Origin of the sequence: Nostoc sp. GT001 (assembly GCF_030382115.1) — a bacterium.
Lineage (GTDB): Bacteria > Cyanobacteriota > Cyanobacteriia > Cyanobacteriales > Nostocaceae > Nostoc.
The window spans coordinates 57,672-115,342 of record NZ_JAUDRJ010000003.1 but is presented as its reverse complement, the minus strand read 5'-3'; the positions used below and the strand labels follow the sequence as shown (position 1 = coordinate 115,342).

Here is a 57,671-nt window from a genome sequence, read left to right as displayed (position 1 = left end):
CGACGCTTTTTTGAAAGAGGTTAAATGCCAAAACGTGTTCTCGCTTGGGCATTAAAAGACCTGTGCTAGTATAGTTCGGCAAAGTACTTCTTGCTTCCAGCAGTCGTTCAAGCATTTCAGCTTCCGAAAGAATGATGGGACTATTCAGACACGCTGAAATATAACCCGCAGCAGCAATTCTGATTTGTTGGAATAACTCAGGCTTTAATGTGTGTTCAAATAGTAGTCGGTACTCTCGCTTTGTAGCAATTTTATCAGCAAGCTCATCAAAGAGGCGATCGCCAAGCTGAGAAAATGCGATCGCACGCTCATATTGTAAGCGATCGCGCACTGGTAATTCTGCTAACAGTTCTTCTAACATCATTTCTTCCAACGTTATTCTAAATCGGCTAAATAACTCATACCTTCAAAGCCATTCCGTTTTCAAAACGAATCTGACTATTACAAATTAACAATATTCTTCTCTTTATACTTCGTAAAATATACTGTTTTATTTTTCTTAATTATCTAAATTAGAATAATTAATTTTAACTTTATTAGTAAAGCCCAGATGAAGTTAGATCTGAAAAAAATAAATTTCTATATATGAAGTTGCCATTAACTAAGTAATGATTCAAGTTCATGAAGTTAAATCTAATTTAACTGCTTATATTTAAAGAAAATAACAAGCTAATAATCTTCAGGATGATTTTTCCTTGGGAAATAATAGTTTTTAAATAAAAACATAAAACCAGTAAAATCAACATTCTCAGAGAAACATATTAATTGTTAAAACATATACATCAAGTATTTTAGTTTTGCCAGACTAAATTGATTAAGACAAGTCTAACTTGAGTATAAATAAATAATTAAAAATGTCAAATGTGAATCACAACAGCTCAACTAAAAACTTATATAATCGCACAGCATCAGAGTGGATTAGAGGAGAACCTACTTCACTATCAGACTTTACAGCCCGCCCTTTTGTACTAGACCTTTGTCAGCCTGTTGCTGGGTTGCGAGTACTTGATATAGGTTGTGGAGAAGGTTATTGCAGTCGAGAACTAAGCCGACGTGGCGCTGCATGGGTACATGGAATAGACCTTTCCCAAGGCATGATTGCAGCAGCAAACTTGCAAGAAGTAGAAGATGGATTGGGTATTAGCTATGAAGTAGGATGTGCTACCAATCTCAAGCAGTTTGATGATGGCGAAATTGACTTAGTTGTTGCAGTATTTTTATTTAACTATTTGACAATTGCTCAGACCCAAGAATGCATGGCAGAAGTTGCACGCATTCTTCGTCCAGGCGGTCGATTTGTATTCAGTGTTCCCCATCCATCTTTTCCATATATGCGGGAGGCAGCATATCCGTTTTATTTTCAAGTTGAAGGTACAGGCTATTTCAGCAAGCGAGATCGGCAGTTTCCTGGTCGTATTTGGAAACGAGATGGTTCTTGGCTAAATGTGCAATTGATTCATAAAACTCTTGAGGATTACTTTAATGCTCTTAAATTTGCTGGCTTCAATACGATGCCAATTTTACAAGAATTGCGTGTAACTCCAGAACATATCGCAATAGATGAATCATTTTTTAGCCCCTTACTTGACCAACCCCTTCATCTAGCCCTACAAATATTACGATGACACAGACATCTTCTTTAGTTAGAAATTCCTTCCGTGAAATAACGATTAATCATCCTCTATGGAATCATGAGTTTCTAATGCGCTGTCAGACTGGAAATTTATTTTTACCAGACGTACAGGTACTAGCTGTCCAGATGTACAAATTCTCCAAAGAATTTAATCGTATTTTGGCTAGCATCTTGTCTTGCTGCCAAGATGAAACTAGTCAGTTAGTCATCTTGGAAAACCTATTTGACGAAATGGGACAGGGAGACATAACTCAGTCCCACCCAGAATTGTTTCGTAAATTTACCCGTGCACTTGGTATCCACGACGAAACTCTGGCATCACTACCCACTGCACCTGAAACTCGTGCCCTTATTGAAACCTACTTGCAGATGCCACATAAATACGGCTATTTAGCTGCACTTGGTGCCGTCTGTTATGCTTCCGAAGGGATTGTTAGTTCGCTATACACACAACTATACAAAGGAATTGTTGGCGCTGCTCCTTTACCCAAAGAAGCCTTAATATTTTTTGAAGTCCATATTGATGTGGATGATAGTCATGCAGCGAAGCTAGCAGCAGTGATTGAACCTCGAATAACTATGAATGAAGAGGATATCAAAGTAAAACTGGCTATTGCAGAAGCTATGGATGCCCGTATCCAATTTTTTAACGGTATTCAGCGTCAAATCTCCAAATATAGCTTGTATCCTGATTCATGGCTGCCTTTTGATGAATCGCTGTAGTTAGTCTGTCAAGATTAAGGTGAGCAAATTTGCAGTAAACACTAAAAGTGCTTACTGCAAACCCTTACAGCCATCTGGGTAGAAGTAATAAGTGAAAATACGGTTGTAATAATAAGCATTTGTAGCATTAGAATACAAACAGTTTTCCCTATTTTTTCAGTTTTCAAAGCTATAATCAACCATTTTCAGGCTTGATCACAGAAAATTTTGTCATTTAAATTAAGCCTTTTAAGAAATTTAGTTGTCGAGTCTTGGGCAAATTCACAAAGCAAAATTAGGTGCAGAGGAGGCTTCCATGTACGGATTAGTGAACAAGGCGATTCAAGACATGGTGTGCAGTCGCTTTGGCGAAGAGACTTGGAAAACAATCAAGCACAAAGCAGAGGTGGATGTAGATGTTTTCCTCAGTATGGAAGGCTATCCCGATGACATCACCCATAAACTGGTAAAAGCTGCTAGTGTCGTTCTGGGTTTATCTTCCTCAGAGATTATGCAAGCCTTTGGGGAATTTTGGGTTCAGTACACTGCTCAAGAAGGCTATGGCGAATTGATGGATATGAGTGGAGATGAACTCCCTGAGTTTTTAGAAAACCTTGATAATCTTCATGCTCGTGTAGGAGTTAGTTTTCCTAAACTCCAACCCCCATCATTTGAGTGTACTGATATAGAAGAAAATTCTCTGAGCTTACATTATCGCTCTGATAGAGAAGGGTTAACGCCAATGATTCTTGGACTAGTCAAGGGATTGGGAACCAGGTTTGATACGGAAGTTCATATTACCCAAACCCAAAGTCGAGATGAGGGTGCTGAACATGATGAATTTTTAGTGATTTATAAACCAAATTGAGTGCAGTAGCATGGCTCCTCCTCACCTTACACTTTCGCCAGAGTTGCTGGCGAAAGCTTTTCCTTTCCACTTTGCCTTTAACTGTAATCGGGAAATTGTACAAGCTGGTGATGTCTACGGGCGCATTTGTCCTGAACCATTAGTTGGTAAATTGATTGAGCAGCATTTCCAAATCAATCGTCCAAAAATTTTGGTCGATTTTGATACGATTAGTAAACAATCTCGTGCCCTGTTTATATTAGAGTTTCTCCACAATGGAATGCATCTCAAGGGTCAGATGATGTATCAACCAGAGGAGGAGGTGATATTTTTTTTAGGTTCTCCCTGGATTACAGATACAACTAGCCTAGCTCCTCTGGGTATAAAACTCAAAGACTTTGCAATTCACGACCCGATTGTTGATTTCTTGTTCCTACTACAATCTCAGAATACTGCTTTAGCTGATGCTAAAAAGTTAACAAATGAACTGAAACAGCAAAGAGCACAACTACGGAGCGCGCTACAAATCAAGGAGAATTTGGCAGAAATTGCTGAGGCTCAGTCTAAAAAATTGGAAAAATCCCTTCGGGAGCTACAACAAACTCAAGCTCAATTAGTCCAAGCTGAGAAAATGTCCAGTTTAGGGCAGTTAGTCGCAGGAGTCGCTCACGAAATTAACAACCCGGTTAATTTTATTTACGGAAATTTGAAATATGCAAAGGATTATACGCAGTGTTTGCTAAAACTTGTGCATATTTACCAGCAGTTTTATACCAATCCTGTGTCAGAAATTAAAGAATACATTAAGGAAATTGAGTTAGATTTTTTACTAGATGATTTGCCCAAAATCCTAAATTCGATGGAAGTAGGAGCCGAACGGATCTCTGAAATTGTCTTATCTCTGCGGAATTTCTCTCGTCTGGATGAGGCGGAGAAGAAAAGAGTTGATATTCACCAGGGACTGGATAGTACTTTGCTGATTTTACAAAGTCGCTTCAAAGATAGTGTCGATCATCCTGGGATCAAAGTAGTGAAAAATTATGGAGATTTACCTTTAGTAGATTGCTACGCTGGCCAACTCAATCAAGTATTCATGAATATTATCAGTAATGCAATCGATGCGCTCGATAACTATGATAGTAGACGCGCGATCGCAGAAATTCATGCTAATCCTAATATAATTACAATTACTACGGAAATCATTGAAACGAACTGTGTAATCCGAATTGCTGATAATGGTTCAGGAATAACAGAAGCAGTTAAGGAACGACTGTTCGATCCATTTTTCACAACTAAGCCAGTCGGTAAGGGTACAGGATTAGGTTTATCAATTAGCTATCAGATTATAGTTGAAAAACATGGTGGAACACTAAGATGTATATCAGAACCTGGACAAGGAACTGAGTTCTGGATTGAAATTCCCCTATCTATAAACAAACAAGCACTTAATTGCATCAAATCATTAAGCTTAATAAAATAAATACTTTCAGTCAATTTTCGAGCGATCGCTCTTAACTATAGCAATCCTAATTTGTTAGTATCAAATAATACTTTATCACTGCGGAGTAGAGATGGCAATTTGTCAGAAATATTGAACTAGTGGTGTATTGAAGTTAACAACTCTAAGATTTATGGTTGTAAAGCCTACTTATGAGTTATAAGTTATGATTTATGAGTTTTATTTTTAACTCCTAATTTCTAACTTTTTACCTGTACCAATCGTGAATCTACGCCGCCTGATTCCAATTTTTGATAGTTCAGTCTCCAACTGGGCATTAGAAGCGCGGTTGTTGCGCTGGTTAACGTTGATTTGGCTGTTCGTCGGCTTGATAATGCTATTTTCAGCATCATATCCTGTCGCTGATGCCCGTCAGAATGATGGTTTGTACTACTTTAAACGTCAACTGCTTTGGGTCTTAGTTTCCTTAATCGGATTCAATATTATTGTTAATTCGCCGTTGCAGAAAATTTTGGGATTATCCCATTGGTTTTTGTTGCTGTTTTTGGGGTTAATTTTTGTCACACTGATCCCAGGATTGGGAAGAAAAGCTTTTGATGCAGCGCGTTGGATTGCGATCGGGCCAATTCCGATTCAACCTTCAGAACTAATTAAACCCTTTTTGGTGTTGCAAAGTGCGCGGCTTTTTGGTCAGTGGGAACGAATTAGTTGGCGGATTCGCTTGGCTTGGTTGGGTGTTTTTGGTCTGGTACTTTTAGGAATTCTTGCCCAGCCTAACTTGAGTACAACGGCACTTTGCGGCATGACTATCTGGCTAATTGCTTTAGCCGCTGGCTTACCTTACAAGTACCTGGGAGGAACAGCAATTGGTGGAGTAATGCTGGCACTACTCAGTATTAGTATTAAAGAGTATCAGCGTAAGCGGGTGATGTCATTCCTCAATCCTTGGGCGGATGCTACAGGAGATGGCTACCAGTTGGTGCAAAGTCTACTAGCTGTGGGTTCTGGTAAAACTTGGGGAGTTGGATATGGGCTTTCTCAACAAAAGCTGTTTTATTTACCAATTCAAGATACCGATTTTATTTTTGCGGTGTTCGCTGAAGAGTTTGGCTTTGTTGGCAGTATGGTGTTATTGGTGCTTTTAGCTACATTCGCTACTCTCGGATTAGTTGTGGCGCTGAAGGCTAAAAATATAGTACATAGATTAGTAGCGATCGGTGTGACGACTTTGATGGTGGGACAATCATTACTCCACATCGGTGTTGCTACAGGTTCTCTACCGACTACTGGCTTACCTTTGCCCATGTTTAGTTATGGTGGTAATTCTATGATTGCCAGTTTAATAGCTGCTGGTTTGCTGATTCGGGTAGCACGTGAGAGTAATGAAGCTGAGGTAGTACCGTTGCGAAAACCTCAGCTTGAAAATGGGCGCAGACGCCGAGCTTTTCATAAAACCAGGAATTGAGCTAGCATTTTATATATCTCTGCTTTTCATATTGCTCAAAAAGTTACCTCTGAGGTAAAGGAGTCTTAAATGGGCTATTGCTAGGTAGCAGAGTAGGTGGAATTGGGTTAATGCCAGGTATAGGAATAGGCTCTACTTTTTTGAGGACTGTGATTGCAAACCCTCTTTGTTGGGGTTGTTGCTTGCCAGATATATCATTGACTAGCAGTCCGATTTGAGCGGGGAAGGCTTGATTGACTGGAAGCTTCATTGAACCAACTGCTGGAACGTCATTGCCGTATGGTAGAAGTTTAACCTGAATATTTTCTCCCTCTACTCTCCAACTCAGGGTAGCAGATTCACCTTCCTTGAGAACCAGATTTGGTTGTTCGCTACCGTTGATTCTAAAAGAGACAATTTTAAATGGTTTTGGTAATATTCCAATTTTTGATTCAGTCTTTTTAAAACTAGTTTTTTGACTTCCATTGTTAGGAAAGGCTTTGATTTCAAATACAAAATTTCCGGCTTTAGTTGCTGATAAAGGAATATTTGTACATCGCAGTTGTTGATTCTGTTGTGTACATAGCTTTTGAAGTTTTGGGTCGGTAATATTACCTTGATTAAATTTATAAGTAATTGGCTCACTATATAATGTACCATCATCTGCGCTGCCAGCGATTTGAATTTGCGCTAACAATAATGGACGGGCAATTGCCCAGCTTAAAAGAATATTTTGACCTTTTGTATACAATGGTTTATCTGGTTGAAAACTAAGTACTTCAGCAATTTGTTTTTCAGCTATTTCTACTTGGGTGGTTTGGCTAGCTACTTTGTTATTAGGAGAAAATATTTGTATACCATTGCGATAAAAGGCTTGTAACTCAAAAGTATAATTCCCTTTTGTTTTCACTCCAGTTTTAACGTTGCTACAAATTAGCTCTTGTTTATCTTGCACCTGACAAGGAGGGATTTCATTGGTGCTTCCTTTACCCAGTGTTTCAGGAATGCCATTGCTAAAGTCATAAGTAATAGGCTGAATAGGTTGGGAACCTTTAGCCGTCAGAACTAATTTTTTTAACTGTTTATATTGATGAATTTCCCAGTTTAAAGCTACCTCATCACCTTCAGTAATTTGAGAGTCATTTGCACTAAAATTTTCTAATCTCAAAGGATCGGGGTTTAAAATTCGCCAAATGATAAATCCTATCCCTCCCAAAATTGCCAAAATTGCCAAAATTAACAGAAGAAATTGCCACCAAGGGCGGGGTTTCCATACCAAAGTTCCTTGAGGCAGTGTGTTCGGTAGGGGTAAATTTTGTTGGTCTTTGATATCGAGTTGAAAGTTGACCACTAGCCCTGCACCAAACCACGGTCTTCGCCACCAAGGTTTGGGTTTGACCGTCAAATTAGCCACAGCACTTCTATTAGGTAATAATCTGACTTCAGTAGGATCGAATTTGTAAGTATATAGTTCTTCTTCGTCTCTACTTTTTAAGTTTAATATCAGTTCGCGGACAATATTACCCTGGTTAGCTAGTGATAATTCGTACTTGCCAAGACTACGGCTAACTTGTCCCAAGATGGTATGAAGTTGTATATCTAAGCGATAATTTGTCGGAATTTGGATATACACCAAATCCAGCAGTACTAAGTCTGGAGAGTTTTCTGAATATAAGCGGATTGTCGGTGAATAGCTTCCTGCAAGGGTATCCCCAGGTGGGTGAAATTTCAACAATATTTGACCTTGAGTACCAGGATTGAGTTCTAGTGCAGTCACGTCAGACACTAATCCTGGCCCCTCAAATCCAGTTGCAGGATAATTAATTGTGAACCAGTCATCGTCTAAATCTGGGCAACTTAAGCGGAATCTATCTACGAGATAAGAGCGATTGTCAACTATTACCTCTACTTGCAGAGACTCACTAGGATTGAAAATTAACGGTTTGTTGGGGTTGGTGTTAGGTCTGATGGAAAATGTCGGGTCGTTCACCCGAATTGCAGTCTGTTCTTTTAGTAGAACCTTAATTTGGTTTGCGAAAGTTATGGGAGTCTCTTGTGGATAATGTAGAGGAGAATCTACGACTAGTGTGTAGTCATAGGTTCCTGGGAGAGCATTGGCGGCGACTTGAAACTCAAACCTTACTTCGTCGCTATTTTGCCCTGGAGCTAATGCTAAACTTTCTCTAGGAGAACTAGACCAACCGGTTAAATTTTGAAATACTTCGTCAAAAACAAAATATAAGTCAATAACCGCACTTTGATTTCCCTGATTGATTACAACAATATAGAGTTCAATCGTATCTCCTGGCATCCCAAATTGAATTCCAGGCGGGTTAATAATAACTTGCAGTGGATTGAATTTAGCTTGCATGTCATTGATTCCCTTATTTTATGCGGTGTAATTTGACCTGAAAATCTTCATCACCACTCACAATCATGGTTCCTTGATTAGTTTTCAAATCGATACTATTGATTTTTTTAGAGCTTTTGTAAATTTGTTTACCTTCTGCTGCTTTTGTTTTGTCGAGCTTGTGTTCGGGAGTTAAATACCAAACTAAGACTCGTCCATCATCGCCACCACTTACTAAGAGACTACCATCGTCACTAAATGCTAGAGTCCGCACAGATGTTTTTGATGCTGACCAACGATCTAGTTGTGAACAATTAAGCTCATTTATTTTTTCTAGCGGATTCGGATTTTTAATAGTTTGACACTGATTTAAATCCCAAATGGTAATAAATCCCGCAGAATCAGAAGTTGCAAGGATTTTTCCTGTTGAGTCAGGAACAAAAGCTAATCCCCAAATATAATCTTCCGGCCCAACTAATGGGTCTAGTTTTTCTAAATTTTGCACTGATAAACTTAGGGATTGTTTATCAGATTGAGTTTGATTCCACTGCCACAATATAAAACGCTTAAAGTTTCCAGCAATTACTAGAGTTTGTGCATCTGGGCTGAGATTTAATGCCCGGACTTGGAAACCTGATAGTTTCAATCTACTTTGTACGTCAATAACTTGCGGTTCTGGTAGAAAATCGCTGTTAGGCGCTGGTCTTGACCATAGTCTCACTTTACCACTGCCATAACCACTGAATAAATTAAGTGAGTTTGAGGTGAAAGCTAAATCAAAAACGCGATCGCCTTTTGCTTTAGGATCTTTAAGGTCTTGAAGTTGGCTAATCTTTGCACCTGAAGGAACATCTCTGAGTTCAATGACACCATTATCTAAACCAACAGCAACACGATTATTTTGTAACGGCATGAAGCGCAAGACTTCTACAGCGTCATCGGTAATGGCCATCAATCCTTTAGGCTGTTGTGATTGGTCGCAAGCCAGGGATTGCCCAGCATACCTTACTGTATCATCAGGGTCTAAGCTATCAGCACCAATTCTCCAAAGTCTTAAGGTGCAATCATCTGAGCCGCTGACCACAGATAAACCAATGCCACTAAAACGCACTGAGTTGACAGAACGAGTATGCATTACACCTCTTGGTTGCAGGATTAATGCTAGGAGTGCGGCTAAAAGTGCGATCGCAGCTAATTGTAGCCATAAAGGTATAATTGGCAGAGTCTTGACTTCTAATGTCTGCGTGGCTGGGTCTGTACTGCCTAAACGTTGATCGGATAATTCTGATTTAGCCTCTAATAATAGAGTTTTGCCGATTCCAACCCAAGGGCGTTTTGTTTTAACATCGAGAAGGACTTTACTTGTCTCTCCTAGATGAAGATTGGCGGTTTCCGGAAGCTTTTTAAAACTACATTTTCGCCAGTCTCTACCCTGCACCTGCACATTAATTTCCTGGTTGAGATTGCTAGCGTTTTTAAATAGTAATTCAAAGGAAGCTGTATCAGATTTCCAGTCAGGCAACCATGCCGATTTATTGGGGATTTTCAGGTGTTTCTCGGTGGTAGTAAAGTCTATAAAACCCACTGGCAAAACTTCAATATTGCCTTCAGCATTAGTTGGATAACCATTATTGCTAACAGCTTCAATAGTAAAAGGATAATTTTGACTGGGCGCTTGCACTACAGAAGGAGGTTGGCATTGGAATGTAGCTTCTGCTAAACCACCTGGATCTAAGGGTAATCGGCGTTCTGCACTGCCAGCTAGCCAAGACGGATCGACGCCTGTAAAACGTAGCATTACCTCGGTTGGTTGTTGCCCCAAGTTTCGCACTCGTACTGGTATATCGACAGAATTGCGGGGATAAACTTGGAACTCTCGTACAGGTAATTCTACACTTAAATGTGTTGGTCTGTTGTCTCGCTCGATTTTCAGGCGTAGCACAAGTCTGGACTGTTGTGCTAATTGCGGTGAAAAAATATTTACCATCAGGTTGACAGTACCAACAAATCCCGGAATGGGTGTATTGAATACGAAAACTTGGAAGATGGTACTACTGCCCGGTGGCTTGGCTGCCGCTACCTCTGGTTCAAGTCTATACCAGCGATATCCTGTGTTGCGGATTTCTCCGGCTGCGGTAATTTCTATTTGAAAATTGACGAAGCGATCGCTGTCATTATTGACAGTTACCTCAAATGATACAGGAGTATCACCTGGACGAAAGGTTAAGTTCTGAGTAGAAAGGCTGGCATTAATAACACTTTTTTCCATGCTATTACTTATAATATTTTTTTATATTCTGCATGACTAGAACTATTAAAAAATTAATGTCTCGTGAAAACGTGACAATAGCTTTTTTCCTTTGATTATTGAAATTTATATACTATTAAATATTGTGTAATAAATTGGACAATTTATAAAAGTCATTTTCAAAGGCGATCGCTAATAGAGATATAGCAGAATTCAAAATTCAGAATTCAGGAGTAAAACACGCTTTATACCTGGGTAACAGACTTAGCTTTTGTACCTCACCAACTTGAAATCTGCTGTATGAGCCAAAAAGAATGTAGAGACATAGCAGTGCTACGTCTCTACAAGGGTTTTGGATAACGCATATTTAATTTTGGATATGACTCAATACGGTTCGGATAAGTATTTTGAACTCAGAATAGGGTTTGGGGAAAAGAGGAATGGGTTTGCGGTTAAAGGTTTTTTTATTCCCCTTTCCCCTTTCCCCTTTACCCTTTCCCCTTTAACCGAACCGTATTGGCAACGCCTGAACTCAAATTAAAATCGTTGCCCAATTCCCAGATGCACTTTGCTTTCTCCCTGGTCGTTAATGCCATAGTCAGCCCGAATTAAACCTAGTGGTGAATTTACTCGCACTCCCGCCCCATAACCAAAACCATAACCTGCTTTATCTCGTACACCTGCCGGATCTCCTAATACAGTATCACCAGAACCTAAATCTGAGGCGAAGTCGGCAAACAATACACCGCCTACGATTGGTAAAACGGGAAAACGATATTCTGCGGAAGCCAACACATAACTGCGTCCACTGCCAACTTCTCCAGAATCGTAACCGCGCACTGAGTTGGAACCACCCAAGTTAAAGCTTTCGTAAGGCGGTAAATTCCCAAGGACGGTACCGGCTTGGACATTCACCGCAAAGACTTGTGGCTGTTTGCTGTTAAATAACTGCACTGGTAAATATTGGCTGTAATTAGCTTTGAGGCGATTGAGGGAAATATTACCTTGACCGACGGGTATAGATTGTTCTGTACTCAGACTTAGAACGGAACCTTGAGTTGGATTGAGGGGATTATCTCGTTGGTCTTTGGTGGCGGTGAAGGATACGGTAGTTAGGTCGTCAATACCAGTTCCACTCGCAGATAGGGGATTGCCCTGAACGTCGGTTGGGGTAACATTACCTTGGCGATCGCGAATACTAGTTCGGGTATAGTTTAATCCTAATGAGGTATTCCAATCATCAATTGGTCGCTGCAAGCTGACACCACCGCCAATTTGACCTTCTCGCACTTTGTCGCCGTTGGTTAACTTAATCTTGTCATCAAAGGTTTCCGAAAGTTCCTGACTACGAAAACCATTTACAGTGTAGCCGAAGCGATCGGGGTTAGTTATCCGATAGGGACTGGTAAATTTGGTATTAAACTGCAAGTCTCGGCTACTTACACCAACATTCACCCCTAAAGTATCATTAACACCGCCGACATTCTGATCTTGATAGCTGATTGTACCTACCAATCCTTGATCAGCATTGTAACTACCACCCAAGTTAACACCACGGGCCCCAGTTTCTTTAAGTTGGTAGACTAAATCAAGTTTTGTTGCATCCCCTTCTAAGGCAACATTCACACTCTCAAATAAACCTGTACGATATAGCTGTTGAATGTCTTGTTTAACGATATTTTCTTGGAAAATTTGACCGGGTTTTAACTTTAGTTGTTGTTGTAAGAAATCTGCTTTGGTGCGTCCTCCGACGGGATTACCTTTGCTATCAACGGTTTTACCCTCATCGTTGACAAAGCGAAATTTGATATCACTTACCAAGCCTTCAGCGACATTCACAGTGAGAATGCCTTGAGAACTAGGTTTAATTGATAACACCCGCGCCAAGTTATAACCATTGTCGGCGTACCACTTGTTAATTTCTGCTACTGCTTGTTGCAGTCCACTGGGACTAATGGTGGTTCCAATCTGAGATTGCAAACGTTGTTGGGCGACTTGATAGGTAAGTACTTTAGCACCAGATAGTTGCAGCGATCGCACAATCACTGGTTGGACTTGGTAAACTACATTCAATCCAGCCTGTGTGCTAAAGCTATTCACACTGACATTGCTAAATAAACCTGTATTTAAAATTGCAGTTACATCTCTTTGTAGCTGGCTTTGACTGGTTTCTCCACCAGCTTGGGTTTTAATTACCTGGCGAATGATTTGCTGTAATTCTTGATTGGCTCCCACCACCTGTACATCTGTAGCTGTGACGACTAAATTGCTTTCAGTCGCGGGGGATGAGGGAGAGGAGGAGATGATGGGGAGTGTTACGGAAGAATTTCCCTTGTCTGCTGATTTTAAGACTACTGGGGAATTTTTGTTCGCACCTGTTTGCACAGCGACGGGATTTTGGGAAAATTGTTGTGCAACTATAGTTTCTGGGGAAGCAATTGTCTCTACCCGTGCGGGAGTGTCTTCAATTATCGGCACCACCAAGTTACCAGCTTTTGCAGTTGGAGTAACGGTTTTAGCAGGTGTAGCCGTTGCTTGCCCAGTAACATTGCCAGCAGCTAAAGTAGCTAAAGTAAAAATAGCAGTAGTAGAAACTCGCATAATATTTAACCTAATTAACTGGGAGTTAGTTGTAGAGACGCTAGCGAATAGGGATAATACTAACTTCCAGCTGCTTCGTCGATTTCCCTATTTATACCTCTTACCCAAACAGACAGTTAATTTTGATATTTTGTTTCTATGAGTAATCTATCTCGGTCATCGCTAGCTTCTAACTCCCAATCTGCAACTTCTCCTTTGCGGTTACTTGTATTAAGTAATGGTCATGGGGAAGATGTGATTGCAGTTCGGATTTTGCAAGAACTCCAACGACAACCAAACCCACCAGAGATATTTGCTTTACCTCTGGTGGGTGAAGGACGTGCTTATGAACAGTTGGATATCCCCTTTATCGGTTCAGTTCTGAATATGCCTTCTGGCGGCTTTATTTATATGGATGGCCGCCAATTAGCGCGGGATGTACGCGGTGGTTTATTGCAACTTACCCTCAGCCAAATTAAAGCTATCCGCCGTTGGGTGAGTTCTCAAAAAAAATTAGGTAATAGAAGGGCGATTTTAGCAGTGGGAGATATTTTGCCGCTGTTGTTTGCAACATTGAGTGGCGCTAATTATGCTTTTGTCGGTACGGCAAAATCTGAATATTATGTGCGAGATGAAGCTGGATTATTACCACGAAAATCTCAAGACGGAGGTTGGGAAAACTTTTCTGGTTCAATTTACCATCCTTGGGAACGTTGGTTAATGAGTCGTCGCCGTTGTAAGGCTGTGTTCCTTAGAGATGCGCTGACGACGGAAACATTAAAACAATGGCCAATTCCAGCTTTCTATTTGGGTAATCCCATGATGGATGGTCTAGAACCGACGTTTTCACGCCAACAATTTTATAGTCAGAATATCCAACAGCAAGAGACAGTTCGACCTTTTGTAGTGACTCTTCTTCCTGGTTCTCGTCCGCCAGAAGCATACACGAACTGGGAAACAATTATGATTGCTGTATCTGCATTAATGACAAGTTTTCAACAGCGAGATTCAATCTTCTATACTTCTAACACAGTAGTGTTTTTAGGTGCGATCGCTCCTGGTTTAGACTCTAATATTTTATCCCAAAGTGTACAATCCCAAGGCTGGCGTACTGAATCAGCATCTCCTATCCAACTTCGCGATCCAAAGGTCTTGACATTTAAACAGAGAAATGCTTATCTGCTATTGACCCAACAAGCCTATAATGATTGCTTACATTTGGGAGATATAGCGATCGCAATGGCAGGTACAGCCACAGAACAGTTTATCGGTTTAGGGAAACCTGCGATCGCGATTCCTGGTAATGGGCTACAATATAACCCTGGCTTTGCTGAATCTCAAAGTCGTCTTCTCGGATCGTCTCTGATTTTAATCGATCAACCTAGCAGAAGTAGCGAAGGTTGTACAATCCCTATTTAAAAACCCTGATAATTTGCAAATTATTGCTGAAAATGGTAAGCGACGTATGGGCAAACCGGGAGCAGCACTACGTATTGCTAATTGCTTGCGGGAAAAATTGGGATAATGGGGCAGTGGGTATGGGGCATTGTGGCAGGTTATTCTCCTTGTCCCCTTGTCCCCTCATCTCCCTTGTCCCTAATCCCTTACGCCACCAAGCCCGAACGTAAGGCCCTCACAGCAGCTTGGGTACGGTCATCAGCACATAGTTTATTTAGAATATTACGAACATGGGTTTTGACAGTACCAACTGTAATGTAGAGTTTCTCGGCAATTTGCCCATTGCTACATCCAGCTACAATCAACTCTAGGATTTCCAGTTCCCGTTGAGTCAGAGGGTATGTTTCCAAAACTTGCTCGTATTCTGATGCCAACGCTTCAATTTTTACAGTCTTCGGCTTGTCAGAACCTTGACTTTCTCCAGGAATACCTTGGCGCATCTTCCGCAATACCACGTTGGCAATTGCCGGATCGATCCAAGAGTTACCGCCGTGAGTTGCTTGAATTGCCTCAGTTAATTTACTGATGCTGGTTTCTTTCATATAATAAGAATCAGCGCCAGCTGCAAAGGCTGCAAGTACAGCGTCCTCTGTATGATCCATTGTCAAGATGAGAATCTTTGTAGTAGATTGCCCATTTTCAGCCTGGGAGCGTTTAAATTTGCGAGTGAGTTCGATGCCATCCATGTCAGGCAAGCCGATATCTACTACCGCTACATCTGGCTTGGCCGTTTCTAAAAGTTTTAACCCTTGGGTAGCATTTGCCGCTTCCCCAATTACTTTCAATGCACTATGAGACTGTAACGCTGCTCGTAGCCCCATGCGCGTTAAGTCATGATCTTCAATTAAAATAATACTAATTTCATTCATCGCTACACTCACTCTTGCGCTGTTTGCATCTTTCAAAGTCTTGCCTTTTGTAACTACTATCTATTATTTTCCCAAACTCAAGATAGATGATATTTTAACCTGTCTGCATCCACCGATAGAAATAACAAATACTCAAAAATTTTATATTTAGATAGAGGACAAATCTAGCTGGAGATATATAGATACTTACATAAAAAGTATGAAATATTAAAACGAATGCCAAATTGCTCCTTCTTAGCTGACAATTCAGCTTTGAGTTGCCATGTTCCATTGGTTAATTAGTATTATTTGGGATCAAACTTTAAAAAAAGCTTACGAAAATGAAAAAATTACAGCGGGTGAAAGTTGCTTTGCGAGAAAGTGAACGATGGATGCGAGCGATTTTTAATCAAACCTTTGGATTCATCCGATTGATAGAGCCAATAGAGATCCTTATGGAAGGGAATCAGCAGCGTTAAAATTTGGCGGAATCACCAACAGCAAAGTAATTCCTAATTTTTGGTGACTAACTTGTTCATCTGACTTTTCACAGGAGATAATAGCAACCCTCTGTGCGAATGTACGAACCTCTCCCCTTTTAGGTTTTGAATTTTTGCCTAACTTTTGTCGAGAACCTTTTTTCGGCATTAAGGTTTGGTAATTTTGCGAACATCTATAAGTCTGATATAACCGGGAAAATACTAATACAGATGTGGCGATCGCGAAAAAAATTAGTTGAAATTTCAGGAGCTAGGATTACTTCAGATTCACAAAGAGTTATAGATATTACTTTTTTATTTACCTGGTCTAACTAACCTGATAGATAAAACTGTTCAAGCTTATGGTACACGATAATGGGATGCAACTCTCACCAATGACTGACGACGATGGCTTGCTTACTCATCTACAATTGTTTTAAGTTGGTAAAGTATTTTATTTTACTTTATATCAGCGGTGTCTGCTTGTTAATTACTAATTTTTTGCAGGGCATTGGTCATTTGCTAGGAGTTTAGTTACCAGAGTCTTGTAAATTAACCAGATTGAAGATACAACAGACTCAATTCAACCCAAGGAAAGTCCCGAAAGAGCGATCAACATACTACTAATGGAGGATAACGAAGTTGATGTGATGAGTGTCAAGCAGCTATTAAAGTGGATCTTATGCAAAATATCTTAATCAATCAAATTACAGGTTTTAGATATCCGAAAATCTTATATTCTTTAGTTGGATAAACTGAAAAAGAGAAATGTTATACATCAACCTATGTTTGGCGGCGAAAATAAAAACCGATGGAAGAGACGCTGAAAATTTTGGTTGTAGACGATGACGAAGTAGACCGGATAGCAATCTGTTCTGCTCTGACTACAGCAGGTGTTCAGATGCAACTGTCTGAAGTAAGCAATGGTAATGATGCGTTCTCTGTTTTAAGCATTACTGCTTACGATTGTGTTTTCCTAAACTATTCCTTACCAGATAGGGATGCACTAACTTTGATTCAACAGCTACGTTCTTCAGAAATTAAAGTTCCTTTAGTAGTCCTAACTGGTCAAGGAGATGAACAAATTACTCTCCAATTATTGAAAGCTGGTGCTACAGACTATCTCTCTAAGTCTAGAATATCTCCAGAAACTTTGTCGCAGGTTTTGCGGAATGTGATTCGGATTTATCGGGCGGAAATGCAGGTGGATTTGGCAAATCAGCAACTTAGAGAAACTTATGAACAACTCATTTGTCAGAACCAAGAATTGGAGAGACAACAACAACAGATTCAAATACAAAACTTCAAGCTATTGGAGGCATCACGTCTAAAATCACTTTTTTTGGCAACTATATCTCACGAACTTAGAACGCCGATGAATGCGATTATTGGTTTTTCGCAAATACTGCTGCGTCCTAAATTCGGTCAGCTAACGCGCCAGCAAGCAGATATGGTTGAGCGCATTTTGAATAATGGGAAGCATTTACTAATGCTACTCAATGAAGTTCTCGACTTTTCCAAACTGGAGGGAGGAGGATTAGATTTAAAGGCAGAAAGATTTGATATATCAAAGGTAATCAATCTTGTTGTCAGTGAAATGCGTTCCCTAGCTGATGCTAAAAATCTTTCATTGTTAGTACAAACCGATTTGCAAAATCCTTTGGTATTTAACGATCCGGTTCGTGTCAAACAGATTTTAATTAACCTGCTTTCCAACGCCATTAAATTCACAGAATCTGGTGAAATTTGGGTTGAGGTCAAGGAACTCCCTGCAAATCGAGTGGTAATTATCGTTCAAGATACAGGTATAGGCATAGCCCCCAGAGATTTTAAGCATATTTTTGAAGCATTTCGGCAAGTCGATCAAACTATCACTCGCAAATATCCAGGTACAGGTCTGGGTTTGGCAATTATAGATTCGCTAGTGCGAATGATGGGCGGTAAAATATTTCTTGAGAGTAAATTGGGGGTGGGTTCAATGTTTAAAATTGAATTGCCACGTCAAATTACATTACCGACTGTAGCACCCCATGCTCCAGCTTCACAGTTAGATAACGATAGCGACGATTTTTTTTGCCCTGCTAAAAATCCTCACCAGTCATCTTCTCAAGCCAGGAAAGCACCAATAGAATATCCTAAATTTAAAAATTACTTCCCAAAAAACTGATAAAAATTTATAAATCATGTCTGTAGTTGAAAATAATAAAATTTATCGCATCTTAGCAGTTGACGACACTCAAGATAATCTCATTTTGGTTCAAGCAATTTTAGAAAGTGAGGGGTATAAAATTGATTTGGCTTCAGATGGAATCAAGGCTTTACGCAAAATTGAGCAATCTCCACCCGATCTGATTCTGTTAGATGTAATGATGCCAGGGATAGATGGCTATGAAGTCACACGTCGGATTCGGAATAACCCTGCAATCTCTTATATTCCAATTCTGTTAATTACTGCCTTTCACCAATCCAGCGTTGTCGAAGGTTTGGATGCTGGTGCTGATGATTTTATTCGTAAACCATTTGATACTGATGAACTACTGGCAAGAGTGCGATCGCTATTACGTCTCAAGCACAGTCTGGACGAACAACAAAAAATGGCCCGCCAACGGGAAGATTTTGTTTCCCGTCTGACTCATGACTTGCGAACTCCCCTAGTAGCCGCCGATCGGATGTTGAATTTGTTTGAAATGGAAACATTCTGTAAAATTTCGCCGGAAATGAAACAGGCGATCGCAGTTATGATTCGCAGTAACCAAAATTTGATGGAAATGGTCAACACGCTCTTAGAAGTCTATCGCTTCGAGGCAGGTAAAAAAACGTTGAATTGGGAGGAATGCGATTTATCTGAGATATCTCAAGAAGTAGTCAGCGAACTAAGTCCTCTAACTAATGAAAAAGGCTTGACTCTGGAAATAGATACCCGTGAATTAGATCCACTGAGTCAAAACGCTGCTATTATCATGGGCGATCGCTTAGAGTTACGGCGAGTGTTAAACAACCTGATTGCAAATGCCATCAAATTTACAGATACGGGAGGCATAACAATCCGTATTTATGAAACCTCATCTAATCTAGGAGATCCAGATTCGGTCATAATTGAGGTACAAGATACAGGATATGGGATTGCGCCAGAAGATCAAGGAACAATTTTCGAGCGATTTCGCCAAGGCAGAAATAAACGCTCAGGTAGTGGCTTAGGACTACATCTATCCCATCGCATTATAGAAGGGCACGCAGGAACTATCAAGGTCGCTTCTGAACTAGGTAAAGGTAGTTTGTTTACTGTTCAACTACCTAAAAACACTTAAGCTATTCTCCTTCACCACAGATTATTATGCGGATATCTCCCAATAAATTACATTAATTTTTGATGTGTTTTTATGTCCCTAACAAAACTTAAATTAGCTTAAATTATATGGATTAATTACAGCAGCATTTGAAGGTTAATCCAATCTAGAATACTGCCAGATAACTTGCCTCTTCCAATATTTGTATACTCCCAATGGCAGATGTATTGATCGACTAAAATAACTAAATCTACTTTTGTATCATTCTATAGATAGTAGAAATAACTATTTGACAAAGTTATTATTCAACCTATTAATGCCTGAAAAACGTGTATGCACCCTGGAATCATAACCCAGGGTCTTTTTTATAAAAACTTAGATAATCATCATTTTTTCATCATTGACTACTGTCCATGTCCACCCTCAACTCTTAATAGGGTGGACATGGACAGGGCTTAAAAAGGATTATAGAGTAAACTAAAATACAGACCGTTTTCTTGTAATGTTCTCTCATTATTTGAGTTAATAGATACCAAAGGAATACCCCAATCAAGACGAACGGTGAAGCGATCGCCCTGTGCCAAACGCAACCCCAGACCAACAGCAGCTAAAGTATTGCGATCGGGATTATCTTTACCAGAAGTATTCCAGCCAACACCAAAATCTACAAAGGGGATAACCTGTAAGATGCTATTTATCTGCGGTAAGCGCAGAATTGGTACTTGAACTTCCGCAGACACAAAAGTGCCATTATCTGTCAGCAGGTAATCTTGACGGTAGCCGCGAATGCTATCCTGTCCACCGATACCAAATTGCTCTATCGGCAGAAGTTTTGTAGATGCTAGTTGCGTATTTAAACGTAATAACAATAAAGTTTCAGGAGCTAAAAGGCGCGCCCACTGCGCTTGCCCTTGCCAAGCAAAAAAACGGCTATCGGGAGCATCTTGATTAACTGTGGCATTCAACACATCTATGCCCAAACTGAATTGAGAGCGTAGGGCGATGACTTCACGACTGTTACGACTCGTCCATTCTTGAAAAAATCGCAACGCCGATACCCTAGTGCGTCCCTCATCATCAGCACCAGGCGAAAGTTCAGAGGCGGGAACCCCTTCTCTCTGTAACAAGGACGAGATATCACTTTCGCGTCGGGAAGCTGTTAACCCCAGAGCGAATTCTTGTGTAGGAGTTTGGATTATTGGCTGGCGGAATGTCAGTTCGTAGTAGCGAGAAGCTGATTCGATATCTAGGAAGTCGAAAGGAGGCTCAATGACATTGCTCGACGTAGTGCCATAGTTCAAGGTAAGCGTTCCGTTGCGGGGATTAAGAGGCAACGTGTAACTAGCGTCAAAGGAATTGCTACCATCAGTATTGGTGTAGCCTACACTCAGACTATCCCCCAATCCAAGTAAGTTGGCTTCATTCAATCTTAACCCGCGGCGAAAACTGCCAACACTAGGCGATCGCCCATTATCAAGAACTATTTGCCCACTAAAGGTTTTTGCCTCACTGATTTTAACTTCCAAAAGACTCGTACCCGTCCGCGATCCTGCTGAGAGTTCAGCAGTCACGTTTTGAATCAAAGGATTAAGTTGCAGCAGTTGCAGGGCTTCTAATAAACGCTGGCGATTCAGAGGCGGTGATGTCGCGATTGCTAGTCGGCTACGGACATAATTCGGGTTCAACCGCCGAGTCCCAGTTACCTGAATATCTTCTAATTTACCTTCGACCACCTGAATTTTGAGAACACCAGATTGGATTGTTTGAGGTGGAATATAGGCACCAGAAGTAATGTAACCATTTTTGACATATAACTCAGTGATTTTAGAACGTGCTTGATACACTTGGGTCAGTGAGATCGGTCGTTTGGTAAATTCAGCAGTGACTTTGGCTAATTCTTGGGCACTGAAAACTGTGCTACCAACAACTTCAAAGCGTTCAACAACAATAGTTTGAGGAAAGTTACCAGGGAGTGGTGCATCAGGTGTGGGAGTTGGGGCAGAGGGTGGAAGTAGTTCTGCTGGTGGAGGGAGTGGCTGTGGCACTTCAGGTGAGGGAAGTGGTGAGGGTGTGGGTGGTTGGATATCCTGTGGTGGTGGAATTTGTTGTGATAGGGTGAAATCACTCGTTGGTAATTGTGTAGTATCAACAGCCTGAGCTTTCAGTGGACTTAAAGATGTACTGCTAAGTAATAGAAGCATACTCAGCGGTAAGCAGGACACTATAAGATTCTGAGGGTATTTATCAATCATCGCACTGGACTATTTTTTGTCAGTAACTATGGGATTATACGGGGACTGCTTCAGATGTGAATCTTACTTCATCTTTTGTCGCTAAAGTTGATATCTTGAGCAAATCTCACTTTAAAAGCTAAATCATCTGGTGATTGCAGATTTAAAAGTATTAATGAGATATCTGGTGAAATTAAATTAATTATGCGTTGCCCGAAATCCTTAGTAGGCAAAATTTATGTAGTCAAAGGCTTCCCGTACCACTACGTGGAAGCAAGCTACGCCTAGTATCTCCGTGCTTTTTTTACAGTTAAATCTGATACCAAATTTCTGATGAGAGTGTGCTGCAATCAGTAGACCTCTTGCAAAAGTAATTTTTGCACTCTTGTGGGAAAAGGGAAAAGGTTAAAGGGAAAAGGTTTTTTATTGTTCCTTTCCCCTTTCCCCCTTACCCTTTTCCCTACTTTTGCAAGAAGTCTAGTGTAGGTCTTTCTCTTGTGCGTCTCTGAAAGACAAGCCTACACCGCTCATTGCAACCTCCTACCTGCTACCTTCTTCACTGCATACCGCTTTGCTGAAACATTCCCATCAATTTACGTTTACGAGCATGAGTTTGCATCAAGTTGTCCCGATAGCTTAACCAGTCAGCTTTCTTCCCAGATTCCAGGTAGGCATTACGCGCCTTTTTCAACCATTCAACTGCGTAATAATAGTATTCGGCTTTACCTGCATCCATAATCTTTTCAGCACGGCGACGAGCATTCGCAATCACCCAACCAGGATTATGAGGGATAGCAGCATCCATAACTCGGTGAATTAACTCTGAACGATCGGAACTTAGTTCACTAGCGATCGCAATTGCATCATCAATTAGCCCCTCATGCAAGAATATATCTACCTTGGCTGATTCTGTTCCCCAACCACTACAAGTACGGACAATTCTCAGCAGGTCTGTTTTGACACTTTCCCAGTTTTCCCCAGCTAATTCTGCCATCCTTTGGTAATCCACAAAGGAGGGCTTCATTTGAAAAGCTGCCTTGATTGCTAATAAAGCAGCTTCACTATTACCCAACTCACTAGCTAAATCACTTGTCCAAATTCCCAATTCATACTGACAATTACCCGGTAAATTTAATCCACTCTGGGCTATATCTAGTGCTTGCTGTAACGCTCCCTGAAGACTGAGTGTTTTCGCTAGGGCAAAGGCTTCTTCCATTGAGTTCATCTGGGTTTGAGCAGCATCAATTGCTTCTTCCACCCTGCCTAAACGCCCCAACATTGTCAGATATTGCTGGGTTTGCCCTTCCGCTTCTGCTAAATACAGGTATTCTTGATAACGTTCTTGACGTTCGAGAATTTTCAGGCGAATTAATGCCAAATCGTCTGCATAATCTGGTACGTCTTCTTCCCATGCTCCCCTTTCAGTAATGTTACCTTGGAGAACTTGTACCAGCGGCAGATAATCCCAACCTTGGCGTAAAGCCTCCATGACTAGACCAAAATCAGCATTCCACTCATCTTGCCAAGCTTCCAAATTTATTTGAATATCAACTTTTTCTTCTGGAGTAAGTTCGGCGATTAGAACTGCTTCACACCAAGCATTATTTAATTCCGCGACAACTTCATCATTTTCAGCGCCATATTCGGCAACATCATCCCAATTTTCCGCACAGGTAGAGGTAATCGCTGACAAAATAGCGATCGCATTTTCACCTTCTCCCCGTTCGCTAAAATCTACCGCAGTTTGCACTACACTCAACAAATCTTCGCCAATCGGGTCTTCTTCATATCCCTCCTCAAAGTAGCGCACAGTATCCTTGAGAATCTGCCGTACTTGCCGCCGAAAGGGAGCCGGATCGAGAGTATTGCGGCGCACGAATTTTATGGCTGTTTGGTTGTCAGCAGGATTCGTCATCCAACTTACATGACGGTCAATCGCCTCAATTAGGGGGGGNTATTCTGCTACCAACTCTTGCAGCAGCCTTTGAGTTTCGATACTATCCAGGCGATTTAGTAGTTCTTCAAGGGTGGGGCGCTGCTCAATATTTTCTGAGTTACGCGCACAAACGAGCATCGTCGCCACAATGTGCTTGCACCAACCTTCATAGTTGTAAGCACAGGTGCATTTTACTGAGGTTAACCCACTGCTATCGAAACTTAGGTTGACATGATAAGGTCTAGCTTCGGTGCCTACAACATCTGCCTGAAGCTGATGACCACGTTGGATAACTGCATTAACAGCACCAGCGTTGTAATATGCCTCGCCCCGCTGGAAAGATTTGGCGTTGGCATGACGGCGGATAGTAAATTCACTAATTTGGGGAATAGACATCGAGCGATCGCCTGCGTAAATCTTCTGGATCAATCCTAAATCCAGCTTAGTGTTACGCTAACGCGCTGTAAAGAGAAAGGTGTGGAGATTCTGAGTGAAACTGCAATTTCTATTCATTAACTAGCTCAGAACTGGGAATCAGCTTCATTACCCTGCAAATACTCACTTAATTTCTTGTCGCTTTTCTGGGAAAACCAACCCATATAATGAAAATATCCATATTTTCGCCAGAAGTGAGTGAATCATAATTTGAGTTAGCAATACCCGAACCTGAAATCAGTGAACAGTCAACAGTAAACAGTCAGGGTAATGTAAGGTAAGGGATTTAGAGTTCAGCGATAAAACTGATAACTGATAACTGTTAAAAGGGTTGCGCTGATTGTCGGTCAAGTTGAGAATAAATAGGCGAAGCACACGGGGAAACTAACGTGAGTCAAGGATATGATTACGATTTAGTAATTATCGGCGCTGGTGTAGGCGGGCATGGCGCAGCCTTACACGCCGTAAGTTGTGGTTTGAAAACAGCAATTATTGAAGCTGCTGATATGGGAGGAACCTGTGTTAATCGCGGCTGTATTCCTTCTAAAGCGCTGCTGGCAGCATCTGGACGTGTGCGGGAGTTACGCAATGCCCACCACCTCAAGTCACTGGGAATTCAAATTGGTAGCGTAGAATTCGATCGCCAAGCGATCGCTAATCATGCTAGTAATCTCGTCTCGAAAATTCAAGGCGACTTAACCAACAGCCTCAAACGGCTAGGGGTCGATATCATCAGGGGTTGGGGAAAAATCGCTGGGGCGCAAAAAGTTTCTGTCGTCGGAGACGGCGGTGAAAAAACCATCACAGCCAAAGACATTATCCTTTCACCTGGTTCAATTCCTTTTGTGCCTCCAGGGATTGAAGTAGACGGCAAAACTGTCTTTACCAGCGATCAAGGTGTCAAATTAGAGTCATTACCAGACTGGGTGGCAATTATTGGTAGTGGTTACATCGGCTTAGAATTTTCTGATATTTACTCAGCTTTGGGTTGTGAAATCACCTTGATTGAAGCCCTAGATCAGTTAATGCCAGGATTTGACCGCGATATTGCCAAGCTTGCCGAACGGGTGCTAATTACTCCCCGCGATATTGAAACGAAAGTCGGGATATACGCCAAAAAAGTCATTCCCGGTTCACCTGTAGTCATTGAGTTAGCAGATTTCAAAACCAAAGAAGATGTAGATGTCATCGAGGTAGATGCTTGCTTGGTAGCTACAGGACGCATCCCGGCGACCAAAAATCTCGGTTTAGAGTCTGTGGGTGTGGAACTCGATCGGCGGAATTTTATTCCAGTAGACGATCGCATGGCAGTACTATCAGCAGGTGAAGTCGTACCGCATTTGTGGGCAATTGGCGACGCGAATGGGAAGATGATGTTAGCCCATGCGGCTTCTGCTCAAGGCGTCATCGCGGTAGAAAATATAGTTGGGAGGGAAAAAATAGTAGACTATCGCAGCATCCCCGCAGCGGCATTTACCCACCCAGAGGTCAGCTATGTAGGCTTAACTGAAACAGCAGCTAAGGAGTTGGGACAAGCCGAAGGATTTGAAATCGCCACCAGTAGGAGTTACTTCAAAGGAAATTCCAAAGCGTTGGCAGAAAATGAAGCCGACGGTATTGCCAAGGTGATATATCGCAAAGACACCGGAGAAGTCTTAGGAGTCCACATTTTCGGACTGCACGCCTCAGACTTAATTCATGAAGCGTCAGCCGCGATCGCCAACCGTCAATCTGTCCACAATCTTGCACATCTAGTTCACGCCCACCCGACACTCTCGGAAGTTCTGGACGAAGCTTATAAACGAGCGATCGCAATTTAGTCATTTGTTCTTTGTCATTTGTCCTTTGCTAATAAACAAGGACAAATGACCACTGACAAATGACCAATGACCAATGACCAATGACCAATAACTAATTATGCAAATCCGTCGTCGTTCACCTAACCCAGCTATTGATGTATCGATATTGCGTTATCAGGCTGTCGTGCCTGATGCAGCGCCAAACAACATCTTGGAAGAAATTGTCTGGCAGAAAGAAGTAGAATATGACCAAATGCGGGAAAAGGTTCCTTTGCAAGAATTGCGAAAGCAGGTACTGACTGCACCGCCAACCCGTGATTTTGTCGCCGCCTTGCACCAAGGTAAGACTAAGCCAGCATTAATTGCCGAAGTTAAAAAAGCTTCACCTAGTAAAGGTGTTTTACGAGAAGATTTTGACCCAGTAGCGATCGCGCTGTCTTATCAGCAAGGTGGTGCTAGTTGTCTTTCTGTGCTGACAGATGTCAAGTTTTTTCAAGGTAGTTTTGAAAACTTAGCCAAGGTTCGGGCTGCCGTAGATTTGCCCCTATTATGCAAAGAATTTATTGTCTATCCTTACCAGATGTACTTGGCGCGGATTCACGGTGCAGATGCTATTTTATTGATTGCCGCTATCCTGAGCGATCAAGATTTGAAATACTTCCTCAAAATTGCTAACAACCTGAAAATGGCAACCTTGGTTGAAGTTCATAGTTTGGCAGAACTTGACCGTGTGCTAGCCTTAGATGGAGTCTCCTTGGTAGGAATCAATAATCGCAATTTGGAAGATTTCTCTGTCGATCTGCAAACTACTTGCCAACTTTTGGCTGCAAGGGGTAGACAATTGCAAGAAAAAGATATCCTTGTTGTCAGCGAGTCAGGACTACACAACACAGAAGATTTGAGTTTAGTGCTGACAGCAGGTGCATCTGCTGTACTCATTGGAGAATCTTTGGTAAAACAACCAGATCCCGGTGCTGCGATCGCTCATATATTACCGAGGAATTTTTGAAAGAAACACCCCAGATGCTCTAAAAAGCGCAGGGCAACTGCACATAATAGTTGAGCAATTGGGCATACTATGCGTATACACACAGCAATTTGCTATCAAATATCATTAATATCTTTGCCAAATCTTCATTGCTAATCAAATCAAAGCCATAAGCAACTAGTTATTCATTATGTAACAATTTATTAACAAGAAACAAACTGTGACTAATACAAAATCCCAAATATGAAATCAAAATTTAACTTCATGGAGCAAATTCCTCTACCTTCGCCTATTCACTACGAACTTATACTTCAACTCTTAGAAAGACAAACTATGTTAGCAGTAAATGATAACCCAGATTTACGGCATCAGGTGAATCAGTTAATTATTACTCTCCGTAAAGCTGCTGTACAGCAAAAGCGACTAGAAGAAATTTGCGAGTTTTCCTCTGTAACTATCGATCACCGTTGGTCAATCAACCATCATAACGATAACAAAGTTGTTGCCCCCGATTGAAAAAAATTGTCATCTTTATAAGATTTTAGTTTTGAGAAAGTTCATCTTGATTTAGATAAAACTGTAGATCAGTTAAAATAAAATATTGATGAGATTCTCTCTCGAATTTGACGAAAGATGAAATATAACAGCATTGATGAACTCCTCAGAAATAATCAGGCTTGGGTTGCCGAAAAGCTAGCCCTAGATCCAACTTACTTTCAAGAATTATCTAGTGGACAAACACCACCCTTTCTATACATTGGGTGTTCTGATAGTCGTCTGGCATTAACAAGGTTTACCCGTACAGAACCAGGAGAGTTATTTGTACATCGTAATATTGCCAATCAAGTTTCTCTAACGGATATAAACTTTTTAGCCGTTTTAGAATACGCAATTTTACACCTGAAAGTGGAACACATTATCGTTTGTGGTCACTACGATTGCGGAGGAATTAAGGCAGCTTTAGAAGGGAGAACTATCGGAATTCTTGATAACTGGGTAAATCCGATTCGGGAACTGTATTTAGAGAAACAAGAAGAAATTGATACCTTGCCAACAAGAGAAGAACGTCTGAATCGCTTGGCAGAAATCAATGTTGTGGCGCAAGTGAAAAATCTTTACCAAACTTCCATCATGCGTCAAGCACTCCATGAGCGAAAAGCGCCTATGGTTCATGGCTGGGTACTAGATATACGCACTGGACTAATCAAAGATTTAAACGTTTCAACTGTGCAATGGCAATTGCACATCTGCCCCTTGCTTCTAGAATTTAGACTCTATGCCATGTTAAAAAATTAGACTTAATTCGGTATTTACCGCCACACAAAAGCTGACATTTAAGACTTGATAAATATTGTTTTTACAACTTTTATTTAGATATCGGGTTTTCTTGGGTAGTATTTATGTATATTTCCAAAATTAAAGCAGTATTCTTAGAGATTTTTGTTTAATTAAAGTTACGAATACAAAGTAGTTAATTTCATGAAAAATTTTTTATAGAGGCAATTCATAAATTGCCTCTACAAGAATCAGTAACACAGATATTGGTACACTTAACCTACTTCTACAAAAAATTATTTTTTAGCAATTATCCATATTGCATGAATAATTCCCGGAATGTAACCAAACAGCGTCAAAAGTATATTAATCCAAAAGTCTACACCAAAACCTACTTGTAAAAAAACTCCCAAAGGCGGTAGGAAAATGGCACACAGAATCCGAACTAAATCCATTTAAACCTCCTATTAATCTCAGAAAAGACAGCTTGTTGGCAAACTAATTTACCACTATTCAAGCATATTTGTACCTTTCAAAGATAACATCTCCTCTCTTAATCTAGATTGCGGTTAAGATACGGTAAACCGCACTCAAGATTAGCCACCGCTAATTTTGGCTTTGTAACCTAGCTTGGTCAAAATCTCGACAATTTTCTGTTTGTGTTCGCCCTGAATTTCAATTTCATTGTCTTTAAGTGTTCCACCTGTGCCACACTGGGTTTTCAACTGCTTCACCAAATCTGCTAAGGTTTCTGGTTTTGCTTGAAAACCGCTAACGACTGTGACGGTTTTGCCTTTGCGTCCTTTGCGGGAAGCTTGTACTTTCAGATTTTGTTGTTGTGGGGGTAGTTCTGGAATTGGTCTTTCTGTGGCGGCGGAGTTGTCATTGCCAAATTCGCGGTAGACAAAGCCTTTATCAGAAGATTGAGACTTGGAAGAAGACATAAAATGAATGTTTAAGAAAAATTTCAAAGGCAGTGGAAACTTCTACGCAACCATTCTGCTGGGATACAATTTCTAGGCTAACATTACACATCCATACATCATAACCAAACTGACATAATACTTGAACTGATTCAGGAAAATGGCTTGTCTATATCTATAATTAAACCTAATCTTACCTAAACCATCTCAAACTCTAATTGATGACTCTTGAGAAAATCATGGGTGAAATGATCCACCATATTGGTATCAGCTAGTTCCAAATTATAAAAATCCACGGCTTCATGGTCAAAATGAGGGCCAGCGTGCCAAGTACCCTCATGTAGCTTGATAAAACAATTCCCCGGAATGCGGAAAGCAGCAATCTCTTCTAATGCTGGTTCATTCACATCATTATAAGGAGGACAAACTGCAATTAACCAATCCTTCCCTTCCAAAGAACCCAGACATTGAGTGCATTGCACATGGCGAGTAATTTTGTAGAACTTTCGCCCTATATTCTCCAACCGCATAATATAGAATCGTGGAATCCCATTTTGCAGGTTTAACTGGGCATCTTCCTCATCGTAAGTTTTGCCATCAAGACTTGCAAAAATCACCTGTCCATAACGCCGAAAGTTTTCAGAAGTCACCCATTGTACCTGCAATTGTTGCACTGTCTTTGGTGTACTCATATCAAATCTTTAAGAGAGATTATTTAGATTTATTTTCCCCCAGAATGACTGAATTTTATACAGCTATTATGGTGACTTCCTGAGTTTCAATGCCTGAAATTATGAAAAAATAACTTTAGCTCGCTAGATAACTACGTACTTGTTCCTTTTGGCGTCGGAGGAGACTGAGAGCTTTTTGTTCTATCTGACGCACCCGTTCTCGACTAATGCCCATGCGATCGCCAATCTGTGCTAAAGAAAGTTCATACCCATCAGTTAGGCCAAAGCGCAGGGTTAATATTTCTCGCTGCTGGGGAGACAGCTTTGCCAATAAGTCTTGTAAGTCCTGGTGGAGAGATTCTTCAACAGCATAATCTTCGGGAGAAGGGCCATCATCCTCCAGTATGTCTTGCAATTCTGTATCTTGTTGTTCGCCAACTCTTGCCTCTAGAGAGAAGGGTTGACGGGCTAAGTACAAACACTCTCGAACTTGGCTAGCTGTCAAAGATAAGGCAGTGGCAATTTCAGCCGTAGTGGGAACGCGACCTAACTGTTGAGATAATTCTCGCTGCACCCGTTTAATTTTGTTCAGTTTCTCAAAGACGTGGATAGGTAAACGAATTGTACGTCCTTGTTGAGCGATCGCCCGTGTGATTCCTTGACGAATCCACCAGTAAGCATAAGTAGAAAACTTATAACCAAGAGCGGGATCAAATTTATCTACCCCCCGTTCTAAACCTAAAGTACCTTCTTGAATTAAATCCATAAATTCTAGGTTCCGGTGCTGGTATTTCTTTGCCACAGCTACCACTAACCGGAGATTAGCCTGAATCATTTTCTGCTTGGACTGTTGTCCTAAATTTAGCTGTTGCTCTAGCACCTCCACACTTAACTCCACCCGATCTGCCCATTCTTGCAGCGTGGGTTCATGGTTTAATTTCACAGCCAATTCTTCCTTAGCAGCTAATAAATTCATCATCTGCTGCACTTGTTGGGCAAAAATAACCTCTTGTTCGCGAGTCAACAAATCTACACGCCCGATCTCTTGCAGATAACTACGCACAATATCATCTGTAGCTCGAGGCTTTTTATCTGCGGCTAAACTTTTTTTCTTCGTTTTTTGAACTTCGGTATGTAAAGATGTTAAGTTGCTCATGGTTATTTGCTCCTCTGTAACCTCATCAATTTATTGGTATCAAGTCTAGATATTCAGACCCACAGCCATTTCACACTGCTAATCAATAGATATCTTGCAAAAGTACTTAACACCCCATCCCTTAATTTACTTCCCGCTTTCGGGGAGGGTAGACAAAGCGTAGCTTTGGCGGGGTGGGGTTCTTAATTTGTAATTTATGCAAGAGGTCTAATCAATTTGCAACACTGATGAATTCTGGTCTATGATACATTACAAGTTAATTGTTGGAGATAATAAACCCAAAATCAACCCACCCCTTAATAATAACATCATCATCAGTCACAAATCAATTATCTCAAGTATCATTAGCATATCCTTTGAAGTAATTACATTCTTTCATCATTTATTTTTGTATATTCTAAAATACAATTAACAATTAAATTTAGTGTAGTTATCCAATAAGGTTTCTGGAGAAAGTAAAAAATATCGGGTAACGATTCCATTATCTAAGAAATAAATTACTAATAGCAACTCTTAAAATATCACAACAAGTTCTTTTATTAAAGTGTTCATAGTCCGCTTATAAATAGGTGTAATCTCATTAAATAAAAACTCATCAAATAGAAAATATCCATTTTAAACCTACTTTTTTTAATACAATCTAAGCATATCAAGCCAGTTACATAGTGAGCGATCGTTAAACATGAAAGAAAGAACTTCTCCTTCTCCCCTTCTTTATTAAATAACAGCTTTATTGAAGAATCTGAGCAAATACTTAGTAATTAGGCATCTGGTGAAATTAATTATGCGGTATCCAGAACACTTGCACAGACGTAGCACTGCTACATCTGTATATTCATTCTTACTCATATCTCTTTCCGGCGTTGCATAATGGCGGTATGAATTGAGGTAAAACTGGATGGAATGTCCGCGTTGTGGGTCGTCTCATATCCGTAAGAACGGAAATAAAAGAGGTAAACAGAATCACATTTGCTGTAATTGCGATCGCCAATTTATTGATCGGTACGAACCACCTCAAGGATACAGTGATGAAGTGAAACGGGAATGCCTGAAAATGTACGTTAATGGTATGGGATTTCGTGGCATTGAACGGGTCAAAGGTGTGCATCACACGACATTGATTACTTGGGTAAAACTTGTAGGAGAACTGCTACCTGATGTTTATGATCCAGAGACAATTCCAGAAGTTGGCGAACTCGATGAACTAGAAACGTTCGTCGGCTCAAAAAAAACAAAGTTTGGCTTTGGACAGCAGTGAACCACTTCACACAAGGTATTTTAGCGTGGGTTTTGGGCGACCATAGCGCCGAAACTTTTCGACCGTTATGGGATATTGTAGGTACTTGGCAGTGCTATTTCTATGTCACGGATGGATGGTTGGTCTATCCAGGCTTTATTCCAGAGGGCGACCAGATTGTGAGCAAGACTTACATGACACGAGTTGAGGGGGAAAACACCCGGTTGCGCCACTATCTCGCTCGATTGCATCGAAAAACGCTATGTTATTCCAAATCAGCACAAATGCTGAAATACTCGATTCGATTGCTACTTCACTATCTCAAGTTTTGGGATGTTCCAGTTTCAGTATGATTCATACCGCCATTATGCAACGCCCTCTTTCCTAGGATTTAGGATGATCAAGAAGACGCAGATATCTGTGACAATTGCACTTGTGTCATATTGAACGCAGATATCTGCACTGGATGCGGTATTGTCAACTTGATTACTCCTAGAGAAATTTAATGGACTAAAAATACTAACAGTGGTAACACTAGCATCAAGGATGATACTTGGCAAGACAGCAACACCCACGATCGCCCTNAATATCCTCTTGAAGCGAAAAGATTTTTGTGTAAAGGTATCTAGNNNATTGTTGTGCAGCATAGCTTAAACAAGAACATTCCCACTTTTTGGAGAAGTCGGAAATAGTCTAAAACTCCTAATGAAGGAACATCTCACAGCTTTCTCGCTTACTAGTTTCAACTTCTAGTTGCACAAAAGCACAGTTATGTATTTACATAGATGGTTGGCTTATTGCAAAGATTTTTGGGAAAATAGTACTATATTGAAGTTTTAATCTAACTCTTCAACCATCACTTTAGTAGATATCGGTTAAGGAAAACATTCACCTCATTATGTTAACAAAGTTCCTATATCAAAATTTAGTAACTGTCACACGAATACCAGAATCCAGTTTAGGAACCTTGAGATACTCAATTGGTTCAGTACTTTGAGTCTTGGTTGGCTCTTGACATTGCTTAAAAAAAGCGCTTGGGTTATTGATGAACTCAAGCGGGTTCATTTTTTGGCATCCTCGCTCCTGCATCAGCGAAATTGATTCAGCAGTTTGTTTTGGGTTATTAGTCTGTCCAATAAAATTGCTCCATGTAGCGTTAATCGTAGCTGGTTCTGTCAATAAAACTCCAGCCTGATCGCGATCGCCTATTGTTATAGAAACATTCTCTTGGTTAGCATAGGCTCTCTGACTGAGAGTGAGTGCGCTAATCACAACGGCTAAAATAATAGAAGAGGATTTCATAATTCAATCTCTCAACATTTAATGTCAGTTTAATAATTACAATTGCCTAGATCCAAAAACAAAGAAATAGGAGGCTAGGTTGAGTACTTCAGATTAACACAGGTGATCATAAATATAGCAAAACTTCATGAAAAATATAGTGAAATCTAGTAAAATATGACTGAAGTTTGCCTACCTTGAACAACTTGCTTGAGCTATTTGTCTAGTTAATTGAGATAGTAGCTGGATTTCCGCTGTCTTGCACTAGTTTGATGTAAACTAATTTATTGCTTTAACTACGCTGTCATTTGATACTCCTTTGTTAGGCTACGTTAAATTCAAGCTGGATAGGGTTAAAGATTAAATTTTGTGTAAATTAATTTTGTCTTACTACTTGTCTTCTAATCATTTGTACCGACTTAATTACCTGTACTAAGTCGGTCAGCACAAAAATTTGTCGTAGGTAGCGAGCGATCAGACAGGAGGGAGCAGTAAAGATTAAACTGATTGTCAGTCTTTATAGGTTCGGTACTCAAATCATGTAATTTTATGATTGCCAGTCCTGTATTATTCCCATTGACTATTATTCAGAGCAAGAATTCATTGTTAGTTAAAGTTTTGAAGTATCTTACGTAAATATCCATTTAGTCTTTACAAGTATCTCTTCTCAGTGTCCAAAGCCTGTCTGTAAAATGCTTACATTGCTTATAGACTGGCACAATTGAACTATTCCTTACCTGAAGGAATTAACCCCTCTTGTCTTTTCAAAATCAGTAAACCGAGAGTGAATACATTAGTATTTTGTATAAATTTTTTGTAAAGTTATTAAATTCAGTGTTCTTACATAATATGATAGTGATTGTTAGGTTACTAATCAATACTTGCGTTAGTAGTAACATAAAACTAAGTTAACAAAAATTAAGCCCCAAAAATGGAAAGCAACTTAATCAGGGATAAAATTGTGAGTTATCCTGGCTTTGCTGTCATCCGATATTGAAGAACCTCAGCAATAAGGTATTAGCTAAAAATCAACCCAAATATTAATATCACAAGGTAGACTACATTGTTACTGTATTCGTAATCGTGAGAACAATCTGCTGTAAGTAAATAGTCTTGTTTTATAAAAGTTTACACATATTATGACGATGGAATCTTTACCAAATTTTGAAGAAGTAAATATTCAGAAATACTTAGAAGTTTTTCAACGGCGTTGGCTACCTCTAGTTGGAATTTTCGCCATATCAGTTAGCCTTGGATGCTTGTATGCATTTTCACTAAAACCTTCATACAAAGCAGAAGGAAGTTTGATGATTAAAACAAATCGCTCTTCTTCACTCACGGGCTTACCGGATGACATAGGACGCCTAGAAGCTTTGAATGTGAACGACAATCCCTTGGAAACTCAGGTGAGAGTTATTGGATCAAATCCAGTAATGGAGAAAACAATTAACTCCCTCAACCTCAAAGATAATAAAGGCAAACTGCTCACGATTCCTGACTTGGCAAAACAACTAAAAATAGAAGGAATTAAAGGCACTGATGTTGTACAACTTTCTTATAAAGGCGGCGATCCAAAACTAGCTGCTAAAATCGTTAATGAAGTTATTGACAGTTATATCGATCTAAATATCAAGGCTAATCAGAATGAAGCGCGGACAGCCAAACAGGTTCTTGTAACGGAAGTACCTAAAGCTGAGGAAGTTGTCAGAAGAGCCGAATCAAAACTGCGGGTATTTAAAGAAACGAATAAAGTTGTTGTCCTAGAACAAGAAGCAGCCGCAGCAGTCGATACAATTTCTAAGTTAGGAAACCAAATTTCTCAAGCTTTAGCTCAACTAAATGATGTCAAGGGTCGTCTAGAACAGTTAAGCAGTGAAGTTCAGGTAAATTCACGGCAAGGTGTAATCGAATCTGAATTGAGTCAAGCACCTGGAGTTCAGAAAGTGCTTGCTGAACTCCAAGACACAGAAAGCAAACTAGCAGTAGAGCGGACTCGTTTTGCACCTGAACACCCTACAATTACCAACTTAGAAGAAAAAGTCGTAGCTCTTAAAAACTTGCTAAAAGAGCGGACAGGACAAGTAGCTGGTGGAGCGCAGATAACACAGGGAAGTTTACAGGTTGGACAACTGCGGCAAAGCCTAATTGCAGATATTACTCGTGCCCAGGCAGAACGGGTTGGTCTAGAGAGACAAATTGCCACACTCAAACAACAGCAAAATGCCTATATCAAACGAGCAAATAATTTGCCAAGGCTAGAACAAAGTCAACGAGAGCTAGAACGGAAACTGCAAGCAGCTCAAACGACTTACGAAACACTCTTAAAGAAACGCCAAGAGATTGATATTGCACAGAACCAAAAAATTGCAAATGCTCGTGTTATTTCCTATGCTTTAATCCCTGATAAAGCAGAAGGGCCTCGGAAAATGCTGTTTATTGTTGGTGGAGCAGGAGTTGGTTTTTTCTTAGGTATCATTGTCGCCTTTACTTTAGACTTGATAGACCGCTCAGTGAAGACCGTCAAAGAAGCCAAAGAAGTCTTGAGATACAGTGTTTTGGGAGTAATTCCTACACAAGGTAGAAATGGTAAAGATCATTCTTCGATACCAGGACTGGATAGAGCTATTCCCAAAATTATTGGTAGAGATATTCCTTACTTCCCTGTTGGTAATGCATATCAAATACTACAAGTAAACTTGAAGTTCCTCTGTTCTGATAAACCGCTCAAAAGCATTGTAGTTACAAGTTCCGTTGCCAAAGAAGGAAAGTCTGACGTATCTGCAAATTTAGCTGTGACTATGGCTCAAGCAGGTCGTAGGGTGTTGTTGGTGGATGCAGATATGCGTCATCCCATACAGCATCATATCTGGGGGCTAACAAATACAATTGGACTAAGTAATATCATAATTAATCAAGCTCCTTTAGATACAGTTGTTCAGGAAGTAATGCCTAATCTGGAAGTTCTCACTTCTGGAGTTTTGCCTCCAAATCCAGTGGCAATGCTAGATTCTCAACGCATGGCAACATTAATTAGTAACTTTAGCAGAGATTACGATCTTGTCATTTTCGATACTCCTCCATTATCAGGAATAGCAGATGCTGCTGTTTTAAGCACCTTGACTGACGGTATCTTATTAGTCGTTCGTCCTGGAGTGGTTGACTTGAACAGTGCAAATGCAGCTAAAGAGTTTTTAACCCAGTCAGGTCAGAAGGTATTAGGGATAGTCATCAATGGTGTGAATACTAAAAATGAACCTAATAATTATTTTTATGACAATAAAAAACGACAAATTGAACAAGATTTAGTATCTTCCAGCAGCTTAACTAAATTTCGCAAAGAGCGCTAAGTTCTCTTAAAAATTCTGAAAGCTACAACCATCTAAACCCAATTTTGTGACTGTAGTAATAATGGATCAAACTAAAATCAAAACTTCTTGTTTAATTAATAATTACAATTACGCTCAATTTCTCTCTGAAGCAATTGATAGCGCTTTAAATCAGACAGTGAAATTTGATGAAATTATCATTGTTGATGACGCATCCACAGATAATTCCACGGAAATTATCAACAGATTTACTCAATTAGCTAATGTTAAATCTATCTTGAAAGAAAAAAACCAAGGACAATTATCATCTTTTAATGAAGGTTTTTTAGCTACTACTGGTGACATTATATTTTTTTTAGATGCTGATGATATTTATGAACCTCAGTATTTAGAAAACGCCCTAAATTTTTACAATAGACGCAGTGAATGTGATTTTGTATTTTGTGCGTATAAAAAATTTGGAGCAGTAGAAGGCACATTTCAAGACGATGAAGTTGATTTAGATTTGGGTTATTCAGTAATTAGAACTTTATATAATGGTGAATGGATTGGTTCCATAACTTCAACATTATCAATACGTAGAGAAATAGTCCGAAAATTTTTACCTATTCCCAATTTAGAAGATTGGCGTGTAAGGGCTGATGACTGTTTAGTATGGGGAGCTTCTTTGGTGGGGGCTAAAAAGTTTTATATGTCTAAACCTTTGGTGATGTATAGAATACATGAGAATAATCAGTATCATAATAAGAACTTTTTAGATGTAGACAAAAACTATGAATACAAAAGATTCTGGAAACGTAATTCACTGTTTAATTACATTCTGCAAAAAAACAATTTTAGCTGCCCATTATTCTTAGCTTTTACATCTATCAGGGAGTTACAAACAATACCATGCCCAAAATATCAGGATTTTGTTACTTATTTGAAAATAATATTTTTATTTGAGCATAGTTTGTATTGGAAAATAAAGGGCATTATTTTCTTACTTAGCTATTTTTTGAAAATTTTGATTAGTGGTAAATTAAAAACCTTGTAAGCGCTCAAAAATGTAAGCTACTGAATAAATACACTTTATTTTGTATTTGAAAAAATGAAAAAGTTGCATGAGCAAGATTGATAAATATAAATAATTGCATATGATTAATTCATAAAAATAATGTTAAGCAAATTAAAAATTAAAAACTTATCGAAATTTAAATCTCGTTCTGGACTGCGTGCAATTATTGCTAATACAGGTTGGTTATTTGCCGATCGCATCCTACGTATGGGTGCAAGCTTGGTTGTAGGAGTATGGGTAGCACGTTATTTAGGAGTAAAACAGTATGGTCTATTTAACTATACTTTAGCTTTTGTTGCCTTATTCAGCCCAATTTTTACTCTCGGACTAGATGACGTAGTAGTTCGCCATCTTGTTCGTCAATCATCAAACAAAGAAGAAATTTTAGGAACTACTTTTTGGCTAAAATTTTTGGGTGGAATTGCTTCTGTTTTATTGGCAGTTAGCACGATGTTTTTCTTAGGTGAGCATGAAACACTAAAGATATGGCTAGTTGCAATTTTAGGAATAGCAGGAGTTTTTAGGGCATCTGATACTATTGAACTGTGGTTTCAATCACAGGTGCAGTCAAAATATACTGTAATTGCTAAAAACACGGCATTTTTGCTAAATACTCTCATAAAAATCGCACTAATTTTAACAAAAGCACCGTTGCTAGCTTTTGCTTTGGTAACATTAGCAGAATTTGCAATGAGTGCTATTGGCTTACTGGTTGTTTACCAAGTCAAAGGGTCTTCATTATGGTTATGGCGTTGGAGTGTTGCAACTGCTAAAACTCTTTTGAAAGAGAGTTTACCTCTAATGTTTTCGGGGTTCGCCATCATGATTTTTATGAGAATAGATCAGGTGATGTTAGGTCAAATGATCGGAGATAGTGAGGTTGGTGTTTATTCTGCTGCTGTGCGTGTTTCTGAAATTTGGTATTTTATTCCGGGGGCTATTGTTTCTTCTGTTGCTCCAGCAATTTATGCCGCCAAGGAAAAATCAGAAAGTCTTTACTATCAGCGAATAGGACAATTACTCAGTCTCATGACTTGTATATCTTTAGCAATTGCTCTTCCAATGTCCTTTTTATCTGACAAGATAATTATGGTGATGTTTGGAAGTGGATATGCAGAAGCAGGACCAATATTAGCAGTTCATATTTGGACTTCTTTGTTTGTATTTATGGGTCTTGCAACATCACCTTGGTTTATTGCTGAAGGTTTGAACCATGTTTCTTTAGGTAAGACCTTATTTGGAGCCATACTAAACATTATTCTCAATTTATTACTTATTCCTAAATATGCAGGACTGGGGGCTGCGATCGCAACAATCATATCTCAAGCTGCTGCTGCTTTTATATGCAACGCATTTGATTCAAGAACACAAAAACTCTTTCAGATTCAGGTGCGATCGCTTATTCATTTTTACAAATACTAATCGTTATTATTTAAAGTTTATATGATCAAAACACCAGTAACTTTTATTATTTTTAAACGCCCCCAAACAACAGAGAAAGTTTTTGAAGCAATTCGCCAAGCCAAGCCAACAAAACTTTTTGTAATTGCAGATGGACCTCGCACTGACCGCGAAGGTGAGGTAGAAAAATGCGAAGCTACTAGGGCAATTGTTGAGAGAGTTGATTGGGATTGTGAAGTAATAAAAAATTATTCTGATATCAACTTAGGTTGTGCAAAACGGGTATCAAGTGGTTTAGATTGGGTCTTTAATAATGTTGAAGAGACAATTATTTTAGAAGATGATTGTATTCCTCACCCAACTTTTTTCAGGTTTAGTCAAGAACTGCTGGAAAAATATAGAAATGATACCAGAATCGCCACAATCTCTGCTCAAAATGTTCAACTTGGACAAAAACGTACAAATTACAGTTACTATTTTTCTCGCTACAACCACTGCTGGGGTTGGGCAAGTTGGAGGCGTGCTTGGCAACATTATGATTTGACTATCAAACTCTGGAAAGAGGTGCAAGCAGAAAACCTTTTACATGACATTCTTGTAGACCAAAAAGCGGTAAATTATTGGCAACGAATATTTCAATCTGTTTATGACAATCCTACAGGTATAACCTGGGATTACCAATGGACATTTGCTTGTTGGATGCAGGGAAGCTTAAGTATTATTCCCAATGTCAATTTAATCTCTAATGTTGGTGTTGGTGTAGACGCAACTCATTTTACTTCAAATCAAGAATTTTATTTCATCAATATGCCGATGCGAGCAATGGAATTACCATTAAAGCATCCACCATTTATTGTCAGGAATGTAGAAGCAGATAATTTTACACAGAAAACAGTCTATAAAGCAACTGCATTGGACATTTTTAAAGAGGAAGTGAAGAAAAGATTGAATTACTCATTGATAAAAAAATAGATTAATTAAATATCACAAATGAAAGTAAAATTAACAGAAAAAATATTAACTATCTTGCTATTACTCATTGCTGTGGGGGCATTAACAATACACCCCGCACAAGAAGTTTCTATGTCTACGCTTGGAGGCGATAAGCTAGATACTTTGTTCAATATAGTTTCATATCTAATCCTATTTTATTTCCTAATTTTATACTGGAAAGGTTTTTTTTATGTAATTACTAGAAGTCCATTACAGTTTTTTCTACTAGCAATAGTTATATTTTCTCTTTTATGGTCAGAAGACCTAAGTTCTAGTCTTACTTATCTAAGAGGTCTAATCCGCATATATTTTCTTGCAATCTATTTAGCAATGCGTTATCCCCTTAAGGAACAAATTAAGCTGATAGCTTGGGCATTTGGCATAGCTGCATCATTATCTATGCTATTTTCTGCATTCGTACCAGGTTATATTCACGAATCACCTGAATTACTAGGTATGTGGAGTGGAATTTATGGTCATAAAAATGAATTAGGTTACATGATGGCTTGGAGTGCAGGAGTTTTTTTACACCTTGCTCTTAGTGGCCATCGATATCGCTGGTTGATGTGGGCACTATGTGGGATATCTGTATGTCTAATTATCCTCTCACGTTCAACAACATCTTTAACGATATTATTGGCAATGGTATTACTTTTACCTTTCTACAGATCGCTGAAGAGAACTAATTATAAATTACAAGTTATTATGATTACTTCAACTTTGATGTTAATGATAATTTTTTCAATATTACTTCTCAACAATATCGAAACTGTAGTTGGCACATCTGGTAAAGACCTTACCTTCAATGGGCGCTCTGACCTCTGGGAGCTAGTAATTTCTAAGATTTTGGAAAGACCTTGGCTAGGTTATGGATTTTCGGGATTTTGGACTAGTAATGCTGCATCTAAATTAAGAGCTACTTATGATTGGGCAAGTAATGCTCACAATGGTTTTTTAGAAATATTTTTAGAATTAGGTTTTTTAGGTTTTTTGACTTTCGCAGCAGGGTTTGTCCGGTTTTTTGTCATGGCATTGACTCGAATTATTTCTGTCGCGAAAAAACCGGAAGATTATTGGCCAATGCAGATACTAATTATCATTCTTATAGTTAATTTTTCAGAAGCCAGATTATTAACTCCTAGCTGGAACTGGTTAATGTATGTCACCACGTCATTATCTTTAACTCTTGAATATCAACGAAATCATAAAAATATTTTAGTCAATTAGTTTTTATGGCAGTCATAAATAGTTTTAGTGATTATTAAGTTAATAAAAATGAAAATTTTACATATTAGTACCCATGATATTAATGGCGGTGCAGCGAGGGCTGCATATCGTTTACATACAGGTTTACAGGATATAGGACTACAGTCACAAATGTTAGTTCAGGAAAAATATAGTAATGATAAAACAGTAATTGCACCTAAAATTAGACTATTTCAAGGTATCGCTAAGGCAAAGTTGACAGTTGAAAGTTTACCATTAAAGCTTTATCGCCAAAAGAAAAATACTCCATTTTTTACTCAATGGTTGCCAGATAGAGTTATTCCGAAAGTTGCTCAGATTAATCCAGATATAATCAATCTACATTGGATTAGCGGAGGTTTTATGCAAATAGAAACATTTGCTAAACTGAAGCGTCCTCTAGTTTGGACTCTCCATGATATGTGGGGGTTTACTGGAGGGTGTCACGTTACTGGAGAATGCGATCGCTACAAAGTATCTTGCGGGGCTTGCCCTCAACTCAGCAGTGGTAATGAATGGGATCTATCCCGTTGGGTATGGCAGCGCAAAGTAAAAGCCTGGAAAAATTTAAATTTAACTCTGGTTTCACCAAGTTCTTGGCTAGCGCAGTGCGCTCGTTCCAGTTCTTTGTTCCAGAATTTGCGAATTGAGGTAATTCCCCACGGATTAGATACTCAAAAATATCGACCGATTAATCAACGTTTTGCACGAGAAGCACTCAATCTACCTCAAGATAAAAAGTTGATACTTTTTGGAGCGATAGAAGCAACAAGCGATAGAAATAAAGGATTTCATTTATTGCAACCAGCTTTACAAGAATTGAGTAAATCTGGCTGGAAGGATGACTTGGAAGTTGTGATTTTTGGAGCATCTCAACCCGAAAATCCACCTGATTTAGGTTTCAAAACCCACTATTTGGGACACTTACACGATGCTATATCTTTAGCAACTGTTTACTCAGCAGCTGATGTGATGCTTGTACCATCTCTTCAAGAATCTTTTGGACAGACAGCTTCAGAATCATTCGCTTGTGGTACTCCAGTTGTGGCGTTTAATGCTACTGGCTTAAAAGATATTGTTGATCATCAGCAGAATGGCTATTTGGCTAAACCTTATGAAGTTGAAGATTTTGCCAAAGGAATCACCTGGGTACTTGAAAATGAACAGAGGTTGCAAAAACTATCATTTTATGCTCGTGATAAAGCCGAGCAAGAATTCACTCTAGAACTTCAAGCACGTCGTTATTCGGCCTTGTTTCAGGAAATATTGATGATAGCCAAGAAATCTTCATTGAGTAATTAACTTAGTAAATCAATACTTCACAATATGTCAATACCTATAGCTTTTATAATTTGTACAGAACCTGGTCGTTTAGAAGGTCAATCTTTGATGCTTGCGGAAAGTATTCGTAAGTTCTGCGGCGAATTGAAAAATACACCTATATATAGTTTTCATCCTAGAGTAGGTGAACCGATTTTAAAGCAAACCCAACAAGCCTTTGAAGCATTGCAGGTGACTCATCAACAAATCCCGATAAATCGAGAATTTCATGAATATTATTTAGCTAATAAACCCTTGGTTTGTGCCTATGCAGAACAAAATGTTGATGCAGAAATATTGGTTTTTTTAGACAGTGACAAATGCTTTTTTTCTGAGCCAAAAGAATTTTTATTGCCTGTAGATTGTAATGTACGGATGCGTCCTGAGTATGGTCAAGGAATTGGTTCTACAGGCCTCCAAGATCCTCAAGAATGGTATTGGCAAAAACTATATGAAGTACTGGGAGTAAAGCGTGAGGTATTTGTTGACACACCAATTGGTAATAAGAGAATCAGAGCTTACTGGAATTCTGGTTTGATTGCTGTAAGAAGGAGTGCAGGTATATTTACAACTTGGAAAGAGAACTTTGAAAAAGTAATGCGCTTGGATATTACCCCTCCCCAGGGTATTTATTTTGTTGAGCAGTCTGTTTTGTCTGTAACTTTATGTGCCTTGGAAGAAAACGTCGAACACCTTCCTACTAATTATAGTTATCCATTACCTTTACATAACCGTTTATCAAAAGAACTACAAATTAAACATTTCGATGATATGATATCCATTCATTATTTCAACTTATTTTTTTATAATGATTGGAATGCACAAATAAAAAGATTGAAAAGATTCAATATCAATTCAGAAAAATATCTATGGTTATGTCAAGAGGTTATCAGACTTAATATGCCTCGTGTATCAGTTTGGCATCGATATATTTTGGTAGCCAGAAAAATGGAACAAAAACTAAAGAACTTCAATTTAGATATTAATTTCAGTGGCTGGATAGAAAAAATGGTTAAGTTTTAACCCGTAAGTTTATGATCTGGATTAATTTTTTTGTAGATATTATATGAGGATAATAATATGAAGCAAGCAAATCTAGCCGTAATTATGACCTGCCATAACAGGCGGAATACAACTCTTGCCTGTCTAAATGCTTTATATCAGCAAAAAAAACATTGTGATGTTTATTTAACTGATGATGGGAGTTCTGATGGGACTACAGAGGCTGTTAAAGCAGAATATCCAGAAGTACAAATTCTTCAAGGTAATGGCAATTTATTTTGGGTGGGAGGAATGCATCTCGCTTTTGGTGAGGCAATCAAATATCAATATGATTATTATCTGTGGTTGAATGATGACACATTTCTGGAAGCCAATGCTGTGACTAAACTGTTGCAGGTTCATCAAAATTTGACGGAACTTGGTTATGCAGACTCAATTGTAGTTGGTTCAACTAAAGACTTAATTACAGGAAAAGCAACCTATGGAGGAGCGGTAAAATCTAAAAAGTGGTATTCTAATAAATTTGAATTTTTAGAACCAAGTTTCGTTATCCAACAATGCGATGCTATGTATGGTAACTGCGTGCTAATTCATAAAAGTGTTGCCGCCAAAGTTGGCAATATTGATACAGCTTTTGTTCATAGTTTAGGAGATTTAGATTATGCCCTGAGAGCGCGTAAATTGGGTTGTAAAATATGGGTAGCTCCTGGGTATATTGGGACTTGTACTAAAAACTCTATCCGCAATAGTTGGGCCGATACCAATTTAAATCTATTAGAGCGCTTGAAAAAAGTACTAGAAATTAAAGGATTTCCATTGAAATCATGGACTATATTTTGTAGCAGACACTCTGGGCCATTCTGGATATTGTACTGGTTCTTACCCTATATCAGAGCAATTATTGGCTACAAAGATTTGGGCACCTCTCCCACATTTTCTGAGGATATTAATCAAACTAGCTCAGGAGTTTAAGACTTGCATGATAGTCATTAATTGGATGATATTTGGATAAAATTATAACTATCTTGAGGATTTGACAAATCTAGTTTCAAATTATAAAATAATAATCAGCAATCATTTTATGGGTAAACGCTTACTGATTGTCTCAACCCTCGATTCTAGTCAGCCATTTGGTGCATTTACTAGACCTTTTTATCTAGGACAATATCTTACTAAACATTTTGATGTTTTTCAGCTAGGTTTAGATTGTTCATCTGTTAATTATGCACCTTCTTTTTCTATTGGTTCAAGAAGCTTGAGGTCATATATTCAATCTATAGAAAAGTGCATCGACGAGTTTTGTCCAGACATTGTGTATGCTCAAGAAACACTACCTGGATTGGCTGCTTTAGTTTCACTAAAGCTGAGAAAACACAGTAGTTCCTCTCTTGTCTTAGATTTTCATACATTTTCGCCTTATGAATACTGGATGCGCTTGTTTTCAGTTGCCAATCCCTTCAAAGAGTTTGCACAATGTATTAAGACATATATTGCTCAGGGAATTTTAATATTCTCTGGTAGTCCAATTATTGCAGCAGGTGAATCAATTCCTAAACTAATTTCCCAATGGTATGGAAAAACTCCACAGCAAATTTATTCTATCGGGAATGGAGTGACTCAAGACTTACTCAATACTGAAGTTTTTCCAGATAAAGACCCCTATCAAGCATTTAGACCAGCTAAAATAGTGGTTATTATTGCTCCCAAAACATTTCAATTTCCAACTAATGATATGTCTGTATCAATGGCTATCGAGGTCGCGAAATCCCTTGAAAGCCATCAAGAGAAAGTACATTTTGTTGTTATTGGCAGGGATAGTAGTGATATTTTAGAACCAATACCCTCTAATATTTCTTTTTTAGGCTTTTTACCTAAAAGAGAAGATTTTGTAGCCCATCTGAAATATGCAGATATTGCTTTGTTGCCATTTTCAAAACAAGCAGTAGCAGGTGGTGCTCGCAATAAAGCATTAGATTATTTTGCTAGTAGAAAATTAGTTGTATCAACACCAGAAGGCTTGCGAGGTTTAGAAGAATTTCGCAATTTAGAACACTTGTTAGTAACAGGATACTCTAGCGAAGAAATCGCTAAGACAATACTAGATGCTGCTTCAAATATTGATAAATATCAGTCAATTGTAGATACAGCATATACTTTAATTACAGAAAAATATTCCTGGAATGCAAGAGCGCAAAATATCGCAGACATCCTCATAAAAACAAGTACTTTTTAGTTATAGTTAGATAATAATTTTTAGCTAAAAAAATAGGCATTTAAATATTTAGGTACTTCAGTATTGAAATGTTGCTAATTAATTTTACAATCTTCACCTTGACCTTGAGATAAAATCTCATATTTATCAAAATAAAAATAAGATATGAAAAAGCGATTTTCTTATAAACTTATTGGTGCTCAAGTGGATGCACTCTCTATCCTTGACTTAAATTTATTGATTGAAGAATCTATTGATCGAGATGAAAAATGGATTATTGCTAATCACAACTTACATAGTCTTTATCTCTTCCATAACGATCCAAAAATGCAAGCTTTTTATGCGAAGGCAGAATATACCCATATTGATAGTATGCCTCTAGTGTTTCTTGGAAAGCTGTTGGGTTTTCCAATTAAACGGGAACAAAGAGTAACCTATGCTGATTGGGTATGGCCTCTGATGGCAGAAGCTGCTAGTAAAGGCTGGCGTGTATTCTATTTAGGTTCAAAGCCAGGAGTTGCTGAAAATGCAGCAAATATTTTATGCCAGAAATTTCCTGGTTTACAGATTGCTTGCGCTCATGGCTATATTGATATAGATAAAGATAGTCAAGAAAATCTTGCCACTGTGGCTGCAATTAATGCTTACAAACCCCATATATTAATGGTAGGGATGGGTATGCCACGCCAAGAGTATTGGATTTACGAAAATCTTGAACATATTCATGCCAACACTATTTTGACTAGTGGAGCCTGTATGGACTATATAGCAGGAGCAATACCTACTCCTCCTCGCTGGATGGGAAAGGTGGGATTGGAATGGTTATATCGCTTGTTATCTGAACCAAAAAGACTTTGGAGACGTTACTTAGTTGAGCCTTGGTTTGTTGGCACATTATTTTTGCGAGAAATTTGGAGTATCTCAAGTAAACGAAAAAAAAATAACCTGCTGGTATTTCTAAGTACGAAATTTCAAAAGTTCGTAGCTTGACCAGTAGGTTGCTCAATTCGTCACGAATTTATGAAATGTTGTACTAAGATTTAATGATTGATTAGTCAGTAATTCTTATTCAACTTTCATAATCGTGAATAACAAAAAATATTTTAATTTATTTTACTTAGAATAATACTTAAAAATGCCATAGTAGTTTCCGGCATAGTGAGGTACATTTTCAAATCTACTGAACCTTGGTAAAGAAGATTTGAAAATGTACCTCAGTTGGTGAGTAAACGCTATATTTACGTCTATTTGGAATATTAAGTTGATTCCTGAAAAGCCTGGGCTATAGCATTGTGGGCTGGTTTAGATTGCAGATTCTCATCGAAGGGAAGCGGACGCAGAAATTTCCAGAGACTTGGATTGTTTCTAAAGGTTTTTCTTGGCATCCACTGGGGATGACGTATCCAGGTATGACGATCGGTAAGCCCCCATGTAATGACAGTATCGACTTTAGCCGCAAAGCACAGATCAAGATATCGCTTGTAACTGTCGGCTACCATCTGGTCTAGCTTTTTAATACTATCGGGCAATGGCGTATCAATAATAATATCTAATTCTGTGATTATTGGTTTAACTTCAAGATCGTTAAGCCGTTTTAAGACGGAATTAAATCCTTTCTCGTCAAAACCATAGGCAGTAGAAAACCATAGATGCGATTGGATACCTGCCCCGTCAATTTTAACGCCACTATTCTTCAGATATTCGACCATTTTTAAGAAACGGTCTGATTTCCATGTGGTGCCTTCGATGCCAAAATCGTTTAGGTAAAATTTCTTGCTGCTATCAACTGAAGCGGCAATTAAAAACAAATCTCGAATTAATTCTGGTTTTACCCCTTTACGCAAACCGGTTGTTGCGTTGTCAGTTTCATTTTCATTATCAACGATAATTTCATTGGCAATATCCCAAGACTTTAAAACGGGACTATTGCGATAATGCCCCATAACTCCTTTAACATGGCGTTCGATCATCTTAAGTGTAGGGGGGTATGTTGCCCAGTCCGGTCTTCCCATGTGCCAGAAAAGGGTATGCCCGTGCAAGTCTATATTATGCTTTTGGCAGAAATTGGCGATCGCATCTGCTGATTCAAAGGTAAATTGTCCTGGCTGTGGTTCAGTGGCGTCCCATTTTAATTCACCATTCGGTGTCACAATCGAACATTCACGAGCAATCAGGCTAGCGTAATCCTTCTCTTTTAGCAAAATATCACTAGCAATTGCTGCGCCATAACGCTTTCCTTTGGCGGCAGCTAATTGCCGAAGAGAAGAATTGTTAGTTGTATAATTTGCTGCAATAGAAGCCGTACTATGGTTTTCTTTTTGCTTATCTTTTTGTAAAAACCCCATAGTCAATAAGGCAGAAAGGGTAGTATATCCTGCTCTTGTTAAAAATTTTCTCCGATAAGGCATAAATTACACTTAAGAAAAAACACATTAATTATTATTTTACCGTATAAAAAATACTGGTTATTATTTTACAGTTATTGTCCTATAATATACGGTGTTTTTCCCAAAAAGAATCATAGGTTTATACTAAGTAGCAAACATAAAAATTTATAAGTATTACATCTAGCGCAAAATTGGATTAAACTATAACGGATGTTCGATTTAAATTCATCAACTACGTTTTTACATCTCAGTAATAAAGATGCTAAAATTATATATAACAATCGTTCGATATAAATAACTTAAGTCATGCCAAAGATTGTTGACCATGAGCAATACCGTAAAGAACTGCTCGACAAGTGCTTTGATTTATTTGCCCAAAAAGGCTATGGTTCCATCACTATGCGCCAAATTGCTGAGGGATTAGGGGTTTCTACTGGTACGTTGTACCACTATTTTCCTAGCAAGCAAGCTCTATTTGAGCAATTAGCCCAGGAGATTTGTGAGCAAGACTTAAGTACAGCATTAGCTGAATTACAAGGAGCGCAAACGCTACAAGAATCAATGGAAGCACTAGGAAGATATCTAGTGAAAAATGAAGATTACTTCATTAAATGGACTTACATTTGGATAGATTTTTGCCAACACAAAGACTCTAAAGAAATGTTAAAAAATAGTATTTTTAAGCGGAATAATCAGCGTTACCAGGAGGCGATTTGCGATTTATTTGGGATTCAAGATTCGGTATTGGCTTCCTTTGTTTTGAGCTTTGTAGATGGTTTAATTCTGGAGAAGTTATGGGGTAATGAAACAATTGATTTTATTGAACAATGTGCATTGTTAGGCAAAATGCTGACAGCATATTTACCGCAACATACAGCCAGAATGTAAATTGAAACGGAGACTGTATAACGTTTTTAGAGTTAGGGTATATATTTCATGCTTGTTGTAACCTGCTATATGTATAATAAATTAGCCTGGATTATTTTTGAAAAAGCTAACTTATTTAATATAGATAAAATAAATTTTTAGGAGAGTAAAATACATGGTTCAAAAGCTGTCAGAAAAAACTTCTAAAAAAGGGTTAATTACATTAGTAATTGCAGCTACTGCTATTACAGGTGGAATTGTTGTTTATGGAATTTCTCAGTTTGGATTAGTTGGTCAAGCTAAGAAATCTGAGCCAGTTGAAACCACACCCAACATTCAAAAAGTAGCTGCATTAGGACGGCTAGAACCGGAAGCAGAGGTAATTAGCTTGTTTGCGCCCTTAGCATTGGATGGCGATCGCATTGCCAAAATTCTAGTCAAAGAAGGCGATCGTGTTAAAGCCGGACAGGTGGTAGCAATTTTAGACGCCCGCGATCGCTTGCAAACTGCTGTACTACAAGCCCAACAACAAGTCAGAGTTGCTCAAGCTAAACTCGCTCAAGTGCAAGCAGGAGCAAAAGCAGGAGAAATTCAGGCCCAGCAGGCAAGCGTTGAACGTCTCCAGGCCCAATCTCAAGGAGACAAAACAGCGCAACAGGAAGCCATATTCCGCATAGAGGCACAGTGGGAAGGCGACAGAATAGCGCAAGAGGCAACCATTAAGAAGCTAGAGGCAGAACTCAAAAATGCCGAAGCCGAATATCAACGTTATCAGCAGCTCTATTCTCAAGGCGCAGTTTCTAATTCTTTGTACGATAGCAAAGGTTTGACTGTAGAAACTGCCAAACAGCAAGTAGACGAAGCCAAAGCAGTTCTCAACCGGATTAACACCACTGCTAGCAAACAACTTGCCGAAGCCAAAGCAGCACTCGCTCGCACTAACGCCACTGGTAGCAAGCAAGTCAGTGAAGCCAAAGCTACGCTGACCAGTATTGCAGAAGTCCGACCTGTAGATGTCGCCGCAGCCAAGACAGAAGTTGAAAATGCGATCGCCACACTCAAACATGCCCAAACCGAGTTGGCGGCTGCTTACATCAAAGCACCGATGGCGGGACAAATCATCAAAATTCATACGCGAGTCGGAGAAAAAATTAGTGATTCTGGCATTGCAGACTTAGCGCAAACAAACCAGATGATGGCAGTAGCAGAAGTTTATCAAACCGACATCGGTAAAGTGAAACTAGGACAACAGGCAGTAATTAGCAGTCAGGCATTTATCGGTGAACTGCGAGGAACCGTTGCCCAAATTGGTTTGCAGGTGAATAGACAAAACGTTTTCAGCAACCAGCCAGGGGAGAACCTCGATAGCCGAGTAGTTGAGGTAAAAATTCGCCTTAATCCTGAAGACAGCAAACGAGTTGCAGGTTTCACTAACTTACAGATACAGACAGCGATTGAAATATAGAGTTGTTGTCTTGTGTATTCCAGCATCTTTATCAAGTGAATTTAATCATGGTTAAAGTCATATATCTTCTGCTTTGTATACTTGGCTTTGTTCTACCTTACTCCCAGTTTGTTCCATTCATCTTAGAGCATGGTCTTGATATAAAGCTGTTTTTTGAACAACTCTTTGCCAACAAAATTTCTGGTTTTTTTGGCATGGATCTTATTGTTTCATCCCTAGTTTTGTGGACATTCATATTTTGGGAAGGAACACGTCTGAAAATGCAAAATCTCTGGGTTTACGTTGTCTGCAATCTTTTAGTTGGTGTTTCTTTAGGTCTTCCCTTATTTCTTTTCATGCGAGAGCGCCAGCTTGAACAGCAAGCTGAAACACTGGGTTATTAAAGGGTTTTTTAAATATGTTTTCTAAACTATTTCGCAAAACACCGCTAGCATGGCGGCAGTTAATGAAAGAAAAAACCCGTCTGGCTGTTGCAGTCGCAGGTATTACCTTTGCGGATATGCTGATGTTTATCCAGTTGGGATTTGAAAGTGCACTTTTTGATGCTGCTGTGAAACCTCATCGCAATTTACAGGCAGATTTGGTTTTAATTAGTCCCCAATTTCAAACTTTGTTTTCTGTAAAAAACTTTTCTAGAGAGCGACTTTATCAAACATTAGCTTATGAAGGTGTTCAGTCAGTTAATTCTGTCTACATCAGTACCGGACAGTGGCGAAATCCTGAAACACGTCTTGAACGCGCCATTTTAGTTTGGGGTGTCGATCCGGCACAATCACCATTCAAATCGTCCGAAATTAAGCAAAATCAAGATCACCTTAAACAGTTGTATCAAGTTATATTTGACCAGGCAGGTCGTCCAGAATACGGGGCAGTTGGCGATATCTTTAAGAAAACAGGCAAATTTGACACGGAACTGAATAGTAAAGCCGTCTTTGTTAAGGGCTTGTTTACTGATGGTGCTTCCTTTGCTGCCGATGGGAATGTGATCACCAGTGACTCTACTTTTCTCCAGCTATTCCCAGAACGTAAACCCGATCGCATCGAAGTTGGATTGATTACGCTTAAATCTGATGCCGATACAGAAAAAGTGCGATCGCAACTTGTCAATGGACTACCTAAAGATGTCAGAGTCCTCACTCCAGAAGAGTTTGCCAAAGTCGAGAGAACTTACTGGGAAGCCGGTACTGGCATTGGTTTTATCTTCGGTTTAGGTACAGGAGTTGGGTTTATTGTTGGCATCGTGATTGTCTACCAAATCCTTTACTCGGATGTTTCTGACCACTTGCCAGAATATGCCACCCTCAAAGCAATGGGATACACCGATAACTATCTTTTAGGAGTTCTAATTCAAGAAGCATTGTTATTGGCTATCTTAGGTTTTCTGCCTGGATTCTTCCTTTCTTTTGGGTTGTATCAAGTTACCTACGCTGCGACGATGCTTCCTATTTTTATGAAAATAGAACGGGCGATCCAGGTTTGGATTTTAACCGTGATTATGTGTAGTGTTTCTGGGGCGATCGCAATGCGGAAGTTACGATCTGCTGATCCTGCCGATGTTTTTTAGATGCGATGAATCGTGTCTCTACAAGAATTATTTCTCTATACCCAATACTTTATAAAATCATAATGTTGCAAAAATCTTTACCAGAAAATTCCAACTCAACACTTTCTGTTTTAGAATCTGTAATTTCTATTAGTAACCTCAACCACTACTTTGGTGAAGGTGCGCTTCTAAAACAAGTCTTATTTGATATTAATTTGGAGATTAAGGCTGGGGAAATCGTTATTATGACTGGCCCCTCTGGATCGGGGAAAACCACCTTGTTAACCTTAATGGGTGGATTGCGTTCTGCTCAAGAAGGTAGTCTCAAAATTTTAGGAGAGGAAATTCGTGGCGCTAAAAAGCTGCAATTAACTAAACTTCGCCGCCAAATTGGCTATATTTTCCAGGCTCATAACTTGATGACTTTTTTAACAGCAAGAGAAAATGTGCGGATGTCCTTAGAGTTGCATGACGATTTTCTGAATCAGGATATTGATGCCAAAGCGATCGCTATTTTGGAAACTGTCGGTTTAGGAGATCGTATAGATTATTACCCAGAGAAACTATCTGGAGGGCAAAAGCAACGGGTTGCGATCGCTCGTGCTTTAGTTAGTCATCCTAAGATTGTTTTAGCAGATGAACCCACTGCTGCACTCGACAAAAAATCTGGGCGTGATGTCGTAGAAATAATGCAGAAGCTAGCTAAAGAACAAGGATGTACGATTTTGCTAGTTACCCACGATAACCGCATCCTTGATATTGCCGATCGCATCATTTATATGGAAGATGGTCAGTTGAAGACAGATGGTGTAGATTCTATCACAACAAGCAAGTAATACTAATTTGTAATTTGCAAAAATCTATGAATAAAGAATTGCCTCAATTCATTAACCATATTGTTTCAAGTTTGCGGTCAATTGAGGGAATTACAGCCGTCTCATTAGGTGGTTCACGGGCACGGGGCTACCATACCCTAAAGTCAGATGTGGATTTGGGAATATATTATAATCCAGAAAATCCGCCCGATTTAATTGCTCTAAATCGCCTTGCTTGTGAGCTTGATGATGACCATCGTGTAAATTTGATTACTGCGATCGGGGAATGGGGAAAGTGGATTAATGGTGGTGGTTGGCTAAAGGTTCAAGGTGTAGGTGTAGATTTTCTCTATCGCGATTTGGTGAAGGTAAATCGTGTGATTGATGATTGCCATAACGGACGCATTACTATTGATTATCAACCAGGACATCCTCATGGTTTTGTATCTTCGATTTATATGGGAGAAATTGCTTTTTGTCACGCACTTTATGACCCTAATGGTGTTTTAGAAGCTTTGAAGCTCAAAACAAAACCGTATCCAGTTGGGCTGAAACAGGCAACTATTGATACTTTCGCCTGGGAAATAAGTTTCTCGCTGTTGGTCGCAAAAAAGGCGATTGCACGCAATGATGTTGTTTACGCAGCAGGTTGTTGTTTCCGCAGTGTCGCGTGTATGAATCAAGTTTTATTCGCGCTCAATGAAGATTACCTGTTGAATGAAAAAGGGGCACTCGCACTTGCTAATAGGTTTGCTATTTGCCCGCAGGACTATCAACAACGGGTTGAGCGAGCGTTTGCACTTTTAGCTGCCGATGCAAAATCAATAACTGAGGCGATCGCGATTATTGAGGCGATTGAGGATGATTTGAGTCAATGGTATGGAAATCGGCGATTAACAATGTAATATTCCCGTCCCTGTACCCCACAAAAAAGAATATATTATCTAAAAGTCTTTTAAAACAAAGACTTTGGTCATTGAGTACATTATTAATACATATTAATAGATGCAGTATTGCGGATGAGATATTAATAGATGCAGTATTGATTGAAAGTTAATTTAAGAGCCTAAAAGTATCAACATATCCTTTAAACACGGAGTAAATCCTACCGTGAAATTTTTAATGCAGATAATATACTTACTTTCCAGTACTGGCTATTTCTGATTCTTATATCCACATGTTCTGATAATGCAGCTTAGAGGCGGGGACAAAAATCATATTATGAACAAAACCTTTGCAACCATCGACGGGAATGAGGCTGTTGCCCGTGTTGCTTACAAATTAAATGAAGTGATTGCCATTTATCCCATCACCCCCTCTTCAGCAATGGGTGAATGGGCTGATGCTTGGTCAGCAGAAGGTCGTCCTAACCTCTGGGGTACTATTCCCAGCGTCGTGCAGATGCAGAGCGAAGGGGGAGCGGCTGGTGCTGTACATGGAGCATTGCAAACAGGTTCCTTGAGTACCACCTTCACGGCATCTCAGGGATTATTGTTGATGATACCCAACTTCTACAAAATTGCTGGTGAGTTGACTAGCGCTGTGGTTCACGTTGCCGCCCGTTCTTTGGCTACTCATGCGTTATCAATTTTTGGTGATCATAGCGATGTGATGGCAGCTCGTGCAACTGGTTTTGCCCTGCTGTGTTCCGCTTCCGTGCAGGAAAGTCAAGATTTTGCTCTCATTGCTCATGCTGCTACTTTAGAGACGCGAGTCTCGTTTATGCATTTCTTTGATGGCTTCCGCACATCACATGAAGTGCAGAAAGTCAAATTGCTGTCAGATGATGATTTGCGATCGCTAATCCACGATAACTTAATACTCGCCCACCGCAGCCGTGCCCTCACCCCAGATCGTCCAGTATTGCGCGGGACTGCCCAAAACCCCGATGTTTACTTCCAAGGGCGTGAAGGCGCTAACCCTTACTACAACGCTTGTCCAGAAATTGTCCAGCGCATCATGAATGAATTTGGAGAACGCACGGGAAGGGATTATAAAATCTATGAATATTACGGTGCTAAGGATGCCGATCGCGTTATTGTTCTGATGGGTTCAGGCTGTGAAACCGTCCATGAAACAGTAGATTACCTTAACGCCCGTGGTGAAAAACTTGGTGTAGTCAAAGTGCGACTTTACCGCCCCTTTGATGTCCAAAAGTTTGTTGCAGTATTACCAACTAGTGTAAAAGCGATCGCAGTTCTCGACCGCACCAAAGAAGCTGGTAGCGCTGGTGAGCCTTTGTATTTGGATGTTGTGGCTGCTATCCATGAAGCGTGGGGAGATAAGAGGGCAGGCGGAGAAAATACTTTCTCATACCCTAAAATTATTGGTGGTCGTTATGGTCTTTCTTCTAAAGAATTTACCCCGGCGATGGTGAAGGGCATCTTTGATAATCTCGCGCAAAGCCAGCCGAAGAAGCATTTTACTATCGGGATTAATGACGACGTTACTTATACTTCTCTCAGCTTTGACCTTAATTTCTCTACAGAATCGGATAATGTTGTCAGGGCAATGTTCTATGGGTTGGGTGCTGATGGCACTGTTGGCGCTAACAAAAACTCCATCAAGATCATTGGTGAAGAAACCGACAATTACGCCCAAGGCTACTTTGTCTTTGACTCCAAAAAATCTGGCTCAATAACCGTTTCTCACCTCCGCTTCGGTAAAAAGCCAATTCGCTCTACCTATTTAATTGACCAAGCCAACTTTATTGGTTGTCATCACTGGGGATTTCTGGAACGCATAGATATTTTAAAGGCTGCGATTCCTGGAGCGACTTTGCTGCTTAACAGTCCATACAATGCAGATACCGTCTGGGAACATCTGCCGTTGAAGGTGCAGCAGCAAATTATCGACAAGCATTTGAAGTTATATGTGATAAATGCTAGTCAGGTTGCCCGTGAAAGTGGCATGGGTGGCAGAATTAACACCATTATGCAAGTATGCTTCTTTGCCTTAGCGGGTGTCTTGCCGCAAGAAGAAGCGATCGCTAAAATCAAACAAGCGATTGAAAAAACCTACGGTAAAAAAGGTGCAGAAGTTGTCCGCATGAACTTGCAAGCTGTAGACAACACCTTAGACAACTTGCATAAAGTAGATGTACCACAGACAATCAATAATCTAAAATCTAAAATCGTTCGACTGAGCGAAGCCGAAGTCCAAAATCCAAAATTGCTGGACTCCGCTCCCGAATTTGTGCGAGAAGTTCTGGGCAAAATCATGGTGTGGGAAGGTGATGACTTACCTGTTAGCAGACTACCAGTTGATGGCACCTTTCCCGTAGGTACTGCTAAGTGGGAAAAACGTAACGTTGCTGAAGAGATACCTGTGTGGGAACCGGATGTATGCATACAATGCGGTAAGTGCGTCATGGTTTGTCCCCACAGTGCCATCCGTGCTAAGGCTTATCAAGCCGATGAGTTAGTTAATGCACCACCAACTTTCAAGTCAACTGGTGCAAAAGATAAAGACTTTGCCAATCAAAAATTTACCATTCAAGTTGCCCCAGAAGATTGCACGGGATGCACTATTTGTGTAAACATTTGCCCTGCTAAAAATAAATCTGAGCCATCACTGAAAGCAATTAATATGGCACAGCAGTTGCCTTTACAAAAGCAAGAACGGAAAAACTGGAATTTCTTTTTGAGTTTACCTAATCCTGACAGGCGATCGCTAAAATTAAATCAGATTCGCCAACAACAACTGCAAGAACCTTTGTTTGAATTCTCCGGTGCTTGTGCAGGTTGTGGTGAAACACCTTATCTAAAATTATTAACACAATTGTTTGGCGATCGCGCCGTCATTGCCAATGCAACAGGTTGCTCCTCAATTTATGGTGGAAACCTCCCCACAACACCTTGGACAACCAACGCCGAAGGACGCGGCCCCGCGTGGTCTAATAATCTATTTGAAGATAATGCCGAATTTGGTTTTGGCTTCCGCCTTTCCCTCGACAAACAAGCTGAGTTTGCGGCGGAATTGTTGCAACGATTGGGAAGTGAAATCGATGAAAACCTTGCCCAGTCAATCCTGAAAGCTGAACAAAAATCTGAGGCTGACATTTGGGAACAGCGCGAAAGGATAGCACTGTTGCAGCAGAGGTTAGATGAAATTGTAACTCTCGACCCCAGTCTCAAATCTCAAATCCAAAATCTCAAATCTCTCGCTAATTACTTGGTGAGAAAAAGCGTCTGGATTGTTGGCGGTGACGGTTGGGCTTATGATATCGATTTTGGCGGCATCGATCATGTAATTGCTAGTGGTCGGAATGTCAACATCTTGGTAATGGATACAGAAGTGTATTCTAATACAGGCGGTCAATCTTCCAAAGCTACACCACGAGCCGCAGTTGCAAAATATGCTGCTAGTGGTAAGCCAGCACCGAAGAAAGACTTAGGGATGATTGCCATGACCTACGGAAATGTCTACGTAGCGAGTGTAGCCCTTGGCGCTAGAGATGAACATACTCTCAAAGCATTTTTAGAAGCAGAGGCTTATGATGGCCCATCAGTGATTATTGCTTACAGCCATTGCATCGCCCACGGCATAAACATGACTACCGGGATGAATCATCAGAAAACTCTGGTAGAATCAGGTCGTTGGTTACTGTATCGGCATAATCCAGAGTTGCTTAACCAGGGTAAAAATCCATTGCAATTGGATATGCGATCGCCTACGCAATCTGTAGAACATTCGATGTATCAAGAAAATCGCTTCAAGATGCTCACCAAGAGTAAACCCGACGTTGCCAAGCACTTGTTAGAACAAGCCC

General features: G+C 39.6%; 43 protein-coding genes and 1 pseudogene (2 of these 44 cut by a window edge). 30 read left to right on the top strand and 14 right to left on the bottom strand.

The window, feature by feature from the left end; all coding sequences use genetic code 11:
• Positions 1 to 364: the 5' end (the start) of a hypothetical protein gene (locus QUD05_RS03135; RefSeq protein ID WP_289794822.1), read on the bottom strand. The gene continues 641 nt to the left of window position 1, outside the view; only the first 364 of its 1,005 coding nucleotides appear in the window; the start codon lies at positions 362 to 364; the stop codon falls past the left edge of the window.
• Between the two features lie 490 nt (positions 365 to 854).
• Here QUD05_RS03135 and QUD05_RS03130 point away from each other — a divergent pair, with 490 nt between their 5' ends.
• The 5 genes from QUD05_RS03130 (at position 855) to QUD05_RS03110 (ending at position 6,106) form a co-directional block, all read left to right on the top strand.
• Complete coding sequence (locus tag QUD05_RS03130; RefSeq protein WP_289794821.1) at positions 855 to 1,625, top strand: class I SAM-dependent methyltransferase; 771 nt, start codon at positions 855 to 857, stop codon at positions 1,623 to 1,625.
• On the top strand, positions 1,622 to 2,356 hold the full coding sequence (locus tag QUD05_RS03125; RefSeq protein WP_289794820.1) for an iron-containing redox enzyme family protein: 735 nt from the start codon (positions 1,622 to 1,624) through the stop codon (positions 2,354 to 2,356). Before QUD05_RS03130 ends, QUD05_RS03125 begins: the two co-directional genes overlap by 4 nt.
• A gap of 295 nt (positions 2,357 to 2,651) precedes the next feature.
• Positions 2,652 to 3,203: a heme NO-binding domain-containing protein gene (locus QUD05_RS03120; protein ID WP_289799867.1), complete on the top strand. Its 552-nt coding sequence runs from the start codon at positions 2,652 to 2,654 to the stop codon at positions 3,201 to 3,203.
• A 10-nt stretch (positions 3,204 to 3,213) separates the two neighbouring features.
• Positions 3,214 to 4,662: a sensor histidine kinase gene (locus tag QUD05_RS03115; protein WP_289794819.1), complete on the top strand. Its 1,449-nt coding sequence runs from the start codon at positions 3,214 to 3,216 to the stop codon at positions 4,660 to 4,662.
• A 241-nt stretch (positions 4,663 to 4,903) separates the two neighbouring features.
• Entirely contained in the window at positions 4,904 to 6,106 is a 1,203-nt protein-coding gene (locus tag QUD05_RS03110) for an FtsW/RodA/SpoVE family cell cycle protein (RefSeq protein ID WP_289794818.1), read from the top strand.
• Between the two features lie 43 nt (positions 6,107 to 6,149).
• On the opposite strand, the gene QUD05_RS03105 is transcribed toward QUD05_RS03110, so the two are convergent.
• The 3 genes from QUD05_RS03105 to QUD05_RS03095 form a co-directional block, all read right to left on the bottom strand.
• Positions 6,150 to 8,456 (bottom strand): COG1470 family protein, encoded by a 2,307-nt coding sequence (locus tag QUD05_RS03105; protein ID WP_289794817.1) that lies wholly within the window; start codon positions 8,454 to 8,456, stop codon positions 6,150 to 6,152.
• 13 nt (positions 8,457 to 8,469) lie between these two features.
• Positions 8,470 to 10,704, bottom strand: a complete 2,235-nt coding sequence (locus QUD05_RS03100) for a hypothetical protein (protein WP_289794816.1) — start codon at positions 10,702 to 10,704, stop codon at positions 8,470 to 8,472.
• A gap of 516 nt (positions 10,705 to 11,220) precedes the next feature.
• Positions 11,221 to 13,284, bottom strand: coding sequence for a BamA/OMP85 family outer membrane protein (locus QUD05_RS03095; RefSeq protein ID WP_289794815.1), 2,064 nt, complete (start codon positions 13,282 to 13,284; stop codon positions 11,221 to 11,223).
• A gap of 138 nt (positions 13,285 to 13,422) precedes the next feature.
• On the opposite strand from QUD05_RS03095, the pseudogene QUD05_RS03090 reads away from it, so the two are divergent.
• Positions 13,423 to 14,788: pseudogene (locus QUD05_RS03090) on the top strand (lipid-A-disaccharide synthase-related protein).
• A gap of 79 nt (positions 14,789 to 14,867) precedes the next feature.
• On the opposite strand, the gene QUD05_RS03085 reads toward QUD05_RS03090, so the two are convergent.
• Positions 14,868 to 15,590, bottom strand: a complete 723-nt coding sequence (locus tag QUD05_RS03085) for a response regulator transcription factor (RefSeq protein WP_289794814.1) — start codon at positions 15,588 to 15,590, stop codon at positions 14,868 to 14,870.
• Positions 15,591 to 16,859: 1,269 nt separating this feature from the next.
• Here QUD05_RS03085 and QUD05_RS03080 point away from each other — a divergent pair.
• Both QUD05_RS03080 and QUD05_RS03075 read left to right on the top strand, forming a co-directional pair.
• Entirely contained in the window at positions 16,860 to 18,215 is a 1,356-nt protein-coding gene (locus QUD05_RS03080; protein WP_289794813.1) for an ATP-binding response regulator, read from the top strand.
• A 16-nt stretch (positions 18,216 to 18,231) separates the two neighbouring features.
• Positions 18,232 to 19,356: a hybrid sensor histidine kinase/response regulator gene (locus tag QUD05_RS03075; protein WP_289794812.1), complete on the top strand. Its 1,125-nt coding sequence runs from the start codon at positions 18,232 to 18,234 to the stop codon at positions 19,354 to 19,356.
• 434 nt (positions 19,357 to 19,790) lie between these two features.
• Here QUD05_RS03075 and QUD05_RS03070 read toward each other — a convergent pair whose 3' ends face one another.
• Both QUD05_RS03070 and QUD05_RS03065 read right to left on the bottom strand, forming a co-directional pair.
• Positions 19,791 to 21,536 (bottom strand): ShlB/FhaC/HecB family hemolysin secretion/activation protein, encoded by a 1,746-nt coding sequence (locus QUD05_RS03070; RefSeq protein ID WP_416211615.1) that lies wholly within the window; start codon positions 21,534 to 21,536, stop codon positions 19,791 to 19,793.
• Between the two features lie 586 nt (positions 21,537 to 22,122).
• Positions 22,123 to 23,898 carry an SWIM zinc finger family protein gene (locus QUD05_RS03065; protein WP_289799866.1) on the bottom strand — a complete coding sequence of 592 codons (1,776 nt, stop codon included), beginning with the start codon at positions 23,896 to 23,898 and terminating at the stop codon, positions 22,123 to 22,125.
• A 428-nt stretch (positions 23,899 to 24,326) separates the two neighbouring features.
• Here QUD05_RS03065 and lpdA point away from each other — a divergent pair, with 428 nt between their 5' ends.
• From lpdA to QUD05_RS03045, 4 genes are all read left to right on the top strand, one after another.
• The gene (gene lpdA, locus QUD05_RS03060; protein ID WP_289794810.1) at positions 24,327 to 25,757 is read left to right on the top strand and encodes a dihydrolipoyl dehydrogenase; all 1,431 of its coding nucleotides are present in this window, start codon (positions 24,327 to 24,329) and stop codon (positions 25,755 to 25,757) included.
• Positions 25,758 to 25,854: 97 nt separating this feature from the next.
• On the top strand, positions 25,855 to 26,745 hold the full coding sequence (gene trpC / locus QUD05_RS03055) for an indole-3-glycerol phosphate synthase TrpC (protein ID WP_289794809.1): 891 nt from the start codon (positions 25,855 to 25,857) through the stop codon (positions 26,743 to 26,745).
• Positions 26,746 to 26,988: 243 nt separating this feature from the next.
• Entirely contained in the window at positions 26,989 to 27,240 is a 252-nt protein-coding gene (locus QUD05_RS03050; RefSeq protein WP_094349807.1) for a DUF5340 domain-containing protein, read from the top strand.
• 117 nt (positions 27,241 to 27,357) lie between these two features.
• A complete protein-coding gene (locus QUD05_RS03045) occupies positions 27,358 to 28,020 on the top strand; it encodes a carbonic anhydrase (protein ID WP_289794808.1) in 663 nt (220 codons plus the stop codon).
• A 275-nt stretch (positions 28,021 to 28,295) separates the two neighbouring features.
• On the opposite strand, the gene QUD05_RS03040 is transcribed toward QUD05_RS03045, so the two are convergent.
• The 4 genes from QUD05_RS03040 to QUD05_RS03025 all read right to left on the bottom strand — a co-directional run bounded on the left by QUD05_RS03040 (position 28,296) and on the right by QUD05_RS03025 (position 30,749).
• Positions 28,296 to 28,454 carry a YqaE/Pmp3 family membrane protein gene (locus tag QUD05_RS03040; RefSeq protein WP_289794807.1) on the bottom strand — a complete coding sequence of 53 codons (159 nt, stop codon included), beginning with the start codon at positions 28,452 to 28,454 and terminating at the stop codon, positions 28,296 to 28,298.
• A 141-nt stretch (positions 28,455 to 28,595) separates the two neighbouring features.
• A complete protein-coding gene (locus QUD05_RS03035) occupies positions 28,596 to 28,943 on the bottom strand; it encodes a translation initiation factor (protein ID WP_289794806.1) in 348 nt (115 codons plus the stop codon).
• Positions 28,944 to 29,119: 176 nt separating this feature from the next.
• On the bottom strand, positions 29,120 to 29,614 hold the full coding sequence (locus QUD05_RS03030) for an ureidoglycolate lyase (RefSeq protein ID WP_289794805.1): 495 nt from the start codon (positions 29,612 to 29,614) through the stop codon (positions 29,120 to 29,122).
• Positions 29,615 to 29,729: 115 nt separating this feature from the next.
• The gene (locus QUD05_RS03025) at positions 29,730 to 30,749 is read right to left on the bottom strand and encodes an RpoD/SigA family RNA polymerase sigma factor (protein ID WP_289794804.1); all 1,020 of its coding nucleotides are present in this window, start codon (positions 30,747 to 30,749) and stop codon (positions 29,730 to 29,732) included.
• A gap of 898 nt (positions 30,750 to 31,647) precedes the next feature.
• On the opposite strand from QUD05_RS03025, the gene QUD05_RS03020 reads away from it, so the two are divergent.
• Positions 31,648 to 32,339, top strand: a protein-coding gene (locus tag QUD05_RS03020; protein ID WP_289794349.1) for an IS1 family transposase whose coding sequence is annotated in 2 segments (ribosomal slippage) — positions 31,648 to 31,972 and positions 31,972 to 32,339 — 693 coding nt in all. Because the reading frame shifts where the segments join, the coding sequence is not laid out codon by codon here.
• 12 nt (positions 32,340 to 32,351) lie between these two features.
• Here QUD05_RS03020 and QUD05_RS33925 read toward each other — a convergent pair.
• Positions 32,352 to 32,633, bottom strand: coding sequence for a DUF3172 domain-containing protein (locus QUD05_RS33925; RefSeq protein ID WP_354666111.1), 282 nt, complete (start codon positions 32,631 to 32,633; stop codon positions 32,352 to 32,354).
• Between the two features lie 271 nt (positions 32,634 to 32,904).
• Positions 32,905 to 33,288: a hypothetical protein gene (locus QUD05_RS03015; protein ID WP_289794802.1), complete on the bottom strand. Its 384-nt coding sequence runs from the start codon at positions 33,286 to 33,288 to the stop codon at positions 32,905 to 32,907.
• Positions 33,289 to 34,406: 1,118 nt separating this feature from the next.
• Here QUD05_RS03015 and QUD05_RS03010 point away from each other — a divergent pair.
• From QUD05_RS03010 to QUD05_RS02965, 10 genes are all read left to right on the top strand, one after another.
• A complete protein-coding gene (locus QUD05_RS03010) occupies positions 34,407 to 36,614 on the top strand; it encodes a GumC family protein (RefSeq protein WP_289794801.1) in 2,208 nt (735 codons plus the stop codon).
• A gap of 61 nt (positions 36,615 to 36,675) precedes the next feature.
• On the top strand, positions 36,676 to 37,629 hold the full coding sequence (locus QUD05_RS03005; RefSeq protein WP_289794800.1) for a glycosyltransferase family 2 protein: 954 nt from the start codon (positions 36,676 to 36,678) through the stop codon (positions 37,627 to 37,629).
• Positions 37,630 to 37,749: 120 nt separating this feature from the next.
• Positions 37,750 to 39,072 carry a flippase gene (locus QUD05_RS03000; RefSeq protein WP_289794799.1) on the top strand — a complete coding sequence of 441 codons (1,323 nt, stop codon included), beginning with the start codon at positions 37,750 to 37,752 and terminating at the stop codon, positions 39,070 to 39,072.
• Positions 39,073 to 39,096: 24 nt separating this feature from the next.
• Entirely contained in the window at positions 39,097 to 40,023 is a 927-nt protein-coding gene (locus QUD05_RS02995; protein ID WP_289799865.1) for a glycosyltransferase family 2 protein, read from the top strand.
• Between the two features lie 18 nt (positions 40,024 to 40,041).
• Complete coding sequence (locus tag QUD05_RS02990) at positions 40,042 to 41,271, top strand: O-antigen ligase family protein (RefSeq protein ID WP_289794798.1); 1,230 nt, start codon at positions 40,042 to 40,044, stop codon at positions 41,269 to 41,271.
• Positions 41,272 to 41,319: 48 nt separating this feature from the next.
• On the top strand, positions 41,320 to 42,591 hold the full coding sequence (locus tag QUD05_RS02985) for a glycosyltransferase family 4 protein (RefSeq protein ID WP_289794797.1): 1,272 nt from the start codon (positions 41,320 to 41,322) through the stop codon (positions 42,589 to 42,591).
• 24 nt (positions 42,592 to 42,615) lie between these two features.
• Positions 42,616 to 43,632: a GT-B fold glycosyltransferase domain-containing protein gene (locus tag QUD05_RS02980; RefSeq protein ID WP_289794796.1), complete on the top strand. Its 1,017-nt coding sequence runs from the start codon at positions 42,616 to 42,618 to the stop codon at positions 43,630 to 43,632.
• A gap of 57 nt (positions 43,633 to 43,689) precedes the next feature.
• Entirely contained in the window at positions 43,690 to 44,583 is an 894-nt protein-coding gene (locus QUD05_RS02975; protein ID WP_289794795.1) for a glycosyltransferase family 2 protein, read from the top strand.
• 109 nt (positions 44,584 to 44,692) lie between these two features.
• Positions 44,693 to 45,844 (top strand): glycosyltransferase family 4 protein, encoded by a 1,152-nt coding sequence (locus tag QUD05_RS02970; RefSeq protein WP_289794794.1) that lies wholly within the window; start codon positions 44,693 to 44,695, stop codon positions 45,842 to 45,844.
• Between the two features lie 144 nt (positions 45,845 to 45,988).
• On the top strand, positions 45,989 to 46,813 hold the full coding sequence (locus QUD05_RS02965) for a WecB/TagA/CpsF family glycosyltransferase (RefSeq protein WP_289794793.1): 825 nt from the start codon (positions 45,989 to 45,991) through the stop codon (positions 46,811 to 46,813).
• Between the two features lie 266 nt (positions 46,814 to 47,079).
• On the opposite strand, the gene QUD05_RS02960 is transcribed toward QUD05_RS02965, so the two are convergent.
• The gene (locus tag QUD05_RS02960) at positions 47,080 to 48,231 is read right to left on the bottom strand and encodes an endo-1,4-beta-xylanase (protein WP_289794792.1); all 1,152 of its coding nucleotides are present in this window, start codon (positions 48,229 to 48,231) and stop codon (positions 47,080 to 47,082) included.
• 285 nt (positions 48,232 to 48,516) lie between these two features.
• Here QUD05_RS02960 and QUD05_RS02955 point away from each other — a divergent pair, with 285 nt between their 5' ends.
• The 7 genes from QUD05_RS02955 to nifJ all read left to right on the top strand — a co-directional run.
• Positions 48,517 to 49,098: a TetR/AcrR family transcriptional regulator gene (locus tag QUD05_RS02955; protein ID WP_289794791.1), complete on the top strand. Its 582-nt coding sequence runs from the start codon at positions 48,517 to 48,519 to the stop codon at positions 49,096 to 49,098.
• Between the two features lie 154 nt (positions 49,099 to 49,252).
• Positions 49,253 to 50,542, top strand: a complete 1,290-nt coding sequence (locus QUD05_RS02950; RefSeq protein ID WP_289794790.1) for an ABC exporter membrane fusion protein — start codon at positions 49,253 to 49,255, stop codon at positions 50,540 to 50,542.
• Positions 50,543 to 50,589: 47 nt separating this feature from the next.
• Positions 50,590 to 50,925, top strand: a complete 336-nt coding sequence (locus tag QUD05_RS02945) for a DUF2834 domain-containing protein (protein WP_289794789.1) — start codon at positions 50,590 to 50,592, stop codon at positions 50,923 to 50,925.
• Positions 50,926 to 50,939: 14 nt separating this feature from the next.
• On the top strand, positions 50,940 to 52,106 hold the full coding sequence (gene devC, locus QUD05_RS02940; RefSeq protein ID WP_289794788.1) for an ABC transporter permease DevC: 1,167 nt from the start codon (positions 50,940 to 50,942) through the stop codon (positions 52,104 to 52,106).
• A 62-nt stretch (positions 52,107 to 52,168) separates the two neighbouring features.
• Complete coding sequence (locus QUD05_RS02935) at positions 52,169 to 52,921, top strand: DevA family ABC transporter ATP-binding protein (protein ID WP_289794787.1); 753 nt, start codon at positions 52,169 to 52,171, stop codon at positions 52,919 to 52,921.
• Positions 52,922 to 52,947: 26 nt separating this feature from the next.
• Positions 52,948 to 53,805 (top strand): nucleotidyltransferase domain-containing protein, encoded by an 858-nt coding sequence (locus QUD05_RS02930; protein WP_289794786.1) that lies wholly within the window; start codon positions 52,948 to 52,950, stop codon positions 53,803 to 53,805.
• A 316-nt stretch (positions 53,806 to 54,121) separates the two neighbouring features.
• Positions 54,122 to 57,671, top strand: the 5' portion of a protein-coding gene (gene nifJ, locus QUD05_RS02925) for a pyruvate:ferredoxin (flavodoxin) oxidoreductase (RefSeq protein ID WP_289794785.1). Its footprint extends 62 nt past the window's final position; the window shows 3,550 of its 3,612 coding nt (coding positions 1–3,550); its start codon is at positions 54,122 to 54,124; its stop codon lies off the right edge, out of view.

Coding starts and splice junctions, on each gene's coding strand:
- QUD05_RS03130 (WP_289794821.1), top strand. CDS start 855: ATGTCAAATGTGAATCACAACAGCTCAACTAAAAACTTATATAATCGC.
- QUD05_RS03125 (WP_289794820.1), top strand. CDS start 1,622: ATGACACAGACATCTTCTTTAGTTAGAAATTCCTTCCGTGAAATAACG.
- QUD05_RS03120 (WP_289799867.1), top strand. CDS start 2,652: ATGTACGGATTAGTGAACAAGGCGATTCAAGACATGGTGTGCAGTCGC.
- QUD05_RS03115 (WP_289794819.1), top strand. CDS start 3,214: ATGGCTCCTCCTCACCTTACACTTTCGCCAGAGTTGCTGGCGAAAGCT.
- QUD05_RS03105 (WP_289794817.1), bottom strand. CDS start 8,456: ATGCAAGCTAAATTCAATCCACTGCAAGTTATTATTAACCCGCCTGGA.
- QUD05_RS03100 (WP_289794816.1), bottom strand. CDS start 10,704: ATGGAAAAAAGTGTTATTAATGCCAGCCTTTCTACTCAGAACTTAACC.
- QUD05_RS03095 (WP_289794815.1), bottom strand. CDS start 13,284: ATGCGAGTTTCTACTACTGCTATTTTTACTTTAGCTACTTTAGCTGCT.
- QUD05_RS03085 (WP_289794814.1), bottom strand. CDS start 15,590: ATGAATGAAATTAGTATTATTTTAATTGAAGATCATGACTTAACGCGC.
- QUD05_RS03080 (WP_289794813.1), top strand. CDS start 16,860: ATGGAAGAGACGCTGAAAATTTTGGTTGTAGACGATGACGAAGTAGAC.
- QUD05_RS03075 (WP_289794812.1), top strand. CDS start 18,232: ATGTCTGTAGTTGAAAATAATAAAATTTATCGCATCTTAGCAGTTGAC.
- QUD05_RS03070 (WP_416211615.1), bottom strand. CDS start 21,536: ATGCTTCTATTACTTAGCAGTACATCTTTAAGTCCACTGAAAGCTCAG.
- trpC (WP_289794809.1), top strand. CDS start 25,855: ATGCAAATCCGTCGTCGTTCACCTAACCCAGCTATTGATGTATCGATA.
- QUD05_RS03050 (WP_094349807.1), top strand. CDS start 26,989: ATGGAGCAAATTCCTCTACCTTCGCCTATTCACTACGAACTTATACTT.
- QUD05_RS03045 (WP_289794808.1), top strand. CDS start 27,358: ATGAAATATAACAGCATTGATGAACTCCTCAGAAATAATCAGGCTTGG.
- QUD05_RS03040 (WP_289794807.1), bottom strand. CDS start 28,454: ATGGATTTAGTTCGGATTCTGTGTGCCATTTTCCTACCGCCTTTGGGA.
- QUD05_RS03035 (WP_289794806.1), bottom strand. CDS start 28,943: ATGTCTTCTTCCAAGTCTCAATCTTCTGATAAAGGCTTTGTCTACCGC.
- QUD05_RS03030 (WP_289794805.1), bottom strand. CDS start 29,614: ATGAGTACACCAAAGACAGTGCAACAATTGCAGGTACAATGGGTGACT.
- QUD05_RS03025 (WP_289794804.1), bottom strand. CDS start 30,749: ATGAGCAACTTAACATCTTTACATACCGAAGTTCAAAAAACGAAGAAA.
- QUD05_RS03015 (WP_289794802.1), bottom strand. CDS start 33,288: ATGAAATCCTCTTCTATTATTTTAGCCGTTGTGATTAGCGCACTCACT.
- QUD05_RS03010 (WP_289794801.1), top strand. CDS start 34,407: ATGACGATGGAATCTTTACCAAATTTTGAAGAAGTAAATATTCAGAAA.
- QUD05_RS03005 (WP_289794800.1), top strand. CDS start 36,676: ATGGATCAAACTAAAATCAAAACTTCTTGTTTAATTAATAATTACAAT.
- QUD05_RS03000 (WP_289794799.1), top strand. CDS start 37,750: ATGTTAAGCAAATTAAAAATTAAAAACTTATCGAAATTTAAATCTCGT.
- QUD05_RS02990 (WP_289794798.1), top strand. CDS start 40,042: ATGAAAGTAAAATTAACAGAAAAAATATTAACTATCTTGCTATTACTC.
- QUD05_RS02985 (WP_289794797.1), top strand. CDS start 41,320: ATGAAAATTTTACATATTAGTACCCATGATATTAATGGCGGTGCAGCG.
- QUD05_RS02980 (WP_289794796.1), top strand. CDS start 42,616: ATGTCAATACCTATAGCTTTTATAATTTGTACAGAACCTGGTCGTTTA.
- QUD05_RS02975 (WP_289794795.1), top strand. CDS start 43,690: ATGAAGCAAGCAAATCTAGCCGTAATTATGACCTGCCATAACAGGCGG.
- QUD05_RS02970 (WP_289794794.1), top strand. CDS start 44,693: ATGGGTAAACGCTTACTGATTGTCTCAACCCTCGATTCTAGTCAGCCA.
- QUD05_RS02965 (WP_289794793.1), top strand. CDS start 45,989: ATGAAAAAGCGATTTTCTTATAAACTTATTGGTGCTCAAGTGGATGCA.
- QUD05_RS02960 (WP_289794792.1), bottom strand. CDS start 48,231: ATGCCTTATCGGAGAAAATTTTTAACAAGAGCAGGATATACTACCCTT.
- QUD05_RS02955 (WP_289794791.1), top strand. CDS start 48,517: ATGCCAAAGATTGTTGACCATGAGCAATACCGTAAAGAACTGCTCGAC.
- QUD05_RS02950 (WP_289794790.1), top strand. CDS start 49,253: ATGGTTCAAAAGCTGTCAGAAAAAACTTCTAAAAAAGGGTTAATTACA.
- QUD05_RS02945 (WP_289794789.1), top strand. CDS start 50,590: ATGGTTAAAGTCATATATCTTCTGCTTTGTATACTTGGCTTTGTTCTA.
- devC (WP_289794788.1), top strand. CDS start 50,940: ATGTTTTCTAAACTATTTCGCAAAACACCGCTAGCATGGCGGCAGTTA.
- QUD05_RS02935 (WP_289794787.1), top strand. CDS start 52,169: ATGTTGCAAAAATCTTTACCAGAAAATTCCAACTCAACACTTTCTGTT.
- QUD05_RS02930 (WP_289794786.1), top strand. CDS start 52,948: ATGAATAAAGAATTGCCTCAATTCATTAACCATATTGTTTCAAGTTTG.